This window comes from Marinobacterium halophilum, from assembly GCF_003014615.1.
Lineage (GTDB): Bacteria > Pseudomonadota > Gammaproteobacteria > Pseudomonadales > Balneatricaceae > Marinobacterium > Marinobacterium halophilum.
The window spans coordinates 1-55263 of record NZ_PYGI01000008.1; the positions used below are offsets into that span (position 1 = coordinate 1).

At 56.8% G+C, this 55263-nt stretch carries 67 protein-coding genes (1 of these 67 only partly in view); 10 read left to right on the forward strand and 57 right to left on the reverse strand.

From position 1 onward, the window contains the following. Window positions 1–106 precede the first annotated feature (106 nt). Both CLV44_RS06760 and clpB read right to left on the reverse strand, forming a co-directional pair. Window positions 107–949: a hypothetical protein gene (locus CLV44_RS06760; protein WP_146139982.1), complete on the reverse strand. Its 843-nt coding sequence runs from the start codon at window positions 947–949 to the stop codon at window positions 107–109. Between the two features lie 523 nt (window positions 950–1472). Continuing rightward, window positions 1473–4049 carry an ATP-dependent chaperone ClpB gene (clpB, locus tag CLV44_RS06765; RefSeq protein WP_106591362.1) on the reverse strand — a complete coding sequence of 859 codons (2577 nt, stop codon included), beginning with the start codon at window positions 4047–4049 and terminating at the stop codon, window positions 1473–1475. Between the two features lie 215 nt (window positions 4050–4264). Between clpB and CLV44_RS06770 the strand changes: the two genes are divergently transcribed. From CLV44_RS06770 to CLV44_RS06780, 3 genes are all read left to right on the forward strand, one after another. Continuing rightward, on the forward strand, window positions 4265–6184 hold the full coding sequence (locus CLV44_RS06770) for a PhoX family protein (protein WP_106591363.1): 1920 nt from the start codon (window positions 4265–4267) through the stop codon (window positions 6182–6184). Between the two features lie 178 nt (window positions 6185–6362). Next, complete coding sequence (locus CLV44_RS06775) at window positions 6363–6689, forward strand: glycine zipper domain-containing protein (protein WP_245912628.1); 327 nt, start codon at window positions 6363–6365, stop codon at window positions 6687–6689. A 104-nt stretch (window positions 6690–6793) separates the two neighbouring features. Further along, window positions 6794–8422 (forward strand): methyl-accepting chemotaxis protein, encoded by a 1629-nt coding sequence (locus tag CLV44_RS06780; RefSeq protein ID WP_106591365.1) that lies wholly within the window; start codon window positions 6794–6796, stop codon window positions 8420–8422. A 52-nt stretch (window positions 8423–8474) separates the two neighbouring features. On the opposite strand, the gene pgeF is transcribed toward CLV44_RS06780, so the two are convergent. Then, window positions 8475–9203 (reverse strand): peptidoglycan editing factor PgeF, encoded by a 729-nt coding sequence (gene pgeF / locus CLV44_RS06785; protein WP_106591366.1) that lies wholly within the window; start codon window positions 9201–9203, stop codon window positions 8475–8477. Further along, window positions 9200–10168, reverse strand: a complete 969-nt coding sequence (gene rluD / locus CLV44_RS06790) for a 23S rRNA pseudouridine(1911/1915/1917) synthase RluD (RefSeq protein WP_106591367.1) — start codon at window positions 10166–10168, stop codon at window positions 9200–9202. Before rluD ends, pgeF begins: the two co-directional genes overlap by 4 nt. Window positions 10169–10302: 134 nt before the next feature. Here rluD and CLV44_RS06795 point away from each other — a divergent pair, with 134 nt between their 5' ends. After that, window positions 10303–11271 (forward strand): outer membrane protein assembly factor BamD, encoded by a 969-nt coding sequence (locus tag CLV44_RS06795; RefSeq protein ID WP_106591368.1) that lies wholly within the window; start codon window positions 10303–10305, stop codon window positions 11269–11271. A 76-nt stretch (window positions 11272–11347) separates the two neighbouring features. On the opposite strand, the gene CLV44_RS06800 is transcribed toward CLV44_RS06795, so the two are convergent. From CLV44_RS06800 to murJ, 8 genes are all read right to left on the reverse strand, one after another. Further along, on the reverse strand, window positions 11348–12976 hold the full coding sequence (locus CLV44_RS06800) for an NAD+ synthase (protein WP_106591369.1): 1629 nt from the start codon (window positions 12974–12976) through the stop codon (window positions 11348–11350). 17 nt (window positions 12977–12993) lie between these two features. After that, window positions 12994–14100 carry a glycine oxidase ThiO gene (thiO, locus tag CLV44_RS06805; RefSeq protein WP_106591370.1) on the reverse strand — a complete coding sequence of 369 codons (1107 nt, stop codon included), beginning with the start codon at window positions 14098–14100 and terminating at the stop codon, window positions 12994–12996. Window positions 14101–14156: 56 nt separating this feature from the next. Continuing rightward, window positions 14157–14705 (reverse strand): GspH/FimT family pseudopilin, encoded by a 549-nt coding sequence (locus tag CLV44_RS06810; protein WP_106591371.1) that lies wholly within the window; start codon window positions 14703–14705, stop codon window positions 14157–14159. 81 nt (window positions 14706–14786) lie between these two features. Beyond that, window positions 14787–15221 (reverse strand): FKBP-type peptidyl-prolyl cis-trans isomerase, encoded by a 435-nt coding sequence (locus CLV44_RS06815; RefSeq protein ID WP_106591372.1) that lies wholly within the window; start codon window positions 15219–15221, stop codon window positions 14787–14789. A gap of 16 nt (window positions 15222–15237) precedes the next feature. Beyond that, on the reverse strand, window positions 15238–15744 hold the full coding sequence (gene lspA / locus CLV44_RS06820; RefSeq protein WP_106591373.1) for a signal peptidase II: 507 nt from the start codon (window positions 15742–15744) through the stop codon (window positions 15238–15240). Further along, window positions 15744–18560 (reverse strand): isoleucine--tRNA ligase, encoded by a 2817-nt coding sequence (ileS, locus tag CLV44_RS06825; protein ID WP_106591374.1) that lies wholly within the window; start codon window positions 18558–18560, stop codon window positions 15744–15746. The genes lspA and ileS overlap by 1 nt, the downstream gene beginning before the upstream one ends. A gap of 24 nt (window positions 18561–18584) precedes the next feature. Then, entirely contained in the window at window positions 18585–19523 is a 939-nt protein-coding gene (gene ribF / locus CLV44_RS06830) for a bifunctional riboflavin kinase/FAD synthetase (protein WP_106591375.1), read from the reverse strand. Between the two features lie 80 nt (window positions 19524–19603). Next, the gene (murJ, locus tag CLV44_RS06835) at window positions 19604–21199 is read right to left on the reverse strand and encodes a murein biosynthesis integral membrane protein MurJ (RefSeq protein WP_106591376.1); all 1596 of its coding nucleotides are present in this window, start codon (window positions 21197–21199) and stop codon (window positions 19604–19606) included. Window positions 21200–21346: 147 nt separating this feature from the next. Here murJ and rpsT point away from each other — a divergent pair, with 147 nt between their 5' ends. After that, complete coding sequence (gene rpsT, locus CLV44_RS06840; protein ID WP_106591377.1) at window positions 21347–21610, forward strand: 30S ribosomal protein S20; 264 nt, start codon at window positions 21347–21349, stop codon at window positions 21608–21610. A 74-nt stretch (window positions 21611–21684) separates the two neighbouring features. On the opposite strand, the gene proB is transcribed toward rpsT, so the two are convergent. The 4 genes from proB to rplU form a co-directional block, all read right to left on the reverse strand. Further along, a complete protein-coding gene (gene proB / locus CLV44_RS06845; RefSeq protein WP_106591378.1) occupies window positions 21685–22809 on the reverse strand; it encodes a glutamate 5-kinase in 1125 nt (374 codons plus the stop codon). A 15-nt stretch (window positions 22810–22824) separates the two neighbouring features. Then, window positions 22825–24024, reverse strand: a complete 1200-nt coding sequence (gene cgtA / locus CLV44_RS06850; RefSeq protein ID WP_106591379.1) for an Obg family GTPase CgtA — start codon at window positions 24022–24024, stop codon at window positions 22825–22827. Between the two features lie 151 nt (window positions 24025–24175). Next, window positions 24176–24433, reverse strand: coding sequence for a 50S ribosomal protein L27 (gene rpmA / locus CLV44_RS06855; RefSeq protein WP_106591380.1), 258 nt, complete (start codon window positions 24431–24433; stop codon window positions 24176–24178). A gap of 25 nt (window positions 24434–24458) precedes the next feature. Continuing rightward, window positions 24459–24770 carry a 50S ribosomal protein L21 gene (gene rplU / locus CLV44_RS06860; protein ID WP_106591381.1) on the reverse strand — a complete coding sequence of 104 codons (312 nt, stop codon included), beginning with the start codon at window positions 24768–24770 and terminating at the stop codon, window positions 24459–24461. A 268-nt stretch (window positions 24771–25038) separates the two neighbouring features. Between rplU and ispB the strand changes: the two genes are divergently transcribed. Next, on the forward strand, window positions 25039–26007 hold the full coding sequence (ispB, locus tag CLV44_RS06865; protein ID WP_106591382.1) for an octaprenyl diphosphate synthase: 969 nt from the start codon (window positions 25039–25041) through the stop codon (window positions 26005–26007). Here ispB and tmpT read toward each other — a convergent pair. Then, on the reverse strand, window positions 26004–26630 hold the full coding sequence (tmpT, locus tag CLV44_RS06870) for a thiopurine S-methyltransferase (RefSeq protein WP_106591383.1): 627 nt from the start codon (window positions 26628–26630) through the stop codon (window positions 26004–26006). The two genes, ispB and tmpT, sit on opposite strands and share 4 nt — an antisense overlap. A 124-nt stretch (window positions 26631–26754) precedes the next feature. Between tmpT and fabA the strand changes: the two genes are divergently transcribed. Both fabA and fabB read left to right on the forward strand, forming a co-directional pair. Next, on the forward strand, window positions 26755–27270 hold the full coding sequence (gene fabA / locus CLV44_RS06875; RefSeq protein ID WP_106591384.1) for a 3-hydroxyacyl-[acyl-carrier-protein] dehydratase FabA: 516 nt from the start codon (window positions 26755–26757) through the stop codon (window positions 27268–27270). Between the two features lie 73 nt (window positions 27271–27343). Continuing rightward, window positions 27344–28561: a beta-ketoacyl-ACP synthase I gene (gene fabB / locus CLV44_RS06880; protein ID WP_106591385.1), complete on the forward strand. Its 1218-nt coding sequence runs from the start codon at window positions 27344–27346 to the stop codon at window positions 28559–28561. Window positions 28562–28637: 76 nt separating this feature from the next. Here the strand turns inward: fabB and CLV44_RS06885 are convergent, their stop codons facing one another. The 7 genes from CLV44_RS06885 to CLV44_RS06910 form a co-directional block, all read right to left on the reverse strand. Beyond that, window positions 28638–29381 (reverse strand): lysophospholipid acyltransferase family protein, encoded by a 744-nt coding sequence (locus tag CLV44_RS06885; protein WP_106591386.1) that lies wholly within the window; start codon window positions 29379–29381, stop codon window positions 28638–28640. 1 nt (window position 29382) lies between these two features. Further along, complete coding sequence (gene moaD / locus CLV44_RS06890) at window positions 29383–29634, reverse strand: molybdopterin converting factor subunit 1 (RefSeq protein WP_106591387.1); 252 nt, start codon at window positions 29632–29634, stop codon at window positions 29383–29385. Beyond that, window positions 29631–30116 (reverse strand): cyclic pyranopterin monophosphate synthase MoaC, encoded by a 486-nt coding sequence (gene moaC / locus CLV44_RS06895; RefSeq protein WP_106591388.1) that lies wholly within the window; start codon window positions 30114–30116, stop codon window positions 29631–29633. The genes moaD and moaC overlap by 4 nt, the downstream gene beginning before the upstream one ends. Continuing rightward, window positions 30113–31234: a 1-acyl-sn-glycerol-3-phosphate acyltransferase gene (locus tag CLV44_RS06900; protein ID WP_106591389.1), complete on the reverse strand. Its 1122-nt coding sequence runs from the start codon at window positions 31232–31234 to the stop codon at window positions 30113–30115. Before CLV44_RS06900 ends, moaC begins: the two co-directional genes overlap by 4 nt. A gap of 74 nt (window positions 31235–31308) precedes the next feature. Continuing rightward, window positions 31309–31467 carry a hypothetical protein gene (locus tag CLV44_RS17315; protein WP_170069287.1) on the reverse strand — a complete coding sequence of 53 codons (159 nt, stop codon included), beginning with the start codon at window positions 31465–31467 and terminating at the stop codon, window positions 31309–31311. Next, window positions 31464–31598 (reverse strand): hypothetical protein, encoded by a 135-nt coding sequence (locus CLV44_RS17625; RefSeq protein ID WP_281257813.1) that lies wholly within the window; start codon window positions 31596–31598, stop codon window positions 31464–31466. Before CLV44_RS17625 ends, CLV44_RS17315 begins: the two co-directional genes overlap by 4 nt. 35 nt (window positions 31599–31633) lie before the next feature. Further along, a complete protein-coding gene (locus tag CLV44_RS06910; RefSeq protein ID WP_425436406.1) occupies window positions 31634–31789 on the reverse strand; it encodes a hypothetical protein in 156 nt (51 codons plus the stop codon). 237 nt (window positions 31790–32026) lie between these two features. On the opposite strand from CLV44_RS06910, the gene CLV44_RS06915 reads away from it, so the two are divergent. Beyond that, window positions 32027–32401 (forward strand): SirB2 family protein, encoded by a 375-nt coding sequence (locus CLV44_RS06915; RefSeq protein WP_245912629.1) that lies wholly within the window; start codon window positions 32027–32029, stop codon window positions 32399–32401. 24 nt (window positions 32402–32425) lie between these two features. Here CLV44_RS06915 and rfbD read toward each other — a convergent pair whose 3' ends face one another. Together rfbD and ssb are read right to left on the reverse strand one after the other, a co-directional pair. Beyond that, entirely contained in the window at window positions 32426–33337 is a 912-nt protein-coding gene (gene rfbD, locus CLV44_RS06920; protein WP_106591392.1) for a dTDP-4-dehydrorhamnose reductase, read from the reverse strand. 266 nt (window positions 33338–33603) lie between these two features. Next, window positions 33604–34155 (reverse strand): single-stranded DNA-binding protein, encoded by a 552-nt coding sequence (gene ssb / locus CLV44_RS06925; RefSeq protein ID WP_106591393.1) that lies wholly within the window; start codon window positions 34153–34155, stop codon window positions 33604–33606. A gap of 192 nt (window positions 34156–34347) precedes the next feature. Here ssb and uvrA point away from each other — a divergent pair, with 192 nt between their 5' ends. Beyond that, entirely contained in the window at window positions 34348–37179 is a 2832-nt protein-coding gene (gene uvrA / locus CLV44_RS06930; RefSeq protein ID WP_106591394.1) for an excinuclease ABC subunit UvrA, read from the forward strand. 56 nt (window positions 37180–37235) lie between these two features. On the opposite strand, the gene CLV44_RS06935 is transcribed toward uvrA, so the two are convergent. The 31 genes from CLV44_RS06935 to fusA all read right to left on the reverse strand — a co-directional run. Further along, on the reverse strand, window positions 37236–38846 hold the full coding sequence (locus CLV44_RS06935; RefSeq protein ID WP_106591395.1) for a GMC family oxidoreductase: 1611 nt from the start codon (window positions 38844–38846) through the stop codon (window positions 37236–37238). A 287-nt stretch (window positions 38847–39133) separates the two neighbouring features. Then, a complete protein-coding gene (gene rplQ, locus CLV44_RS06940; RefSeq protein ID WP_106591396.1) occupies window positions 39134–39529 on the reverse strand; it encodes a 50S ribosomal protein L17 in 396 nt (131 codons plus the stop codon). A 38-nt stretch (window positions 39530–39567) separates the two neighbouring features. Next, entirely contained in the window at window positions 39568–40572 is a 1005-nt protein-coding gene (locus CLV44_RS06945) for a DNA-directed RNA polymerase subunit alpha (protein WP_106591397.1), read from the reverse strand. 25 nt (window positions 40573–40597) lie between these two features. Continuing rightward, window positions 40598–41218: a 30S ribosomal protein S4 gene (gene rpsD, locus CLV44_RS06950; RefSeq protein WP_106591398.1), complete on the reverse strand. Its 621-nt coding sequence runs from the start codon at window positions 41216–41218 to the stop codon at window positions 40598–40600. A gap of 15 nt (window positions 41219–41233) precedes the next feature. Beyond that, the gene (gene rpsK, locus CLV44_RS06955; RefSeq protein ID WP_106591399.1) at window positions 41234–41623 is read right to left on the reverse strand and encodes a 30S ribosomal protein S11; all 390 of its coding nucleotides are present in this window, start codon (window positions 41621–41623) and stop codon (window positions 41234–41236) included. Between the two features lie 19 nt (window positions 41624–41642). Next, entirely contained in the window at window positions 41643–41999 is a 357-nt protein-coding gene (gene rpsM, locus CLV44_RS06960) for a 30S ribosomal protein S13 (RefSeq protein ID WP_106591400.1), read from the reverse strand. A 141-nt stretch (window positions 42000–42140) separates the two neighbouring features. Beyond that, window positions 42141–42257, reverse strand: a complete 117-nt coding sequence (rpmJ, locus tag CLV44_RS06965) for a 50S ribosomal protein L36 (protein ID WP_007021200.1) — start codon at window positions 42255–42257, stop codon at window positions 42141–42143. Window positions 42258–42274: 17 nt separating this feature from the next. Further along, the gene (gene secY, locus CLV44_RS06970) at window positions 42275–43600 is read right to left on the reverse strand and encodes a preprotein translocase subunit SecY (RefSeq protein WP_106591401.1); all 1326 of its coding nucleotides are present in this window, start codon (window positions 43598–43600) and stop codon (window positions 42275–42277) included. Next, window positions 43601–44035 (reverse strand): 50S ribosomal protein L15, encoded by a 435-nt coding sequence (gene rplO, locus CLV44_RS06975; RefSeq protein WP_106591402.1) that lies wholly within the window; start codon window positions 44033–44035, stop codon window positions 43601–43603. A gap of 13 nt (window positions 44036–44048) precedes the next feature. Then, window positions 44049–44231, reverse strand: a complete 183-nt coding sequence (rpmD, locus tag CLV44_RS06980; protein WP_106591403.1) for a 50S ribosomal protein L30 — start codon at window positions 44229–44231, stop codon at window positions 44049–44051. Window positions 44232–44234: 3 nt separating this feature from the next. Then, window positions 44235–44738 carry a 30S ribosomal protein S5 gene (gene rpsE / locus CLV44_RS06985; RefSeq protein ID WP_106591404.1) on the reverse strand — a complete coding sequence of 168 codons (504 nt, stop codon included), beginning with the start codon at window positions 44736–44738 and terminating at the stop codon, window positions 44235–44237. Window positions 44739–44749: 11 nt separating this feature from the next. Next, window positions 44750–45100, reverse strand: a complete 351-nt coding sequence (rplR, locus tag CLV44_RS06990) for a 50S ribosomal protein L18 (protein ID WP_106591405.1) — start codon at window positions 45098–45100, stop codon at window positions 44750–44752. A 9-nt stretch (window positions 45101–45109) separates the two neighbouring features. Next, complete coding sequence (gene rplF, locus CLV44_RS06995) at window positions 45110–45643, reverse strand: 50S ribosomal protein L6 (RefSeq protein ID WP_106591406.1); 534 nt, start codon at window positions 45641–45643, stop codon at window positions 45110–45112. Window positions 45644–45654: 11 nt separating this feature from the next. Beyond that, window positions 45655–46047 (reverse strand): 30S ribosomal protein S8, encoded by a 393-nt coding sequence (rpsH, locus tag CLV44_RS07000; protein WP_106591407.1) that lies wholly within the window; start codon window positions 46045–46047, stop codon window positions 45655–45657. An 82-nt stretch (window positions 46048–46129) separates the two neighbouring features. Then, entirely contained in the window at window positions 46130–46435 is a 306-nt protein-coding gene (gene rpsN / locus CLV44_RS07005; RefSeq protein WP_106591408.1) for a 30S ribosomal protein S14, read from the reverse strand. 14 nt (window positions 46436–46449) lie between these two features. Beyond that, complete coding sequence (gene rplE / locus CLV44_RS07010) at window positions 46450–46989, reverse strand: 50S ribosomal protein L5 (RefSeq protein ID WP_106591409.1); 540 nt, start codon at window positions 46987–46989, stop codon at window positions 46450–46452. Between the two features lie 15 nt (window positions 46990–47004). Then, entirely contained in the window at window positions 47005–47328 is a 324-nt protein-coding gene (gene rplX / locus CLV44_RS07015) for a 50S ribosomal protein L24 (RefSeq protein ID WP_106591410.1), read from the reverse strand. Between the two features lie 100 nt (window positions 47329–47428). After that, a complete protein-coding gene (gene rplN / locus CLV44_RS07020) occupies window positions 47429–47797 on the reverse strand; it encodes a 50S ribosomal protein L14 (protein WP_106591411.1) in 369 nt (122 codons plus the stop codon). Between the two features lie 88 nt (window positions 47798–47885). Next, window positions 47886–48149, reverse strand: coding sequence for a 30S ribosomal protein S17 (gene rpsQ / locus CLV44_RS07025; protein WP_106591412.1), 264 nt, complete (start codon window positions 48147–48149; stop codon window positions 47886–47888). After that, window positions 48146–48340, reverse strand: a complete 195-nt coding sequence (rpmC, locus tag CLV44_RS07030; RefSeq protein WP_106591413.1) for a 50S ribosomal protein L29 — start codon at window positions 48338–48340, stop codon at window positions 48146–48148. The genes rpsQ and rpmC overlap by 4 nt, the downstream gene beginning before the upstream one ends. Next, complete coding sequence (rplP, locus tag CLV44_RS07035) at window positions 48340–48753, reverse strand: 50S ribosomal protein L16 (protein WP_106591414.1); 414 nt, start codon at window positions 48751–48753, stop codon at window positions 48340–48342. The genes rpmC and rplP overlap by 1 nt, the downstream gene beginning before the upstream one ends. A gap of 11 nt (window positions 48754–48764) precedes the next feature. Further along, window positions 48765–49448, reverse strand: a complete 684-nt coding sequence (rpsC, locus tag CLV44_RS07040) for a 30S ribosomal protein S3 (protein ID WP_106591415.1) — start codon at window positions 49446–49448, stop codon at window positions 48765–48767. Window positions 49449–49473: 25 nt separating this feature from the next. Beyond that, window positions 49474–49806, reverse strand: a complete 333-nt coding sequence (rplV, locus tag CLV44_RS07045; protein WP_425436407.1) for a 50S ribosomal protein L22 — start codon at window positions 49804–49806, stop codon at window positions 49474–49476. Window positions 49807–49814: 8 nt separating this feature from the next. Then, the gene (gene rpsS, locus CLV44_RS07050) at window positions 49815–50093 is read right to left on the reverse strand and encodes a 30S ribosomal protein S19 (protein WP_106591417.1); all 279 of its coding nucleotides are present in this window, start codon (window positions 50091–50093) and stop codon (window positions 49815–49817) included. A gap of 12 nt (window positions 50094–50105) precedes the next feature. Beyond that, window positions 50106–50933, reverse strand: coding sequence for a 50S ribosomal protein L2 (rplB, locus tag CLV44_RS07055; RefSeq protein WP_106591418.1), 828 nt, complete (start codon window positions 50931–50933; stop codon window positions 50106–50108). A gap of 14 nt (window positions 50934–50947) precedes the next feature. Continuing rightward, a complete protein-coding gene (rplW, locus tag CLV44_RS07060) occupies window positions 50948–51244 on the reverse strand; it encodes a 50S ribosomal protein L23 (RefSeq protein WP_106591419.1) in 297 nt (98 codons plus the stop codon). Beyond that, window positions 51241–51846 carry a 50S ribosomal protein L4 gene (gene rplD, locus CLV44_RS07065; RefSeq protein ID WP_106591420.1) on the reverse strand — a complete coding sequence of 202 codons (606 nt, stop codon included), beginning with the start codon at window positions 51844–51846 and terminating at the stop codon, window positions 51241–51243. Before rplD ends, rplW begins: the two co-directional genes overlap by 4 nt. A gap of 11 nt (window positions 51847–51857) precedes the next feature. Beyond that, window positions 51858–52496, reverse strand: coding sequence for a 50S ribosomal protein L3 (gene rplC / locus CLV44_RS07070; protein ID WP_106591421.1), 639 nt, complete (start codon window positions 52494–52496; stop codon window positions 51858–51860). A gap of 111 nt (window positions 52497–52607) precedes the next feature. Beyond that, window positions 52608–52919, reverse strand: a complete 312-nt coding sequence (gene rpsJ / locus CLV44_RS07075) for a 30S ribosomal protein S10 (RefSeq protein WP_106591422.1) — start codon at window positions 52917–52919, stop codon at window positions 52608–52610. 197 nt (window positions 52920–53116) lie between these two features. Next, complete coding sequence (gene tuf, locus CLV44_RS07080; RefSeq protein WP_106591423.1) at window positions 53117–54310, reverse strand: elongation factor Tu; 1194 nt, start codon at window positions 54308–54310, stop codon at window positions 53117–53119. 32 nt (window positions 54311–54342) lie between these two features. Next, window positions 54343–55263, reverse strand: partial view of an elongation factor G gene (gene fusA, locus CLV44_RS07085; protein ID WP_106591424.1) — the final stretch only. Its footprint extends 1173 nt past the window's final position; the window shows 921 of its 2094 coding nt (coding positions 1174–2094); its start codon lies beyond the right edge, outside the window; its stop codon occupies window positions 54343–54345.

Here is a 55263-nt window from a genome sequence, read left to right on the forward strand (position 1 = left end):
CAAGCTGATCGTGGTGCTCAACACCATGCTCAAGAACGAGACACGCTGGGGCGAAAATATGGCTTAAATATTTAACTGGACACCACAGTCACTTGTTAGGCATTTTCTAGGGTGATAATTTATTATTGGCTTCAATTATGTACGTTAAAGGGTGCTGGTTAGTAAATTCTTCAGAGGAGAATTTTGCTTTAGAGAGCTCAAGGGATATTTTACCCACCTCTAGCAAAGCACCTCCAGCGGCCGTTACAGATGCTAGAATTGGCTCTCCAAATAAGACCGAAGAAAATGTGGCACCAGACGTTGCTAGCAATGACTTAGAGTTAATTAGCCCAGATAATACTCCGGTTTTCAAATCAAATCCGTGTTTCCGTGCTGCGCTATTGTAATCTTCTAATGACGAATAAAAGTGATCTATCAAAAAATCTTTGCTTTTACCCGCGTAGGTTTGATGGAGGTATAGCCTAAGTCTTCTTAGCTTGGCAACACTTTCAGTATCACTCCGAAACTCAAAGATCTGATTCCATTGCGCGTTCTCAGTATTGACAGCTGGAACATTTATCAGCTCAATCAGAATATCTTGAGTATTTTCCATTATGGGATTATTGGTTATCAATGAATCACCGGGAATTAAAATAGGAGTATCTCTAAATCCCGACTTTCTCATGTATTCATTCAAGCCAGCTCTAAATCCAGCCGAATTGGACAAATAAAAATCTAGGAAGCTGGCTTCAGATTCAAAAAAACCCGAATACTTACCATTTGTCTCTTTTTTATCTTCCCACAACTTCATTGTAGGATACTCGCCAAAAATATCGTATGTAAATGACAAACCTAGGTCCGTCAGAAATGAAACGACAGTAGAGTCCAATTCTGGGCTTCTGATGTTTGCTGGACAAGGCACTGTAGATAAAGGAAGCACATCATCGAAGTATAGAGATGCTGTCTTCATCTGATTCTCATCCCCAATACAAATTACTGTATCAGCACTTCTGTACGATTCCATTCTCACCTCATACTAATCATCGAATATCTGTGGACTGCCTAACAGTCTGTTTATGAGGTCTCCGACCTCATAATAATTATTAGAGGGTATACCTTTTAATTCCTGACACCATCAATTAACCAATTGATAGTTAAGGATTTAATTTTCAGGGCATTAATAAAAAGGTAAATCCGCTCGACAGAGCCGTGCTCAGCGGGTACGGCCATCGAAGCTGGCCATGAAGGCATAAGAGGTGAAACTTGGCGGGGTATAACCATCCCTAATACTCCTTCATTACGTGCTGAACTCCACCGTGCTTTCACCTGAGATTGCACGGTACTCCCTGTCATCCATTACCAACACTATAACCAGCCCCGCCTCGGCTGACTACACAACCTAAGTAAAATCCCCAACGCCTGAATTCACAAAAAAAAAGCCCACCGATTGCTCGGCAGGCTTTTCTCTCAGAGTGGATCAGGCAACCAGGGCGTTACTTGAACGTAAACTCCCCGGCTTCCACATCGACCACAATCTCTTTGCCCGGCTCGTACTCGCCAGCCAACAGTCGCTGCGCCAGCGCGTTTTCGATCCATTGCTGAATCGCACGCTTGAGCGGACGGGCACCGTAGATCGGCTCGAAGCCCACATCCACCAGCTTGTCCATGGCGGTGCTGGTCAGCTTGATGGTCAGGTCGCGTTCGGCCAGACGCTTGCGCAGGCGGTCCAGCTGGATCTCGGCGATACCGGCCACCTGTTCCTTGCGCAGGCTGTGGAATACCACCACCTCGTCGATACGGTTGATCACTTCCGGACGGAAATGCGTCCCCACCACTTCCATCACCGCGCGTTTCATCAACTCGTAGTCGTCATCGTCGCTGTAGTTCTGGATCAGGTCCGAACCCAGGTTGGATGTCATCACCACGATGGTGTTGCGGAAGTCGACGGTACGGCCTTGGCCATCGGTCAGGCGGCCATCTTCCAGCACCTGCAACAGGATGTTGAATACATCCGGGTGCGCTTTTTCCACTTCATCCAGCAGCAGCACCGAGTACGGCTTGCGGCGCACGGCTTCGGTCAGGTAGCCGCCCTCTTCGTAACCGACATAGCCCGGAGGCGCACCGATCAGGCGAGCCACGGAGTGTTTCTCCATGAACTCGGACATGTCGATCCGCACCATGGCGTCTTCGGTGTCGAACAGGAAGCTGGCCAACGCCTTGCACAGTTCGGTTTTACCCACCCCGGTCGGGCCGAGGAACAGGAAGGAACCGTTGGGGCGGTTGGGGTCTGACAACCCGGCACGCGAGCGGCGCACGGCGTTGGACACGGCCACCACGGCTTCGCTCTGGCCGACGACGCGGTGGTGCAGCGCATCTTCCATGCGCAGCAGTTTCTCGCGCTCGCCTTCCAGCATCTTGCTTACCGGAATGCCGGTCCAGCGGGCGACCACTTCGGCCACCTCTTCTTCGGTCACCTTGTTACGCAGCAGCTTGTGCTCTTCAACGGTCTGCTCGCTGCTATCGGCAGCCTGCAGCTGTTTTTCCAGCTCAGGGATGCGGCCGTACTGCAGCTCAGACATCTTGGCCAAGTCACCGGCACGGCGTGCCTGCTCCATCTCGACACGCGCCTGATCAAGCTGTTCCTTGATCTGCTGCGAGCCCTGCAGGCTGGCTTTCTCGGCTTTCCACACTTCGTCGAAGTCGGCGTATTCCTTCTCCAGCTTGGTGATGTTCTGTTCCAGTTCGGCCAGACGCTTGCGTGCGGCGTCGTCTTTCTCTTTCTTCAGCGCCTCGCGTTCCATCTTCAGCTGGATCAGACGGCGGTCGAGTCGGTCCATCTCTTCCGGCTTGGAGTCCATCTCCATACGGATGCGGGAACCGGCTTCGTCGATCAGGTCGATCGCCTTGTCCGGCAGCTGCCGGTCGGTGATGTAGCGCTGGCTCAACTTGGCCGCTGCGATAATCGCCGAGTCGGTGATATCGACACCGTGATGGATCTCGTAGCGCTCTTTCAGGCCACGCAGGATGGCGATGGTGTCTTCTTCGGTCGGCTCATCAACAATGACCTTCTGGAAGCGGCGTTCCAGTGCGGCGTCTTTTTCCACGTACTGGCGGTATTCATCCAGCGTGGTGGCACCGACACAGTGCAGTTCACCTCGCGCCAGCGCCGGTTTCAGCATGTTGCCCGCATCCATGGCCCCTTCGCCCTTACCGGCACCGACCATGGTGTGCAGTTCGTCAATGAACAGAATGACCTGGCCTTCCTGCTTGGACAGTTCGTTCAGCACCGCTTTCAGGCGCTCTTCAAACTCGCCTCGGAACTTGGCACCGGCAATCAGTGAACCCATGTCCAGCGACAGCACTTTCTTGCGCTTGAGGCCTTCGGGCACTTCGCCGTTGACGATGCGCTGCGCCAGCCCTTCAACGATGGCTGTTTTACCCACGCCAGGCTCGCCGATCAGCACCGGGTTGTTCTTGGTACGGCGCTGCAGCACTTGAATGGTGCGGCGAATCTCGTCGTCACGGCCGATCACCGGGTCCAGCTTGCCGGACTCGGCACGTTCGGTCAGGTCGATGCAGTATTTATCCAGCGCCTGACGGGTTTCTTCGGCGTTGGGGTCGTTCACGCTGTCTCCTCCACGCATGTTGTTGATGGCGTTCTCCAATGCCGGACGGGTCACGCCCGACGCTTTCAGGATCTTGCCGGCGTCGCTCTTGTCTTCCAGCATGGCCAGCAGGATCAGTTCGCTGGCGATGTACTGGTCGCCGCGCTGCTGCGCCAGCTTGTCGGTCAGGTTGAACAGCCGCGCCATGTTCTGCGACAGGCGAATCTCACCGTCGGGGCTGCTCACCACCGGCAGTTTGTCCAGGGCTTCGCCCACCTTGGCGGTCAGGGCCATGCGGTCGGCACCGGCCTGGCGCAGCAGCGGCGCTACCGAGCCGTTCTGCTGTTGCAGGAAAGCGGCCAGCAGGTGAACCGGCTCCATCATGTTGTGGTCTTTGCCGATCGCCAGCGACTGGGCATCGGACAGGGCTTCCTGTAAACGGGAAGTAAACTTATCGGGTCGCATAGACACTCCTGTTGATCTCCGTCAGCACCGGTTATCCGGCGTGCGTGTTGTCTATATTGGTTGTGTATATAGATAGGGGTGAACGTGGCCGGCTTCAAGAGCCACTGGTCATTAAATCAGCAATTGTTCATATAAAAGTGCGCGTCTTAATTCTGTAATAGCACAGGGGTACAACAATGCTTTGTTTTTCGGTAACCCGACACAGGATCAGTGACATGAATCAGCCCGATCATTTCGACCCCGAAGATCATCCGGAACTGGAACAGACCGACTTTGACCGCCTGACCGCCAAGGGCATCAACCGCCGCAACTTCCTGCGCGGCGGTGCCTCGGTGATGGGCCTGTTCCTTGCTGCCACGCCGCTGGCCCAGGCCGTGGCCGCCGCCACCCAGCCAACGCCCAGCAAGTTGATCGGGTTCAAGGCCGTGGCCGCCAGCACAGCGGATACCTTTGTGGTGCCGGAAGGTTATGTGGCTCAGCCGCTGATCTCATGGGGTGACCCGATCCTGAAGGGCGCACCGGCATTCGATGAGTCCGGCACCCAGAACGCCGCCGCACAGGCAGGCCAGTTCGGTGACAACACCGATGGCATGAGCCTGTTCCCGCTGGACCAGGACCGCGCCCTGCTGGCGGTGAATAACGAATATACCAACCAGGAATACCTGTTCGCCCATCAGGGCAAGCAGGCCCTGACCGCCGATGAGGTGAAGAAATCGCAGGCCGCACACGGCGTCTCCATTTTCGAGATCCGCCGCAACGCCAAGGGCGAGTGGCAGCTGGATAGCAACTCCACCTATAACCGCCGTATCACCGCCTATACGCCGATGGACCTGACCGGCCCTGCCGCTGGCCATGCGCTGATGCAGACCGCTGCCGATCCCAAGGGCACCCGCGCGCTGGGTACGTTCAACAACTGCGCCAACGGGCAAACGCCCTGGGGCACTTACCTGACCTGTGAGGAGAACTTCCACAAGTACTTCGCCTCACCGGAAGATGAGTTTGATGTTGAGTTGCCTGCACGTGAGACACGCTACGGCCTCAAGTCCGGCAACCGGGATTACCAGTGGTATCGTCACGACGAGCGTTTTGATCTGAGCAAGCACCCAAACGAACCGCACCGCTTCGGCTGGGTAGTGGAGATCGATCCGATGGACCCGACCGCCACGCCGAAGAAACGCACGGCACTGGGCCGTTTCAAGCATGAGAACGCGGCGCTGACGATTGATCCGTCCGGCCATGTAGTGGTCTATCTCGGTGATGACGAACGCGGCGAGCATCTGTACAAGTTTGTCTCCAAGGATACCTACAACCCGAATGATCAGGCGGCCAACCGCGATCTGCTGGAAGACGGCACGCTGTATGTGGCGCGCTTCTCCGCCAACGATGGCGAGATCAAGGGCCAGGGTGAATGGATCGAGCTGAGCCACGGCACCAACGGCCTCACCGCCGCCAACGGGTTTGCCGATCAGGCCGAAGTGCTGATTTTTGCCCGCGAAGCCGCCACTCAGGTGGGTGCCACCACCATGGACCGCCCGGAATGGGTCGCGGTACATCCAGACAACAAGGCCGTGTTCTGCACCCTGACCAACAACAAGAACCGCGGCAAGGATGGCCAGCCGGTGGGCGGCCCCAACCCGCGTGCCAAGAACAACTATGGCCAGATCGTGCGCTGGTGGCCGCACAAGGCCAGCCATGTGGATAACCGCTTTGACTGGGATCTGTTCGCCATCGCCGGTAACCCGACGGTGCAGGATGGTCTCTATGCCGGCAGCGCCAACATCAACGCCGACAACATGTTCAACAGCCCTGATGGCATCGGCTTTGACGATGCCGGTCGTCTGTGGATCCAGACCGACGGCAAGTATTCCAACAGCGGCGAGTTCGCGGGCATGGGCAACAACCAGATGCTCTGCGCCGACCCGGCTACCGGCGAGATCCGTCGCTTCGCCACCGGCCCGATCGCCTGCGAAATTACCGGCCTGACCTTCTCACCGGACCAGCGCACCGTCTTCATCGGCGTGCAGCACCCGGGTGAAAAAGGCACACCGTCCCACTTCCCGGCAGGCGGCAACAGCAAACCGCGCTCCACCATCATGATGGTACAGCGCACGGATGGCGGTGTGATCGGCAGCTGATACCGCCCCGCCTGCATCCACCCGAAGGGGCTGCCCGGCTGACGGCGCAGCCCCTTTTTGCATCTTGTCGATGGTGTTCCCAACCGCGCTTTCATGCCCTATTCAGTCGTGCCGGTGTTTCATAGGCGGCATCAGCAACGGTCGAACCACGGCCGTGGCAATCGATTAGGAGAAGGGTGTGAAGAACGTAATGCGAGCGGTAATGCTCACGGTACTGCTGCCAACCACCGCCATGGCAGGAGACTTGAGGGTCGATTCGGCAATGGGAGGCGCACTCGGCGGCGCGATTGGCGGTGCATTGGGGGCGGAACTGGGCGGCCGTGATGGTGCCATTATCGGTTCCGGCGTCGGTGCAGCCATCGGCACGTCGGTCAATACCCGGGAACACCGCGATGACCGTCACCAGGATGATCGGCGCTACCGCCGCCACGATGACCATCACCGGGACCGCCGCCACAACGCAACGTTCTGCCCGCCCGGACAGGCCAAGAAGGGTCGCTGCTGAGCCACCGCGTAGAGATGCGCCAGCCAGCCCAGATCAGTAGCAATACGGGCGATACGGGGTAATATGTAAAACTGCTTGCCATTAACAGCATACAAGGAGCTTACATGCTGTCTGCCCTCGCCCGTTCCATGCGCATCAAGTTGGTACTGTCTACGCTGGTCTCCAGTAGTCTGCTGGTGATTGTGCTCATTATGGCCCTGATTCACCTTGATCGCAGCGAAACCCGCTTTCTTGGTTATATTGACCACGATGCGCGCGCCATGTCATTGCTGCAAAGTGCCTTGGCAGACGGTTTGCTATCGGGTATTGCGATCCGTAACAAGGTATTCAATCCTGCATTAACACAGACCCGTAAGGTCACCGAAGGCGCTATTGGTCGGGTGGATGCTGCCTTGGCCGATCTGAAACAGCTGTACCAGGATCAACCGGCAATGGCAGCTGAGCTACAGACCCTAGCCACCGCTTGGCAACAGAATCGTGCAGAAAAGCTGCAAGTACTTGAACTGGCCGAGCAGGGCCGCCTGGAAGTGGCAAGTACTCATCTGATGGAAGTTGAACACAAAGGCTGGTTTGCCATTCGTAACGGTTTGCAGGCCCTGATGGCCCAACAGGATGAGATCCGAGAAACAACGCGAACCGATGTACTGGCAGGCAGTCAGGCAGCCTTGTGGCAAACATTGATGCTGACAGTATTGGCACTGATTTGCAGCCTGCTGCTCACCGGCTGGCTCAGTGGCAAACTGTCACAAGGGGTACGGCAAGCCTTGGCGGCCATGCAACAAATTGCCGGTGCTGATGCCGACCTTAGTCACCGACTCAATGTCAGCTCCCGCGATGAAGTCGGGCAGTTTGCGGCCAGTTTCAATCTATTCATGGACCAGTTGCAACAGCTGGTTACGGAGATCCGCACAACCGCCACGCAGCTTAACCAGGGGGTTGAACAACTGGGGCAGGCCAGCGCCTCTTCCATGAACAGCATTCATAAGCAACGTAAGCAGACTGAACTGGCTGCAACAGCAATGAACCAGATGAGTTGTAGTGTGCAAGAGGTTGCACAGCATGCAGGGGCAACCGCTGATGCTGGTCATGAGGCGGGCAAGGCATCAACACGGGGGCAGCATGAAGTCCGTGCCACCCTGAGCGGGATCGAGCAACTGGCCGCCGGTGTAGACGAATCCACCACCGGCATTCGCCAACTGGTCAGCGACAGCGAACGCGTGAGCAAGGTACTTGATGTCATTATCGACATTGCCGGGCAAACCAACCTGCTGGCCCTGAATGCTGCCATTGAAGCTGCCCGTGCCGGTGAACAGGGGCGTGGCTTTGCCGTCGTCGCCGATGAAGTCCGCGCATTGGCCGGTCGCACCCACAGCAGCACAGCCGAGATCCGTGGCATTCTGGACCACTGGCGCAGCAGCATTCAGATTGCCAGTGAACGCATGGAAGCGGTCTCCAAACATTCCACACACACACGCACGCAAGCAAGCCTGACCGGTGAAGCATTGGAGATGATTCAGGGAGCAGTAGATCACATCGAGTCCATGACAATTCAGATCGCAAGTGCCGCTGAAGAGCAGTCGCTGGTTGCCGAAGATATCAATCAGCAGTTGGCCGCCATCGACCAGCTGGCAGAACACAGTGATAAGGCTGCACATGAAACCGCCACTATCGGCCAGGCGCTTCAAGTACAGACACGAGGCTTGCAGACACTGATCAAACGCTTCCGCATATAGCTGATAAACAGGCGCTGCTGAGCCACCGGTTTTCAGCCTGAGCGCGTAGCGATCACTCGATCCAGATCAGGCTCGCCATGCGACCGGTCTTGCCATCGCGGCGGTAGGAGAAAAAGCGTTCATGCTCGTCATGGGTGCAGTAATCACCGCCGCGTACCGTGGTCACACCGGCCGCCAGCAATCGCCGCCGCGCCAGCGCATAGAGATCCGCCAGCCAGTGCCCTGCATGCCCGGGCGAAGGCTTGAACGCCAGTTCGGCACCGGCATCCGCAGCCAGAAAGGCCGCGCGGACTTCCGGCCCGACTTCAAAGGCGGTCGGGCCGATCGCCGGACCCAGCCAGGCGCGTACCTGCGCCGGATCATCGAACACATCCAGCGTTGCTTCCAAAACACCGTTGAGCAACCCGCGCCAACCGGCATGCGCCGCCGCAACGCAGGTGCCCTGCGCATCGGCAAACAGCACCGGCAGACAATCAGCCGTCATCACCGTACACACTACACCGGGGGTTCGCGTCCAGCAGCCATCCGCTTCGCGCACAACACCATCGGCCCGCGCTTCCACCACCTGCACCCCATGCACCTGGCTGAGCCATTGCGGCTGGCCAAGTTGCAGTGCCTGTTGCAGGCGACGGCGGTTCTCGGCCACCGCCGTGGGGTCATCGCCCACATGATCACCAAGATTCAGGCTGTCCCAGGGAGCGAGGCTGACACCGCCATCGCGGGTGGTGGTCAATGCCGCCACTCCGGGTGCCAGCGGTTGCGCGGGTCGAATCAGTTTCATAGCTCGTAGTCGTACTCGGCAGAATCACGCTTGAGCACCGCCAGCAGCTGCTGCATGTCCTCAGGCAGATCGATCTCCCAGGAGACCAGTTCACCCGTTCCCGGATGCCAGAGTTCAAGGCGCTTGGCATGCAGGGCCTGACGGCGGAAATTACGCAGTGTCCTTTCCATTCCCGCCCCGCAGCCCTTGGGCAGACGGAAACGGCCGCCATACATCTGGTCACCGATCAACGGGTAGTTGATGTGCGACATGTGGACACGGATCTGGTGAGTCCGGCCGGTTTCCAGCTTCAGGCGAATATGGGTGTGGGCACGGAATTTTTCCAGTACGCGGTAATGGGTCACCGCTTCCTTGCCGAGGCCGACCACCGCCATCTTCTGTCGGTTCTTGGAATGACGCCCCATGGGTTCGTCAACACAGCCACCGCCGGTCATCACGCCGTGGACCACGGCTTCATATTCACGGCCCATGGTGCGTTCCTGCAGCTGCACGACCAGTTCGGTCTGGGCGGCAATCGTCTTTGCCACCACCATCAAACCGGTGGTGTCCTTGTCCAGACGGTGAACGATACCGGCACGCGGCACCTGCGCAATATCCGGGCAATGGTGCAGCAAGGCGTTCATCAGGGTGCCGCTGTCATGCCCGGCAGCCGGATGTACAACCAGGCCGGCTGGCTTGTTGATCACCAGGATATCGTCATCTTCATAGATGATATCCAGCGGAATCGCTTCACCTTCATGGTTTTCGATCCGTGCCAGTTCGGTACGCACTTCAATCAGTTCACCGCCATTGAGCTTGTCACGGGTGCGTTTGACTTCACCATTGACCTTGAGGGTGCCCTCTTTGATCCAGCCCTGGATGCGGGAACGGGAGTAGTCGGAAAAAAGTTGGGCCGCGGCCTGGTCGAGGCGCATACCGAACATCTCGGCCGGTACCTGTACATCGAGTTCTAGCAGTTCTGACATCTGTATGATTCTTCGTCGGCGGATGTTTTGGCATGGGCTCCGGTTATGTTTAAATAGACCGGATAACTATTGGCCAGTATAACTGAATCCGGCCAGTCACGCCGAGTCCGGCTCCAGTATCAGGAATGATGAACATGCGACCCTTGAAAGTCTTAGCCACGGTAGTGCTTTTCAGCCTGCTTTCCGCCTGCTCATGGTTGGGAGGTGAAAAGGAAGTGGCCCCGGATGTCCCCGAACAACAGCTCTATGATGAAGCCTTGAGCGCACTGGAAGCCGACAACTACGGTCTGGCCATCGAAAAGCTGCAGCTGCTGGAGGCGCGCTATCCGTTTGGCCGCTATTCCGAGCAGGCCCAGCTGGAGCTGATCTATGCCTACTTCCGCAACTATGAGCCGGTATCGGCGCGTGCGGCTGCAGATCGCTTCATTCGTTTGCACCCCAACCATGACAACATCGATTACGCCTACTACCTGAAAGGGCTGACGGCGTTCGAGGAAGACCGTTCCTTCTTCGAAAAGTACCTGCCGCTGGATGTCAGCCAGCGTGATCCGGGCGCGGCTCTGGACTCGTTCGAAAGTTTTTCCGCCCTGCTCAACCGTTATCCGCAGAGCGAATACGCGCCGGATGCGCAGAAACGCATGCAGTACCTGAAGAACCGTCTGGCGACCCACGAGATCCATGTGGCGGCCTACTACATGAAGCGTGAAGCCTGGGTGGCCGCTGCCAACCGTGGCCGCTATGTGGTGGAAAACCTGCAGGAAACCCCGGCCGTCCCGGATGCACTGGCGATCATGGCCGAAGCCTATACCGAGCTGGGCATGCACGACCTGGCCAAGAACTCGATGGACGTACTGAGCCTAAACTACCCCGAGTATCAGGTACGCCCGTTCAAGAAGGCCCGTGCCACGCTGACCCAAACCGCGACCTTCGGTCTGCTGGGCGGTGCCGAACCGGCTGAACCGGCACGTCCGATTCCGGCGGCGGATCGCATGCGTGCAGACGCGCAGAAACGCGCTGATGACAATGCACAGCAGCAGGAACGCTCACTGTTCGATCGCATGACCTTCGGTGTGTTCGAAGACGAGAACAACGCTGCCAAATAAGTGCGACGGCACGTTCAACATACGAAAAGGGCCAGCATCTGCTGGCCCTTTTGCGTTGTGGATAAGGTACTGACGCTCAGATACCGGCTTTCCAGCCGGATGTGATCGGATAACGGCGGTCACGACCGAAACCGCGTTCGGTTACCCGCGGACCGATCGGAGCCTGGCGGCGCTTGTACTCGTTGATATCCACCAGGCGCAGCACCCGGTTCACATCGGCAGGTTCAAAACCTTCGTCAATGATCGCCTGTGCCGAGTAGTCCCGTTCCACGTACAGTTCCAGAATGCGGTCGAGTACGTCGTAGTCGGGCAGGTTGTCCTGATCGGTCTGGTCCGGTGCCAGCTCGGCGGATGGCGGACGGTCGATTACGCGCTGCGGGATCACCGGGGAAACGGTATTGCGATAGCGCGACAGCTGGTAGACCAGCGTTTTCGGAATATCCTTGAGCACATCGAAGCCACCGGCCATATCGCCGTACAGAGTGGAGTAGCCCACTGCCATTTCGCTCTTGTTGCCGGTGGTCAGCACCAGATAGCCCTTCTTGTTGGAGATCGCCATCAACAACACGCCACGGCAGCGCGCCTGCAGGTTCTCTTCCGTGGTATCCGGGGCGTAACCGGCAAACTGTCCCTGCAGCTGCTGCATGAAGCTGTCGTACAGCGGCTCGATGGAGATCACGTCATAGGTGATGCCCAACGCCCGCGCTTCGGCTTCGGCGTCTTCAATACTCATTGAGGAGGTATAACGAAATGGCATCATCACCGCTTCAACCCGTTCCGGTCCCAGCGCGTCGACGGCAACGGCCACGGTCAGGGCCGAGTCGATACCCCCGGACAAACCCAGCACCACACCCTTGAAGCCATTCTTGTTGATGTAGTCACGCACCCCGGTGACCAGTGCCTGATATACGCTGGCATCACGGCTCGGTACCACCAGGCTGGGCTGCTCGGGGGTTAGAGTTCCAGTACTGGCAGCGAAGGTCGCCGTGTACAAAGCTTCCTCGCAATGCGCACCCTGGAACAGCGTTTCACCCTGCGCCGAAATGAACATTGAGTTGCCATCGAACACCAGCTCGTCCTGGGCTCCGGTCTGATTGAGATAGACAACCGGCGCACCCAACTGCTGCGCGCGCTGGGCCACCACATCGATCCGCTGTGCCGGTTTGTTGATGTGGTAAGGCGATGCGTTCAGGCTCAGCAACAGGTCGACACCCGCTTCAGCCAGCTGTGCGGTCGGCGTACTGTGCCAGATATCTTCACAGATGCTCAGGCCGATGCGCACGCCTTCGTGTTCAAACACGCACGGCTGATCACCGGCCACGAAGTAGCGCTGTTCATCGAACACCTGGTAGTTGGGCAGGCACTGCTTGGCGTACTCGGCGATCAGTTCACCGTCACGGATCACGCCGGCCATGTTGTAGAGCGCACCGTCACGGTAGCGCGGATAGCCCAGCACCAGGGTAATGCCACTGACTTCGGCCATGATCCGGTCCAGTGCCTGCGCAATGCGCAGTTCCAGACTGGGGCGCAGCAGCAGGTCTTCCGGCGGGTAACCGCTCAGGGCCAGTTCGGGGAACAGCACGAGATCAGCATGATGCTCATCCCGTGCCTTGAGTGCGGTTTCTATAACGCGGCTGGTATTGCCGGGGATATCCCCGACCAGCAAGTTCAGCTGGGCCATCAGGACCCGTGTCGGTGTGCTCATCGATCTCCCGCTACTTCTCAGCGTGCTGTTAAACGTCCAGCAGGAGAGTATGCAGCAGGATTGATCACAGGTGAACGCTTAAGCAGCAGATCGGCCAGCAAACGGGTCGATGCCGGTGCCAGTACGAGGCCGTTGCGGTAGTGGCCGGTATTCAGATGCAGACCTTCCCAGCCCGGGACCGCGCCGATGAAGGGCACACCATCCGGTGACCCCGGACGCAAACCGGCCCAGTGGTGTTCGACTTCGTAGTCCGCCAGTTCCGGCACAATGCGGGTGGCGGTATCGAACAGTGAGCGGCTGGCCTCTTCTGTGGTGGTCTTGTCGAAACCGACATGTTCCAGCGTGCTGCCCACCAGCACTCGGCCATCGTTGCGCGGGATCACGTAACGACCCTCCAGCATCACCACTCGATCCACCACACCCGGCGCCGCCTTGAATACCATCATCTGGCCGCGTACCGGCGCGACCGGCAGCTCCAGTCCCAGTTGCGCCAGCAACTCGCCACTCCAGGCACCACCGGCCAGAATCACCTCATCCGCCTTGTGCTCGCCCCTGGCGGTCTTCACGCCCGTCACCCGTTCACCAAAGGTGCTGAAGCCGATCACTTCGCTGTCTTCACACAGGGTCACGTTGGGGTCTTGCTGGACGCTCAGGCGCAACGACTGGCCCAGGCGCGGATTGCGGATGCTGGCCACTTCCGGCATCCAGATGGCCGACTCGAAGCCGGGCGCAACATGGGGCTCGGTACGGTAGATGAAATCGGCATCGACCTTGACCATCGGCCGATGAAAGCGCTGGGCCCAACCCAGTGCTGCCTGCTCTTCCTGCGCTTCAACCGCCAGCATCAGCATGCCCTTCTGGCGCAGCTCAGGGTCCAGACCGGTTTCCGCCAGCAACTCCTGCGCCAGGTGTACGTAGCTGGTCTGCGACCAGAGCGCGAGCGCAGTGACTTCATCCTGGTAGCGCCAGGGATACAGCGGCGAGACAATGCCGCCCCCCGCCCAGGAGGCTTCGCGGGCACTCTGGCCACGTTCGATCAGTTTTACCTTGGCCCCGGCCTGAGCCAGCAGACGTGCCGTCATCAAACCGATGACGCCCGCTCCCACAATCAAAAAGTCGGACATGTATCGACGCTCCCTCATTACGTCTTAAGTGACGGCTCCACCCCATGTAGAGCCGATCAGTCATGCTCGGAGGCTGTTTGTACCCTGCGCACCCGTCCCATCATGGAGACGATAACCCGGTGCTCCCGCGTACTGTTGGGTGTCTGGATGGTGAAAGTTCCGTTCGAACCACCCAGCACCGTGCCATCCGGCTGGTAAACAAGTGAATCACCACGATTCCAGAGTATGGTCGCAGCTGATGAAAAGTTCGCAACGTAAAACACTGTTTCATCATTGCTCACGGTACGGTTCTGATCCAGATCAACAAACAGTAAACCACCGGACCAGGCATGGGTGCCTTGACGACGGGTATCGGCACATTGCTGACCGTCGGCGCTGTGACACAGGGTCACCCGCTGGTTACGCATGAGAGCAGAAGAACGCGCCGATGCCAGCAAGCCGGTCAGGTCGGTTTCCACGGCACCCAGCCGGCTACGAGCCAGCAGGTCAGTGAATGCAGGGGGCGCTAGTGATGTCAGGATAGCCAGAATGGTAATGCAGAGCAGCAGCTCGACCAGGGTCAGACCCCGTTGCCGGTGGTCTGGTCCTGTGCAGTGATCGTCCATGATCAGCCTCGTTGTATTGGTCCATATCAGGCTTGTCCTTAAGCCTTCAGACCCCGAGACTGATCACAAATCGTTCAGCTGTCAAGCCGCTTCGACGGCCTTCACTTCCACTTCGAAGATCAGCGTCTTGCCCGCCAGCGGGTGATTGAAATCGACGGTGACCTTGTCGTCGCTGAAGTCGACAATCATGCCCGGCAGTTCGCCACCCGGTTCCTGGAAGGATACGACCAGTCCCGGCTCCAGCGTCATGTCCTTGAACTGGCTGCGCGGCAATACCTGAATATTGCCCGGGTTGTGCATGCCGAAACCGCGTTCGGGCGCGATCGTCAGTTCAGCGTGTTCACCGGCCTTGAGGCCCAGCAGAGCCTGCTCAAAGCCGTCAGGAAGGTTGCCGTCACCGAAGGTAAAGCTCGCCGGCGCGGTGTCGAAGTTACTGTCGATCAGCTGCCCGTCTTCAAGCTTGATCGCAAAATGCAGGGTAATGGCCTTGCCCGGGCCAATAGCGGCGTCTGTCATTTTCTATGTTCCTTGTTCAATCTGGCGCTTTGCCGCTGAAGAAGAACATGTCGACCAGCAGCAAACAGGTCCCTACAGTGATGGCACAATCGGCGATGTTGAACGCCGGAAAGTAATAATTGGCCCAGTGCAGGGAGATAAAATCAATTACGTGACCATGTACACTACGGTCGAACAGGTTGCCCAGAGCACCGCCCAGCACCAGGGCCAGACCGATGCCAAGACATTTCTGCGCCACCGGCGTGCGTCGCATCCAGTGCAGCAGGAAGGCGCTCATGCCGACCGCAATGGCGACAAACAGCCAACGCTGCCAGCCACCGGCCGAGGCCAGAAAACTGAAGGCAGCACCGGGGTTGTATAGCAGGGTCAGGTCAAACACCGGCAACAGCGGCACCGGGTTGGCGTAGGTCAGCAGGCTGTCAGCCAGGTACTTGCTGACCAGATCGATCACCAGTACCAGCAGAGTCAGCCAGAGCCAGCGCAGGGCGCTGGCTCCCATGGCGGGGACGGTTACAGTCGTCATCAGGCAATATCGCGCTGCTCGCCCGCACCGTCTACGTTGGTAACGCAGCGGCCACACAGCTCAGGATGTTCGGCATGACTGCCGACATCTTCACGGTGGTGCCAGCAACGACCGCACTTGGCATGAGCGGATGCCGCAACGGCCACTTTCAAACCTTCAACCTCGGTCGCACGGGCATCACCGGCATCTGCCAGCGGCTGCAACGTTGCTTCAGAGGTGATCAGCACAAAGCGCAGCTCATCGCCGAGGCGCTCCAGATCCGTTTTCAGCGCATCATCAACGAACAGCGTTGCTTCTGCGGCCAGTGACGCCTTGACCAGCTTCTCGCCACGGGCATCTTCCAGACACTTGTTGACAGCATCCTTGACCGCCATGATGCGCTGCCAGAAGTCACGGTCGAGAGCGCTGTCGTCGGCCAGTTCAAACAGGCCGTCATACCAGGTGGTCAGCAGTACCGAATCCTTGTGCTCGCCCGGCAGGGCGGCGTAGATCTCTTCAGCAGTGAAGCTGAGGATCGGGGCGACCCAACGGACCAGTGCCTGCGCAATGTGGAACAATGCGGTCTGGCAGGAGCGACGCGCCAGCGATTCCGGCTGCGTGGTGTACTGACGGTCCTTGATGATATCGAGGTAGAAACCACCCAGTTCCTGCACGCAGAAGTGGTGGACCTGCTGATAGACATCCAGGAAACGGTAGCTGTCGTAGGCGGCAATCACTTTCTGCTGCAGCAATGCGGCGGCATCCACGGCCCAACGATCCAGCGCCAGCATTTCATCCGGCTTGACCATATCGGTGGCCGGGTTGAAGCCGTTCAGGTTGGCCAGCAGGAAGCGGGAGGTGTTACGGATACGGCGGTAGCTGTCGGCGGTGCGCTGCAGGATCTGCTTGGACACGGCCATTTCGCCGGAATAGTCGGTAGACGCAACCCACAGGCGCAGGATATCCGCACCCAGGGTATCGGTCACTTCCTGCGGCCCGATCACGTTGCCGAGCGACTTGGACATTTTATAGCCCTTCTCGTCGACGGTGAAACCGTGGGTCAGTACCTGCTTGTAGGGTGCGCAGCCGTTGATCGCGATGGAGGTCTTCAGCGATGACTGGAACCAGCCACGGTGCTGATCGGAACCTTCCAGGTACAGATCCGCCGGGAAGCGCAGGCCGTCGCGCTGACGCAGCACGGCATGGTGGGTCACACCGGAGTCGAACCAGACATCCAGGGTATCGGTAACCTTGTCGTAATCGGCCGCTTCAACCCCGAGCAGTTCGCTGGCGTCCAGCTCGAACCAGGCATCAATGCCGCCCTGCTCGATCTGCGCCGCAACCTTCTCGATCAGTTCATGGGTGCTCGGGTGCAGTTCACCGGTCTGCTTGTGGGTAAACACGGTGATCGGCACGCCCCAGGTACGCTGACGCGAGACACACCAGTCCGGGCTCTGGTCGACCATGGATTCGATCCGGTTCTGACCCCACTCGGGGAACCACTGCACGCCCTTGATCGCATCCAGTGCCTGGCTTTTCAGCTGTTTGGCTTCCATGGAGATGAACCACTGCGGCGTGGCGCGGTAGATCAGCGGGGTCTTGGTGCGCCAGCAGTGCGGGTAGCTGTGCTGGAAGCGCTTGAGGTGAACCAGTTTGCCTTCACGCTCCAGTGCGTCACAGACCGGACCGTCAGCCTTGTACACGTGCACACCGGAAAATTCGCCGGCTGCATCGGTGTAGGTGCCGTTGGCCTGTACCAGATTCAGGGTGCCCAGGCCGTACGCCTGACCGACCACAAAGTCTTCCATGCCGTGGTCGGGCGCGGTGTGTACGGCACCGGTACCGGCATCGGTGGTCACGTGGTCACCGAGGATCAGCGGTACCTGTTTGGCATAGACCGGGTGTTCCAGCTGCAACAGTTCCAGTGCGCTGCCATTACAGGTCGCCAGCACGCTGAACTTGTCTACGCCCCAGCGTGCCATCACGGCATCAACCATTTCGGCTGCCAGCACCAGGCGCTCAACACCCTGTTCGGTGTGTGCTTCAACCAGTGCGTAATCGAGATTGCCGTTGATGGAAACGGCCTGGTTGGCCGGAATGGTCCAGGGGGTGGTGGTCCAGATCACGACCGATACCGCACCCTCGCCTTCAGTCGTGCCGAACAGCGCCAGCACCTTGTCCTGATCGACAAAAGTGAAACGCACGTCGATGGCGGTGGAGGTCTTGTCCTGGTACTCCACTTCGGCTTCTGCCAATGCGGACTGACCGACTACGCTCCAGTACACCGGCTTGTAGCCTTTGACCAGATGACCGTTGTCGATGATCTTGCCCAGCGCACGCACGATGTTGGCTTCGGTGTCGAAGTTCATCGTCAGGTAGGGGTTGTCCCAGTCGCCCAATACACCCAAGCGGATGAAATCGGCTTTCTGGCCCGCAACCTGTTCGGCGGCATATTCACGGCACTTCTGACGGAATTCACGGTAGGGAACCTTGTCACCGGCCTTGCCGATCAGGGTTTCGACCTTGTGTTCGATCGGCAGACCGTGGCAGTCCCAGCCCGGCACGTAGGGGGCGTCGAAGCCGCTCAGGGTCTTGGACTTGATGATCATGTCCTTGATCACCTTGTTGACTGCATGACCGATATGGATGTTGCCGTTGGCGTAGGGAGGGCCATCATGCAGGATGAACTGCTCACGGCCCTTGCCCGCTTCGCGCAACTGACGATACAGGTCGATTTCATCCCAGCGCGCCAGTTGTCCCGGCTCGCGCTGGGGCAGGTTGCCACGCATCGGAAATGCCGTTTCCGGCAGGTTCAGTGTCGCTTTGTAGTCGGTCATAACAGGTCGCTTCCAGAGGTAAGGTCAGTCCCGGCCCGCCTGGCTGAACCAGGCGCGGACATGTTCAATATCGGCTTCAATCTGAGTTTTGAGCGCTTCCAGCCCGTCGAAGGCACGCTCGGTGCGGATAAACTGGAGAAATTCGACCCGCATCAAGCGGCCATAGATCTCCTCACCGCTGTAATCCAGCAAATGAACCTCCAGCACCGGTTGACGACCATGCACCGTCGGGCGCATGCCGACATTGCACACGCCCTGCAGGCGTTGGCCGTCGAAATGGGCATGCACGGCAAACACGCCGCGCAACGGGCAAGCATAGCGGTGCATGCGCACGTTGGCAGTCGGTACGCCGAGCTGGCGGCCCAGTTTCTGTCCGTGCATGACGCGTCCGGTCACGGCATAGCGCCAGCCCAGCAGCCGTTCGGCAAGAGCAAAGTCATTCTGCTGCAGTGCTGTACGGATACGGGTACTGCTGACCCGCTCTCCAGCCAGCATGAAGGTAGTGGTGTTCTCAACGCTGAAGCCATGACGCTCGCCAGCTTCACAGAGCATGGCGAAGTCACCACGACGGTCACAGCCGAAGCGGAAATCGTCACCCACCACAAAATGCTTCACCGCCAGTCCCTGCAGCAGCAGCTCGTCGATAAAGGCTTCCGCCGACATGCTGCGCAGGCGGGCGTTGAAGGTCAGGCACAGCACGCGGTCGACGCCCTGAGCCGCCAACAGGCGGACCTTTTCGTCAAACCGGGTCAGCCGTGGCGGAATGCTGTCACCGCCGAAGAACTCACGCGGTTGCGGTTCGAAGATGATCACCACACTGGGCAGTCCCAGTGCAGCCGCCTTGGCCTTGACCTGCGCCAGCACTCGGGAGTGCCCCTGATGCACACCATCGAAATTACCGATCGTGGCAACGCAGCCACGGTGTCGGTCACGCAAATTGTGTAAGCCTCGTATCAGTTCCATGCAGTTGCCGAGCCTGCGCCAGAATATGGGGTGCGCAGTATAACGCACTCTGGCGATGGCGAGTACCGCTCAGAAAGTGTTCAGCTGCGCAGGTGACGCACGCGCAAGCCCGTAACCGCCAGCGTCAGCAGATAAACGCCTCCGCCCGCACCCACCAGCAATGCCATCCACTGCACCCGCTGCCAGACGTCGGCCCGCAGCCAGTCGCCCAATTGCTGCTGGATCAACAGCAGCGTGACGACCAGTGCCAGCGCCGCACTGACCAGCCGCAACAACATCGCGCCCCAGCCCGGCTGCCAGCGGAACACGCCTTCCTTGAGCAGACCGTGCAACAACCAACCCGCGTTGAGGAACGCCGACAACGAGGTTGCCAGCGCCAGTCCGGCATGATCCAGCGGCCACACCAGAATCAGGTTGAACACCATGTTGGCAATCATCGCCTTGACCGCAATTTTCACCGGCGTTTTCGTATCCTGACGGGCGAAATAGCCCGGTGCCAGCACCTTGATCAGCATGAAGGCCAGCAGGCCGAAGGCATAGGCACGCAGACTCATCGCCGCCATCAACACATCACGGTCGGTCATCTGGCCGTAGTGGAACAGGGTCGCAATCAATGGTTCTGCCAGCAGTACCAGCGCCAACGCCGCCGGAACGCCGATCAACAGAATCATGCGGATGGCCCAATCCAGCGTGCGCGCAAACCGCTCCGGGCTCTTGTCGGCATGCGTGCGCGACAGGCTGGGCAGGATCACGGTGGCGATGGCAATACCAAACACGCCCAGTGGCAATTCCGACAGGCGGTCGGAGTAGTACAACCATGACACGCTGCCGGTTTGCAGGAACGACGCCAATACCGTATCCAGCAACAGGTTGATCTGCGCCACCGACACTCCGAACAGCGCCGGCAACATCAGCTTGAGGATGCGGCGCACGCCTTCATCCTTGAAGTCGGTACGCGGAATCGGCAGCAGGCGCAGCCGCGCCAGAAACGGCAACTGGAACAGCAGCTGGACGCCACCGGCCATCAACACCCCCCAGGCCAGCGCCATCACCGGCGTTTCCAGCAACGGACTGAGCCAGATCGCCGAGCCGATCAGGCAGACATTCAGCAGCACCGGGGTAAAGGCCGGGATGGCAAAACGCCCATAGCTGTTGAGAATCGAGCCGCAAAAGGCCGTCAGCGAAATCAGCAGCAAATAGGGAAAGGTGATCCTCAGCATGTCTGCAGCCAGGGCGAATTTTTCGCCGCCAGCCATGTAAAAGCCGGGAGCAAATACCGCCGCCAGCAACGGCGCGCCAATCACGGCGACAACCGTGACCAGCACCAGTACCGACCCCAGTGCGCCGGCGACCCGATGAATCAGCTGTTGTACCGCAGCCAGATCGCGTTGGCTGCGGTATTCCGACAATACCGGCACGAAGGCCTGGGCAAATGCACCCTCGGCAAACAGACGCCGCAGAAAGTTGGGGATCTTGAATGCCACGAAAAAAGCATCGGCGCTGCCGCTGGCACCAAAATACCCCGCCACCACGACATCACGCACCAATCCAAGCACCCGTGACAACAACGTCATGATGCCAACCACACTGCTGGAACGCAGCAAACCGCTGCCCGAACTTTTAGCCGCTTCCGCCACCACGTTTTCCTGCCCCGCCGTAAAATGTGCGCCGATCATAGCCCTGATTACAAAACAGACAAAGTCTCGCGTCCAAACACCGTCATTTGGTTGACATATCCTCGACGAACATGAATAATGTCGCGTCTAATTTTCGGCATTGCATCGTCGTAATCTGATCAACTTAAACATTGAAGGAGCCGGATCGTGGCTAATTCCGCAGGATCAAAAAAACGCGCTCGCCAGGCGGAGAAGCGTCGTCAACACAACGCTAGCCTGCGCTCCATGGCGCGCACGTACATGAAAAAAGTCTTCGCCGCTATCGACAGTGGTGACCAGGCTGCAGCTCAGGAAGCGTTCAAGGTCGCACAGCCGATCATGGACAGCTCGGTAACCAAGGGCATCTTCCACAAGAACAAGATTGCTCGCACCAAGAGCCGCCTGACGACTCGCATCAAGGCTATGGCGTAAGCCCCAGCCCTTGTGCATAAAAAAAACCGGCATCTGCCGGTTTTTTTTGTTTCTTGTTTCTACTGGCGACTCAATTACGCCAACACAAGATTATCCCGGTGCACCAGCTCCACCTCTCCCATGAAGCCCAGCAGGGATTCAATCTCACTGCTCGGACGACCAATGATCCGACGCGCATCTTCCGCACCATAATTGGCCAGACCACGCGCTATCACACGCCCATACTCATCCAGCATGATCACCATCTCGCCACGGGAAAAGTCACCACTGACTGAACGCACACCCGCCGGCAACAAACTCTTGCCCCGCTCGACCAGAGCCGCCACGGCACCCACATCCAGCACCAGCGTGCCACGGGCCTGCAGATGTCCAGCGATCCACTGCTTGCGTGCCGCCATCGGCTCACGCTCCGGCAACAGCAACGTACCAACAGACTCGGCCGCATGCAGCTTCAACAGCACGTCAGGCTCACGCCCACTGGCGATCACGGTCACCGCACCGGAACGCGCCGCCAACTTGGCCGCCCGCACCTTGGTCGCCATGCCACCACGACCCAGCTTGCCACCGCCACCAGCCATCGCATCCAGACGCTCATCACCGGCCATCGCTTCAGGGATCAGCTCTGCATCAGGATTGCTGCGCGGATCAGCGGTGTACAGACCCGACTGATCGGTCAACAGGATCAGCGCATCAGCCTCGACCGCATTGGCCACCAAAGCACCCAGGGTGTCATTGTCGCCGAAACGGATCTCGCTGGTCACAACAGTGTCGTTCTCGTTCACCACAGCCACCACACCCAGCTCAATCAGGGTGCGCAAGGTGGCACGGGCGTTGAGGTAACGCTTGCGGTTGGACATGTCGTCATGGGTCAGCAGAATCTGCGCCGTATGCAAACCATGACGCCGGAAGTTGGTCTCATAGGCCTGTACCAGCCCCATTTGACCCACTGCGGCAGCCGCCTGCAGACGGTACACCTCAGGCGGTCGCTCGGACCAACCCAGACGGGTCATCCCTTCCGCAACCGAACCTGAAGACACCAACACCACTTCGACACCGCGCCGCGTCAGCTCAACCAGCTGATCAACCCAGCCGGCGATAGCGATCTGATCCAACCCCTGACCATCATTGGTCAGCAGCGCACTGCCGATTTTGACCACCCAGCGTCCCGACTGGGCCAAGCTTTTACGTCCCGCTGTCACCTTGCTCGTACTCCGTCAGCGCACATACTCCACTTCGATGTCGTAATCATCGTCATCGAAATCATCATCATCCAGATCATCTTCCGCTTCACGACGCGCACGCGCTTCAGCTCGCAGACGGCGCAGGTTTTCACGCGCCTCTTCGTCCACCAGCGCACGGATTGCACGCTCCTTCTCAAGCAGCTCGGGATTTTCTATGATGGCAGCACTGCGCGCATCCAGATAATCCTGCAGATCATGCACCAGCGGCGACAGCCCTGTCTTGTTCAGTGCCGATACCTTGTAGACCGGGCCTTCCCAATTCAGCGCCACGATCACCGCTTCGCACGCCGCTTCGCGCTCTTCTTCCGGCAGCAGGTCGAGCTTGTTCAGCACCAGCCAACGCGGCTGATCAGCCAACGTCTGACTGAATTTTGTCAGCTCGCTAACAGCCGTTACCGCCGCTTCAGCCGGCGTAGTATCACCCCAGGGCGCCATATCGACTAGATGCAGCAACACACGGTTACGCGCCAGATGCTTGAGAAAGCGGATACCCAGACCGGCACCTTCAGCCGCACCTTCGATGATGCCCGGAATATCGGCCACCACGAAGCTGCGATGCGCCTCGGTACGCACCACCCCCAGATTCGGCACCAGCGTGGTGAACGGGTAGTCCGCCACTTTCGGCCGCGCGGCCGAGATCGAGCGGATCAGTGTCGACTTGCCCGCATTCGGCAGCCCCAGCAGACCCACATCGGCCAACACCTTCAGCTCCAGACGCAGGTTACGCAGCTCGCCGTCACTACCCTTGGTGGTCTGGCGCGGCGCACGGTTAACCGAGCTCTTGAAACGAGTATTGCCGAGACCATGCCAACCGCCCTGGGCGATTTTTTCGCGCTGACCGATCTTGGTCAGGTCCGCCAACACCTCATTGGTATCGATATCGACCACCGTGGTACCGACCGGCACCTTCAAGACCAGGTCTTCACCCTTGGGGCCGGTACAGTTACGACTGCTACCGCCCTTGCCGCTCTGCGCATCGTAGCGCCGAGTGAAGCGGTAATCGATCAGCGTGTTCAGAGACTCGTCCGCTTCCACATAGATGGAACCGCCGTCGCCACCGTCACCACCGTCCGGGCCACCCTTCGGAATATACTTTTCACGTCGGAAGCTCAGACAGCCATTACCGCCCCTGCCAGCTTCCACCGTAATGGTCGCTTCATCGACAAATTTCATCTTTACCTCCAACTGATTTCATTCCGGGAGCGCCCCTGAGGATACACCCTAAAACAGGCGCCGACAGCCGTATAGCTGCAGGGAACACCGAATTCACAACGAAAAAAGCTCCGCCTGGGCGGAGCTTTTTAACGCAAGTGTCGCTCACTGCTTATGCAGGAACAATGCTCACGTATTTACGGTTGTTCGGGCCTTTGACCTCGAACTTCACAACGCCATTGGCAGTTGCGAACAGGGTGTGGTCCTTGCCCAGACCAACATTGGTGCCGGCGTGGAACTTGGTGCCACGCTGACGAACCAGGATGTTACCAGCCAGAACTGCCTGACCACCGAAGCGCTTTACACCCAGACGCTTGGATTGCGAGTCGCGGCCGTTACGCGTTGAGCCGCCAGCTTTCTTATGAGCCATTCTTCAATACTCCTAATTCGGTTATTCAGGCACTGATGCCAGTGATCTTGACTTCAGTGAACCACTGACGGTGACCCTGACGCTTCATGTGGTGCTTACGACGACGGAACTTGATGATGGTCACTTTATCGCCACGGCCGTGAGAAACGACTTCTGCAGCCACTTTAGCACCTTCAACAACCGGCGCACCGACTTTGATGTCATCGCCATTGCCAACCAGCAAAACGCGGTCGAACTCAACGTTGGAACCGGCTTCAACAGCCAGTTTTTCCAGCTTCAGTGTCTGTCCTTCCTGCACACGGTACTGCTTACCGCCGCTTACGATTACTGCAAACATGCTTTTCTCCAAGGTTTCACCTGCCCGGCTACTGGATACGAAACCTACTTCTAATGGCCGAAATCAACCGATTTCTGGCACCCTATGGTAGGGAGCGTTTTGGGACAGGTTTAAGGCGCGGAATTTTACTGCAAGCGACCCCCTCGCCGCAAGTATTTTCACCCCCTGAAGCACCGATATTGCACTGCCACTGTTGCCCCGACTTGACACTCCGCTGGCCGCCGCCTAGCATGCGGCGGGTGTTCAGTCCATATACAGATCCCTGTCGATGCAGCCACACCAGCTAAACCCGGCGATTGAGCCGCAATTTGATGCCGTTACCGATTACATCCTCAACCACTTGGGCTCCAATGTCCCGTTGGTGGAAAAAATCGGGCATTACATCGTATCCGGGGGCGGCAAGCGCCTGCGCCCACTGTTGGTTCTGCTCAGTGCCAATGCCTGTGGTTACAAGGGTGAACAGCATATTCCGCTGGCCGCAATCATTGAATTTATCCACACCGCCACGCTGCTGCATGACGATGTTGTGGACAACTCCGATCTGCGTCGTGGCAACGCCACCGCCAATGCCAAATGGGGTAATGCCCCCAGCGTACTGGTTGGCGACTTCCTGTACTCACGCGCCTTTCAAATAATGGTCGAGATCGGCTGCATGGAAATCATGCAGGTCATCTCCCACGCCACCACCGTGATCGCCGAAGGTGAAGTGCTACAGCTGCTCAATCAGCGTAACCCGGACATCACCGAAGATTCCTACATGCAGGTAATCCTCGGCAAGACCGCAATGCTGTTTGAAGCCGCAACCGAGGTCGGAGCCATTCTGGCCACGGCTCCGGCTGCCGAGCAGGAGGCCATGCGCCTGTACGGCCGGTATCTGGGCATCGCGTTCCAGATCGTTGACGACCTTATGGATTACCTGTCCGACAGCGCCACCATGGGCAAAAATGTCGGTGATGACCTGGCCGAAGGCAAAGCTACCTTGCCGCTGATCTACGCCATGCGTGTCGGCACCGACGACGAGCGCAAACTGATTCGTCGCGCCATTCGTGAAGGCGGCCTGGACGACCTGCAACCGGTGATGGATATTGTTCACCGCACCGGAGCCATCGACTATACGCGCCAGCAGGCTCAGGCCGAACTGGACAAGGCCGTACAGGTACTGGACGCGCTGCCTGCCAGCTCGTTCCGCGATACGCTGATCACCCTGACCGAACAGGCACTCGAACGGACCAGCTAAACCGCTGCCTGCCGCGTGAGGTGGTACGCCACTTCACGGCGGCCGTTTTCCGCCTCGGCCTGATCCAGGCGCACCACCGTAAATGCCGGTTCAAACAGCTTCCGTACCTCAGCTTCCGGCACGGGAAACGGTGGCCCCTCACTGCCGGTAAACTCAAGCGTCACCAACAACATTTCGACCCCCGCCGTCAGCTGCTGACTCAGGTGTTGTGCGTACATCCGGCGTTGCGCCGGCGGCAATGCAATCAGCGCAGCGCGATCATACACGGCGGCCACGTCACCCCAATGTTCACGCCCCAGATCAAAAATATCTGCACACCAGAGGGTAATGCCGTCCCGCTCACGGGTATGCCCCTGCGGCACCGCCACAGGGGTGACCTGAGTACCATGTTCAACAAAGAAATCTCGACAGGCCAGATCACTCAGCTCAACCCCGACAACCGGGTGTCCCTGCTCACGTAACCACAGCATATCACTCGATTTTCCGCACAAAGGCACCAGTACCGCTGCATCCCTGGAAATCCCCAAACGGGACCAGTATTGCTGCAGCCAGGGGTTGATACCGGACTGGTGGAAGCCGATGCGTCCCTCCCGCCAGCGGGCGTGCCAGAATGCATGCTCCATCACTGTCTCCCCTCACTTAGGCTAATAGATGAGCAAATTACATGACTCAGCTCGTGCCTGAAAGGCATCAAAACGGTATAATCGCCGAAATATTGATGAAATGTCTCTGGATATACGGTTTCTTATGACACGACCTTCCTCATTTGAACGCGAAGCGCTGCTTGAGTGCGGCCACGGCGAAATGTTCGGCCCGGGCAATGCACAATTGCCGGTCGGTAATATGCTGATGCTGGATCGCATCATCACCATCAACGCCGATGGCGGCCAGTACGGCAAGGGCGAGATCATTGCCGAGCTGGATATCCGTCCTGACCTGTGGTTTTTCGACTGCCATTTCCCCGGCGATCCAGTCATGCCCGGCTGCCTGGGTCTGGATGCCATGTGGCAGCTGGTTGGTTTCTTCCTTGGCTGGCGCGGCAATGAAGGCCGCGGACGCGCACTGGGTTCGGGTGAAGTAAAATTCACCGGTCAGGTGCTGCCCACCGCCAGCAAGGTAACCTACCATATCGAGCTGAAGCGCGTGATCGAGCGCAAGCTGGTCATGGGCATCGCTGACGGCACCCTGGCAGTGGATGGCCGCGTCATCTACACCGCCAAGGATCTGCGCGTCGGCCTGTTCAAGCAGACTGATAACTTCTGAGCTGAACTTCCAGCTCGGCAGGCTGCCTATAATAAGATTGAACCTTGTTGAATGATTTGAAGAGAGGCTACACATGCGACGCGTCGTAGTGACCGGTATGGGAATCGTATCCTGCCTGGGCAACGATCTGGACACTGTTCTGGACTCCCTGAAGCAGGGCCGCTCCGGTATCAAGTTTCAGCCGGAATACAAAGAGCTCGGCTTCCGCAGCCAAGTGGCGGGCAGCATTGATATCGATCTGGATTCCCTGATCGACCGCAAGCTGCGTCGTTTCATGGGCAATGCTGCCGCTTATGCCTATCTGGCGATGAAGCAGGCAATCGAAGATTCCGAGCTGAGCGAAGAGCAGGTTTCCAATGTCCGTACCGGCCTGATCGCCGGTTCCGGTGGTGCCTCCTCGGCCGATATCGTTGAAACGGCTGATATCCTGCGCACCAAGGGCGTCCGTCGTGTCGGTCCTTACCGCGTAACCCGCACCATGGGCTCAACGGTTTCAGCCTGTCTGGCCACCCCGTTCAAGATCAAGGGCGTGAACTACTCCATCACCTCTGCCTGCGCCACCAGCGCGCACTGCATCGGTAACGCAATGGAGCAGATTCAGCTGGGCAAACAGGACGTTGTCTTTGCCGGTGGCGGTGAAGAGCTGCACTGGTCCCTGAGCGTCATGTTTGACGCCATGGGCGCCCTGTCCAGCAAGTACAACGAGACGCCGGAAAAAGCCTCCCGTGCCTATGACGCCAACCGTGACGGTTTTGTCATCGCTGGCGGTGCCGGCATGCTGGTACTGGAAGAGCTGGAACACGCCAAGGCGCGCGGCGCGAAGATCTACGCCGAGCTGACCGGTTACGGTGCCACTTCCGACGGTTACGACATGGTCGCTCCGTCCGGCGAAGGCGCGGTCCGCTGCATGCAGCAGGCCATGGCCACCGTCGATGGCCCGATCGACTATATCAACTCGCACGGCACCTCCACCCCGGCCGGTGATATCCAGGAACTGAAGGCGATGAAGCAGACCTTTGGCGATTCAATGCCGCCGGTCAGCTCCACCAAGTCATTGACCGGTCACTCTCTGGGCGCTACCGGCGTACAGGAAGCGATCTACTCGATCCTGATGCAGCAGAACAACTTCATCTGCGCGTCGGCCAATATCGAGGAACTGGACCCGGAAGCAGCCGGTCTGCCGGTTGTGACCGAACGCAAGGACGACGTCGAGCTCAACCGCGTCATGTCCAACAGCTTCGGTTTCGGCGGCACCAACTCAACACTGGTGTTCGAGAAGTACACCGGCTGAGTGTCAGGCTAGCCCCGTCCATAAAAAAACCCGCTTACAAAGCGGGTTTTTTGTGCCTGTTATAACAGAGTAAGGATCAATCCAGGCTGCCTTGCGCCCGCATGGTCTGCTCCAGCCAGCCAGCCGTGGCCTCATGTACCTCTTCTACGGTTTTACCTCGGGTATCAACCGCCGGTCCAACCGCCACTTCAACCGTACCCGGATATTTGATGAACGACTTGCCGGGCCAGAACAGGCCGGCATTGTGTGCAACCGGGATGATCGGCACCTCACTGCTCACCGCCAACATGGCACCGCCCTTGTTCAATTTGCCCAGTTTACCCACCGGCAGCCGCGTCCCCTGCGGGAAAATCAACAGCGGGATACCGGCCTGCAAGCGGGCCTTGCCCTGCTCCAGCAACTGCTTGAGTGCACCACGGCGCTTGCTGCGGTCCAGCGCGATCGGCTTGAGCAGCGCCAGCGCCCAACCAAACAGCGGAATGCGCAGCAACTCACGCTTGAGCACGACAGACTGCGGCCCGATCAACAATTGGAAATACAGGGTTTCCCACTCGCTCTGATGGTTGGCAATGACGACATAGCTGCCTTGTGTCGGCAGGTGTTCACGCCCGGTCACGCTCACCTTCACCCCACAGCAGATACGCAACCAGGCAATATCAAACGCGTTGAGCAGGGTAAAAAACCGAAAGCGCGCCCGGAACGGTAACAAGGGGCCAACGATAAGACAGATGATCGAAAATACGATGGTCACCGGATAGAAACCGGCATAGAACACCAGTGAACGCAAAAACAGTATGGGCGTAGCCTTGGGTGTTCTCATCTTAACCTCCTGTTACCGGTGGAAAGAATGCCACCTCATCATCATCCGAGACCTTGCTCTGCAGACCGGCTACCTCCTGATTGCAGGCACAAATCAGATCCGGGGCCGTCAACACGCTCTTCCAGGGCTCCCCGCGCTGCTGCCCCAGCCAGTTGACCAGTTCGGCGACCGTAGTGACATCAGCGGGCAGTGCCAGCTGCTCTTCCTCACAGCCCAGCTGCTCACGGATACGGGCAAAATACACCAGCTTCATGCGTTTTCCTCCCGGTGCCAATCGCCGCTTTTGCCACCGGTCTTTTCGATCAGCTCTATGCCACTGATACGCATCCCCTTGTCGACCGCCTTGCACATGTCGTACAGGGTCAGGGCAGCAACACTGACTGCGGTCAGGGCTTCCATTTCGACACCGGTCTGACCACTCAACCGGCAACGTGCCTCAATGCGCACACGGTTATGCTCCGGCTCGGGCTGGAGTTCGACCTTGACCGAACTGAGCATCAGCGGATGGCACAGCGGAATCAGATCGGGAGTCTTCTTCGCCGCCTGAATGCCGGCGATGCGGGCGACCGCCAACACATCACCCTTGGGGTGCCCGCCGTCCAGGATCAACTGTAATGTAGCCGGCAACATCTCGACCCAACCACCAGCTCGGGCTTCACGCACGGTCACCGCCTTGTCACTGACATCAACCATGCGGGCGTGGCCGCTGGCATCGAGGTGGGTCAATTGGCTCATGCTTGCTCCTGTTCAGCCTTGCGCTGATTAATGACCGGGTTGGCATACATCTGCTGCAGGAACGGACGCGCCTCGGCATCTACCGATGCCAAACGCGTATCGAACATCTGCTGCTGCTCGGCACTGACGGGCTCACCGGCGGCCGCCAGATTGGTCGGATGCAGACGATAATTCAGGTGAATTTGACGGTCGATCTCGGCCGCCAGCAGCTCGGGCGTCTCAAACTCGCCCTGCAGCGGCGTCCCGAAGGCAACATGGACTGCGCCCTTGTTGCCGGTAATGCCGCGCACGATACTGCTGATATCTTCAAACTCGGACTTTTCATAGCCGCCGTGCAGCGCCAGCGCCGCCAACTCCTGCGCCTTGAGCGCATCGCAGGGGTCAAGTTCGTAGGAGATGGAGACCGGAACAATGTTGAGCCGCTCAACCATCTCCGACAGTGAACGCTGCTTGCGGTGCGACATGTAACACATTTTCAACAACGCCGGATCGGTGCGGTCGTTGCCGTCCTTGGCCCGTCCTTCCCGCTGGGCGATCCAGACTGAGTGACCGCCGCACACGCTGTGATCGATGTAGGCCGACAGCTGCGTCAGCGCGGTCATCATCTCCCGCCCCTTGGCTGAACGGTTAACAATGAAGCTTTTGTTCAGCCGCATCAAGTCGGAGACATAGGGTTTGCGCAGCAGGTTATCACCGATGGCGATACGTACGGTCGGCATGCCGGCCTGATAACGCATCCAGTTGACGAAGGCCGGGTCCATGGCGATATCACGGTGGTTGGAGATGAACAGGTAGGCTTCGTTCGGGTCCAGCTGGTCCAGTCCGGAGCAGCTGAGCCGAGTGGTCGTACGCGCGATCATTTTCTGCATGTAGTTCGCTACCAACAACTGGAAGCCCTGTACATCCTCGATATCACCCACCCGAGCTGCCACGGCGATACGCACCAGCGGACGCAACAGCCAGCCCAGCGGACCCGCCGCATTGGGGAACTGGTAACGGGTCAGGGCCGAGATGCAATCATCATCTCGAATCAGGCGCTGCAGCACCGCTTCAACTTCATTGTCCCGATAGGGACGGATCGACTGGAAAGGGTCTTGGGCCAGGCTCTGTGCATTCATTCGCGGGTATCAGCCTCATCGCTGCTGAAAAAACACCCATTTTACCCTGTTGCCGCCCCCTTTTGCATACTGCCTCATGCTGACAGCAGATTGAACGGCAGGAATTCCAGCCGTTGCCCCGGCTCAACACGACTGCCTGCCGGAATCAGCGCCAGCCACTCGGTTTCTGTCGGCACCGGCATCAGCGCCAGCAGTTGCTCCAACGCTGTTGCCACCGGTAATAGCGGCATCATGCGTGCGCCTCTCGGGCGGCCTGCAGCAGGCGTTCAACCAACAGGTCGCCCGAACGGTCAGTGGCGGGGATACGGGTATCGTAGATGGTCAGGACCGCTATGCCCAGCGGTTGCAGTGTCTGTTCGTTCACCGGTTGTCCTCGGGGTCGTCGAATGGGTGTGGCCGTTAGCCGCCGGTCATATTCATGAAGCGCAGGATCTGCGGCGCTTCGTTCAAATCAAAATGATGGCGTTCGGGCTTGAGCTGCATGGCGTCAATGATCGCATCGCGTACCTGCCCTGCATCGCTGCCGGGCGCGCGCAACACCGCACGCAGATCCACCGCATGTTCATTGCCCAGACAGAGCAACAGCGATCGGTCACGGATAGTCGCAGATAATGGACATGACGACCAAAACGGTCAATCAATGGGGTATCGGTTAGGCTCATGATTCAAAAGACCGCATTCGCCGGTTATAGTTCGTGCATACGGATCGACTGCACGACGCAGTGTCTGGGTTCAGTATACGCACACGCCCTCAACCCCGGTTAAAGGATTAGACACACATTGAATACCTACATGATCTTGAAACATAGCCACCTGATGATGGTTGCGCTCAGCATCACGCTGTTTCTGCTGCGCGCCTTCCTGCTGTACACCTGGCCACGCACGCTCAACAACCGCTGGCTGAAAGTTGTGCCTCATGTGATTGATACGCTGCTGTTGCTCAGTGCGATCGGTCTGATGCTGGTCATCGCACAATACCCGCTGACCCACCATTGGCTGACCGCCAAGGTACTGGGTCTGGTCGCCTATATCGGTTTCGGGACAATGGCACTGAAACGCGCCAGAACACTGCAGGGACGAAGCCTGGCCCTGATCGCGGCACTGCTGAGTGTCGGCTATGTCCTCGGCGTGGCCGTGACTCGCTCACCGACCCTCGGCGTGTTCTGATTACAGGATGAAACTATGGCGAACCTAGTGTTCGCCATAGAATTCACGGATGGTGCGCTGCAACTCGCTACGCCAGGGACGTTGACGAATCCCGAAGGTGTCCAGCAACTTGCGGCACTTGAGTACCGACGATGCCGGTCGCTGCGCCAGTATCGAAAGGTTGGCCGAGGCAACTGCATTGAGCTGTTCGACCTTCAACGCTTCATACTGCCGGGCCGCCGCAATCAGCGCCTCACTGAAGCCATAGCGCGTAGTGATTTCAGCACCGCAGTAATGATATGTGCCCCACACGTCAATGCCGCAGGTCAGCTGCCGCAGAATCGCCAGCACGACACGGGCCACATCATCGGCGGATGTCGGGCAGCCACGGCGATCATCCGCCGCATCAATCAGGGCTTCATGCCGCGCCTGCTCCAGGGTCCGCAGCAGGTAGTTTTCCCCCCGCGTACTGAAAATCCAACTGACCCGCAGAATAAGATGCTGCGGCTGAATGGCCCGAATCACCTCTTCACCCTGCCACTTGCTGCTGCCGAAAACACCCAGCGGCGACGCCTCATCTTCCTCACTGTACCCACTGGCATAATGCCCATCGAACACATAATCCGATGACAGGTGCAGCAACGGAATACTGAGCCCGGCGCACGCCTTTGCCAGCTGCTCTGCGCCATCACGATTGATGGCATAAGCCTGTTCCTGCTGTCGCTCGGCGGCATCGACACGGTTATAGGCGGCACAGTTGACGACATAGTCCGGCAGATGTTTCTGCAGTTGCTGCTGCACGACTGCCGCATCGGTAATGTCGGCCTGACGTCGGCTCAGAGCGACCGGCTCGATGCCGGGAGCCTGATCCAACAGTTCCGACAGCGCATGTCCGACCTGACCGGCTGCTCCGAAAATAAGAACCTTGGCTGAAGTTGTATAGGCGCTTGCTGCCATACCTGGATTGTTGACCTGTCCGACTGAGTAAAGGAAATATTCATGTTGCGGTAACTTCGAGCATACCCCAAACCGGACAGGCACACACCCGTCAACGCTGAAAAAAATGCCGCTGGTAAACGACGATAATTCAGTATGCAAATGACGCCTGAACGCGGCGAGGAGTCAGAAGAGTAGCCGGAGCAAGGCGCGGCAAAGCGATATAAAAAAGGCCACGTAATACGTGGCCTTGGATACTGTTCAACGTTAACCGCCCGGGAAATGGCTCAGAACGGGATATCGTCGTCGAAGTCGTCAAAGCCCGCGGCCGGCTGCTGCGGTGCCTGCTGTGGTGCCTGCTGCTGGGATTGCTGCGGCTGCTGCGGCTTGCGCTGGGGAGCAGACTGCTGCTGCGGCTGTCCATACCCCATCGGATCATTGTTCTGCTGTGCATAACCACCGCCCTGCTGCTGCGGCTGGTAACCACTGTTGTCATTGCCACCACGGCCATCCAGCATCTGCATTTCGCTGGCAACGATTTCAGTCGTGTAACGATCCTGACCATCCTGACCCTGCCACTTGCGTGTGCGCAGAGAACCTTCCAGGTAGACTTTGGAGCCTTTACGCAGGTATTCACCGGCGATTTCAGCCAAACGGTTGAAAAACACCACCCGGTGCCATTCGGTACGCTCCTGCATCTGACCCGTCTGCTTGTCCTTCCAGCTCTCGCTGGTTGCCAGGGTGACATTGGTCACGGCGTTGCCGTTGGGCATATAACGCACTTCCGGGTCACCGCCCAGGTTGCCGATGAGAATTACCTTGTTGATACCACGCGCCATCTAGTTTTCTCCCGTTATTCGGTTATCTCATACAGCAGCATCCTGCCGCCTGATTTCGTGATTGAGAATAGCACACCGCCGCTTCACTGAGTATAAGACCGAGGCTCTCGGAGGCCGGTTCCACAACGGCGGTTTAGCCGCCGGAAGCAAACCTCTATAATGTTTCTTTTTGCCAGTTACAGCGGAGCAGTAATGGACAAAATTCTGGTCAGAGGCGCTCGCACCCACAACCTGAAAAATGTTGACCTCGACATCCCGCGTGACCGACTGATCGTGATCACCGGCCTTTCGGGTTCAGGCAAGTCTTCCCTGGCGTTTGATACGCTCTACGCCGAAGGCCAGCGACGCTATGTCGAATCACTGTCGACCTACGCACGCCAGTTCCTGTCGATGATGGAAAAACCGGACGTGGACCACATCGAAGGGCTGTCACCGGCCATTTCGATCGAACAGAAATCAACCTCGCACAATCCCCGCTCCACCGTCGGCACCATCACCGAGATCTATGACTATCTGCGCCTGCTGTTTGCCCGTGCCGGTGAACCTCGCTGCCCCGAACATGACCTGCCACTGGCCGCCCAGACCGTCAGCCAGATGGTGGATCAGGTACTGGCGCTGCCGGAAGGCTCCAAAATGATGCTGCTGGCCCCCATGGTTCAGGGCCGTAAAGGCGAACATCTGCACCTGCTGAGCCAGCTGCGCAGCCAGGGTTTTGTACGCGCACGCATCGATGGTCTGGTCGTCGACCTCGACGATGCTCCCGCATTGGACAAGAACCGCAAGCATGACATTGAAGTGGTGGTTGACCGGATCAAGGTCCGCGACGACCTGCAGACCCGCCTGGCCGAATCTTTCGAGACTGCGCTGGAGCTGGCCGACGGCATTGCCAAGGCCGTACCCATGGAAGATGGTCTGGAAGAGATGGTGTTTTCCGCCCGTTTCGCCTGTCCAACCTGTGGCCACAGCATTCAGGAACTGGAGCCGCGCCTGTTCTCGTTCAACAATCCGCACGGTGCCTGCCCCTCCTGTGACGGTCTTGGCGTGCGCCAGTACTTTGACCCCCGCAAGCTGATCCAGGATCCGACCCTGACGCTGGCTCAGGGCGCCATCCGCGGCTGGGACAAACGCAGCCTTTACTATTTCCAGCAGCTGCAGGCAGTAGCCGAGCATTACGGTTTCACGCTGGATACACCGTTCGAGGCACTGTCCGAGACACAGCGCAACCTGGTGCTCAACGGCAGTGGCGCTGATGATGTTGCCTTCTACTACCGTAACGACCGCGGTGAGCGGGTGAAGAAGCTGCACCCCTTCGAAGGCGTGCTCAACAATCTGGAACGGCGCTACCGCGAGACCGAGTCCGAAAGTGTACGCGAGGATCTGGCCAAGTATCTCAACATGCAGCCCTGCCCTTCCTGCCATGGCAGCCGGCTGCGCCGGGAAGCCCGCCACGTCTATATTGACGAACACACCCTGCCTGAAATTGTGTGCCTGCCGATCGGTCAGGCCCAAACCTATTTCGGCCAGCTGAGCCTCAGCGGCAAACAGGGGGAAATTGCCGACAAGATTCTCAAGGAGATCCGCGACCGCCTGACTTTTCTCGTGAATGTGGGCCTGGATTACCTGTCACTCGATCGCAGCGCCGAAACCCTGTCCGGCGGCGAAGCCCAGCGCATCCGCCTTGCCAGCCAGATCGGGGCCGGTCTGGTCGGGGTCATGTATGTACTGGACGAGCCATCCATCGGGCTACACCAGCGCGACAACGAACGACTGTTGCAGACCCTGCAACACCTGCGTGATCTCGGCAACACCGTGATCGTCGTTGAACATGATGAAGACGCCATCCGCATGGCCGACTACCTGATCGATATCGGCCCCGGTGCCGGGGTACATGGCGGCGAAGTGATCGCGGCCGGTACTCCCGAAACCATCATGTCCACCCCGGAATCGATTACCGGCCAGTATCTCAGCGGTAAGCGCTGCATCGCGATTCCCGCCGAACGCAAACCCGTCGACCCGGCCGCCATGCTCCGGCTTGTCGGTGCCCGCGGCAACAACCTGCAGAATGTCGACCTGGAAATTCCGGTAGGCCTGCTGACCTGCGTGACCGGCGTTTCCGGCTCGGGCAAGTCAACCTTGATCAACAACACCCTGTACCCAGTGGCCGCAACCGAGCTGAACCATGCCACCACACTGGATGCCGCGCCCCATGACCGCATTGAAGGGCTGGATCTGTTCGACAAGGTGATCGATATCGATCAGAGCCCCATCGGCCGTACGCCACGTTCCAACCCGGCCACCTATACCGGCATTTTCACCCCGATCCGCGAGCTTTTTGCCGGCACCCAGGAAGCCCGCTCCCGCGGGTACAAACCGGGACGGTTCAGTTTCAACGTAAAAGGTGGACGTTGTGAAGCCTGTCAGGGTGACGGCGTCATCAAGGTAGAGATGCACTTTCTGCCGGACATCTATGTCCCCTGTGATATCTGTAAAGGCAAACGCTACAATCGCGAAACGCTGGACGTTACCTACAAGGGCAGAAGCATTGATGAAGTGCTGGCCATGACCGTGGAAGATGCGCGCGTATTCTTTGACGTCATTCCGGCACTGGCCCGACGCCTGCAAACACTGATTGATGTGGGACTGAGTTATATCCGCCTGGGCCAGGCGGCCACGACATTATCCGGTGGTGAAGCCCAGCGCGTTAAGCTGGCCCGCGAGCTGAGCAAGCGCGATACCGGCAAGACCCTGTATATCCTCGACGAGCCGACCACAGGCCTGCACTTCTATGATATCCAGCAACTGCTCACGGTGCTCGACCGACTGCGTGACCATGGTAATACTATCGTCGTCATCGAACATAACCTGGATGTGATCAAGACCGCCGATTGGCTGGTAGACCTTGGACCCGAAGGCGGCAGCGGTGGTGGCCAGATCATCGCCACCGGCACACCGGAACAGGTTGCCGAAGTCGAAGGCTCACATACCGGGCGCTTCCTCAAAGCCATGTTGAATACGGTCCGCTAACGCACCCCGCGGCCACGATGTCAGGTCCAGGAGAGGCTGACGTCGCGGCTGTGGCTTCAACCTTTCTGCAACACCAGATCCGCCAGTTTCTCACCAATCATCACGCAGGCCGCATGAGTGTTACCGGAAACGATGCGCGGCATGATCGAGGCATCCGCAACTCTCAACCCGTCCACCCCAATAACGCGCAGTCGAGGATCCACTACCGCCTCGGCATCAATCCCCATGCGACAGGTACCCACCGGGTGATGCACCGACTCAAGTGTATCCTGAATCCCCTGTTGCAGATGTTCATCCGTGTGCAGACCGGCCAGGGGTGGCATTTCACCCCCGATCAATCCATCCAGTGCTGGCCGGGTAAATATATCCCGCAACCTGCGCACCGCCTTCACCTGGTTATCCCGATCACGGGAGTCTGACAGATAATTGAAGTGGATAGCCGGTGCCTGCGCATGCTGGCTACTGGTGATGTGAGTACTGCCACGGCTGTGCGGCTGCAACAGACACACGCTGGCACACACACCCGGCGCGGGTGAGAGCTTGCCACGACTATTGGCGCTGGAAGCGGCTGCAGCAAAATGCACTTGTACATCAGGACGTACCGAAGCATCGTCCAGACGCAAGAAAACACCAACCTGCGCCGCCGGATTGGCGAATATGCCACGTCGTAAAAACAGATACTGCAATACCGTTAAGGGCAAGCGTCTGGGTTGAAGATGGTCGTAATAGGTTGCCCCGCTCCCGCCCACATAGAACAGATAACTGTTGCAATGGTCCTGCAGATGCTCGCCGACCGACGGACGATCGGCTACAACAGGAATTCCAAGCTTCTGTAACCGTCCAGCATCACCGATACCTGACAGCTCCAACAACTTGGGTGAATTGTAGGCTCCACTGCAGAGAATGATCTCCCGCCTGGCCTGAATACACTCAACCTTCTGATGCTTGCCGCTGGCAAAGCCCTCCACCGCGACCGCACGTTTGCCATCGAAACATAGCCGGGAAACCTCAAAGCGTGTCAACACTGTCAGATTATGCGGTTTCACACCCCGACGGAGAAAGGCGCGTGCGCTGCTATGGCGGACGCCTTGAGCAATGGTTGCATCAAAATAGCCGACCCCTTCCTGGTGGGCGCCATTAAAATCATCGTTGGCGGGAATACCGGCATCCACCGCCGCATCGATAAAGGCATCGCCGACTGCAAAACGTTGTAACCGACGACTGACTTCCAGCGGCCCGCCAGTTCCGTGATACTTGTCAGCGCCCTTCCAATAGTTTTCCGAACGCTTAAACAGCGGCAACAGCTCATCAAATGACCATCCAGAATTACCCGCTGCAGCCCATGCATCATAATCCTCGCGCTGGCCACGGATATACACCATACCGTTGATCGAGCTGCAGCCACCTAACAAACGACCACGCGGTACCGGGATGCGACGCCCGCCCAGCGCGGGTTCCGGCTGCGAGCGGTAATTCCAGTTGGCTTTGCCTTCACCCACCATTGCGGCAAAGCCGATCGGTATTTTCACCAGCGGCGAATGATCACCACCCCCTGCCTCGATCAACAGCACCTGAGCATCGCTCTCAACCGCCAGACGATAGGCTGCAGCACAGCCAGCCGATCCTGCACCAACCACTATGTAGTCATAACTGTTTCGGTTATGCATCTCTCACCTCAAACAGAATCCTTCAAACAAGGGGCTTCCCTGAGACAGCACATGCGCTGTTTCTACAAATATCGGCCAGGTACAGGAGCATTCGCAACCTTCGTATAGCCTAGAAAAGGTGAAGAAAACGAGATCGGATGGGGAAGATCAGAAAGGGTAAAAAAGATGAGCAGCTGCGGAACGTGGTTCCGCCAATGATAAATGGCCAAACCATCATAGGCACTGACTGACGGGCACAAAAAAACCCGGACCTTTCGGACCGGGTTTTTTAGTAGAGCTTGTAGTGATTAATCTTCTGCAGATTCGTCAGCTACAGTCTGACCAACCGGACGATCAACCAGCTCAACGTAAGCCATCGGCGCCTTGTCACCCGCGCGGAAACCACATTTCAAAATGCGGATATAACCACCCGGACGAGCTGCGTAACGCGGGCCCAGTTCGTTGAACAATTTACCAACAGCTTCATTGCTGCGGGTACGGGAGAACGCCAGACGACGGTTAGCAACCGAATCGATCTTGGACAGAGTAATCAGCGGCTCAGCAAAGCGGCGCAGTTCTTTCGCTTTAGGCAGAGTAGTCTTGATCAGTTCATGCTCGAACAGAGACACTGCCATATTCTTGAACATCGCTTTGCGGTGAGCACTTGTACGATTTAAGTGTCGACCAGATTTACGATGACGCATTTTCTAAATCCTTTGCAACTTAGGGTTAGAAGTCAGACTCAAGAGGCAACCTTGTCATCGCCTTTCAAGCTGGCCGGCGGCCAGTTTTCCAGACGCATGCCAAGCGACAGACCTTTGGATGCCAGCACATCTTTGATCTCGGTCAGTGACTTCTTGCCCAAGTTAGGAGTCTTCAGCAGTTCTACTTCGGTGCGCTGGATAAGATCACCGATGTAGTAGATCTGCTCTGCTTTCAGACAGTTCGCGGAACGTACAGTCAGCTCCAGGTCATCGACCGGACGCAGAAGAACAGGATCAATTTCCGGTTCATTCGGCTCTGCACGGGTCTGTTCGCCAGCATCTTCAAGATCGACAAACACGACCAGCTGCTGCTGCAGAATGGTTGCTGCCCGACGGATGCACTCTTCGGGATCGATCGTGCCATTAGACTCGATATCGATCACCAGTTTATCCAGGTCGGTGCGCTGTTCTACGCGTGCGCTTTCAACGGCGTACGATACACGCAGAACAGGGCTGTAGCTGGCATCCAGCTGCAGGCGTCCAATGGCACGAGTTTCATCTTCGTCGCTAACCCGCGCATCTGCAGGCACATAACCACGACCACGCGTCACACGCAGCTGCATGTTAAGCGAAGAGCCGGGATTGAGGTGCGCAATCACATGCTCGGGATTGGCAATTTCAGCGTCCTGATTCAACTGGATATCACCAGCAGTCACAGGGCCCGCTTCTGACTTGGAGAGAGTCAGGAGCGCTTCTTCACCGTTATGCAGAGCAATGGCAACACCTTTGAGGTTCAACAGGATCTCAATGACATCCTCCTGAACACCTTCGATGCTGCTGTACTCATGCAGTACACCTTCAATCTCTACTTCGGAAATTGCACAACCCGGCATAGAGGAGAGCAGGATACGGCGCAGCGCATTGCCCAGAGTATGGCCGAACCCACGCTCAAGCGGCTCAAGAGTCACTTTCGCACGGGTTTTGCTAATCTCCTGCACGTCAATATGACGTGGGTATAGAAACTCGTTTACTGAACGCTGCATAGTTCCACCAGTCAAGAGTTCAAAATTACTTCGAGTAGAGCTCGACGATCAGATGCTCGTTGATGTCGGCTGACAGATCACTGCGTTCCGGCAGGGCTTTGAACGTCCCTTCCATCTTCGCAGCATCCACTTCAACCCACTCAACAGGAGCACGCTGACCAGCCAGTTCCAGTGCGTGTTTGATACGCAGCTGATTCTTGGCTTTTTCGCGAACTGCTACCACATCGCCAGCTTTCACCTGGTAGGAAGGAATGTTCACAACCTGACCATTGATGGTGATCTGACGGTGAGAGACAACCTGACGTGCTTCGGCACGGGTAGAACCGTAACCCATGCGGTATACAACGTTGTCCAGACGGCCTTCCAGAAGCTGAAGCAGGTTCTCACCTGTCGCACCTTTAGAGCGTGCGGCTTCTTTGTAATAACCACGGAACTGACGTTCCAGCACGCCGTAGATGCGACGTACTTTCTGTTTTTCACGCAGCTGCAGACCGTATTCAGACAGGCGACCACGACGGGCACCATGAACACCAGGTACTGTTTCTGCTTTGCACTTGCTATCAAGCGCGCGGACACCACTCTTCAGAAAGAGATCGGTGCCTTCACGACGAGACAGCTTGCACTTAGGTCCAAGATAACGAGCCATATTACCGTCTCCAGATTAAACGCGACGCTTCTTCGGCGGACGACAACCGTTGTGCGGAATCGGCGTCACGTCCGTAATGTTTGTGATTTTGTATCCGCAACCGTTCAGAGCACGGACAGCAGATTCACGACCCGGGCCTGGGCCCTTCACAAACACGTCGAGGTTTTTCAGACCGTATTCCAGAGCTGCCTGACCGGCACGCTCAGCTGCAACCTGGGCTGCAAACGGAGTGCTCTTACGGGAACCACGGAAGCCTGAACCACCGGCGGTTGCCCAGCTCAGAGCGTTACCCTGGCGATCGGTAATGGTGATGATTGTGTTGTTAAAAGAAGCGTGGATGTGCGCGAGGCCATCCGCTACTTGCTTTTTAACCTTTTTACGAGTGCGATTACCTGGCTTAGCCATATTCGGAAATTCCTATCGCTTACTTACGGATCGGCTTACGCGGTCCCTTACGGGTACGTGCGTTCGTTTTGCTGCGCTGACCACGCACCGGCAAATTACGACGGTGACGCAGGCCACGGTAGCAACCGAGGTCCATAAGACGCTTGATGTTCATGTTGACTTCACGACGCAAGTCGCCTTCAACAGTCAACTTGGCAATTTCACCACGAACATTATCGAGCTGCTCTTCAGACAGGTCTGCAATCTTGATGCTAGGCGCAATGCCAGTAGCTTCACAGATCTGCTGTGCAGTCGTGCGGCCAATCCCGAAAATGTAAGTCAGAGAAATTACCGCATGCTTATTGTCAGGAATATTGACGCCAGCTATACGGGCCATTCAATGTACTCCATATTAAGTGTTCTGGGAGAAATGCTCACCAGAACCAGTCATTCTTTTAGTTCGTGGAAGGCGCGCAATAGTACACCTTGATCAAAAATAAATCAAGGCCGCACACCTCCACTCCCGGCCAGCTGTGGATTAACCCTGGCGCTGCTTGTGTCGGGGTTCCACTTTGCAGATCACGCGCACGGAACCGTTGCGGCGTACGATCTTGCAGTTACGGCAAATCTTTTTAACAGATGCACGTACTTTCATGATCCACCTCGTTAGGCTTAGCGCAGTAAACCTGCGCCGCCTTTAAGATTCGATTTTTTCATCAGGGACTCATACTGGTGCGACATCAGGTGTGATTGTACCTGAGCCATAAAGTCCATCACCACAACAACTACGATCAGCAGCGATGTACCGCCGAAGTAGAAGGGTACGTTCCACGCCACCACCAGAAACTGGGGCATCAATGAAACGGCTGTGATGTAAAGCGCGCCAAACAAAGTCAGACGGCTCAGCACGGAATCAATATACCGCGCAGACTGATCACCAGGACGAATCCCCGGAATAAAGGCACCTGATTTTTTCAGGTTATCTGCCACATCACGCGGATTGAAAACAATCGCGGTGTAGAAGTAGCAGAAAAAGACAATCGCGATCGCGAACAGCAGAATATACAACGGCTGTCCCGGCCCGAGAGCCAAAGCCACATCCTGCAGCCACTCCATACCTTCGGATTGACCAAACCACTGACCAATAGAAGCAGGGAACAGCAGAATGCTGGACGCAAATATCGGCGGAATAACACCCGCCATATTGACCTTCAGCGGCAAGTGACTGGACTGCGCAGCATAGACACGACGCCCCTGCTGACGTTTTGCATAGTTGATGGTGATACGGCGTTGACCGCGTTCCATAAATACTACAAAACCAACAGTTGCAACGGCCATGACAGCAATTGCCAGCAACGCCAAGATGTTCAAATCACCCTGACGTGCCGCCTCAAAGGACTGGCCGATCGCACTGGGCAGACCCGCCACAATACCGGCGAAGATCAGAATCGAGATACCGTTACCGATGCCATGCTCGGTGATCTGCTCACCCAGCCACATCAGGAAGACAGCACCGGCTACCAGAGTCACGACAGCAACAAAGTAGAAGCTGAAGTCCGCCACGAAGGCAACACCCTGATTCGCCAGACCAACCGCCATACCGAATGCCTGCAAGGTCGCCAAAACGACCGTACCATAGCGGGTATATTGGCTGATTTTACGCCGTCCGGCTTCCCCCTCTTTCTTCAATTGTTCCAGCTGCGGGCTCACCACGGTCATCAACTGCATAATGATAGAGGCAGAGATGTAGGGCATGATACCCAGCGCCAGGATCGACATACGTTCCAGAGCGCCACCCGAAAACATATTGAACAGACTGAGAATTGTTCCCTGGTTCTGATCAAACAGCGCAGCAAGACGATCAGGGTTGATACCAGGAACAGGGATATGCGCCCCGATCCGGTATACGATGATCGCAATCAGAACGAATCTGAGTCGAGCCCAAAGCTCTTTCAGACCACTCTGCATGCCCGCCGGTATTTGTCCTTGTTTAGCCATTTACGCCTCGACTTTGCCGCCAGCAGCCTCGATCGCAGCCTGTGCACCCTTGGTCACTTTCAGACCTTTAACGGTGACTGCCTTATTGATCTCGCCAGACAGAATCACACGTGCAGACTTAATCTCTTCACGAATGATATCAGCCTGTTTCAGCGCAGCCAGGTCGACAACATCGACACCGGCAGCAGCCAGTTCGTTCAAACGAACTTCAGCCACGTAACGCGCCTGACGGGATGTGAAGCCAAACTTCGGCAGACGACGCTGGATAGGCATCTGACCGCCTTCAAACCCCGGTTTTACACTTCCGCCAGAGCGTGACTTCTGGCCCTTGTGACCACGGCCACAAGTTTTACCCAGACCGGAGCCGATACCACGACCGACACGCTTAGGGGCGTGCTTGGAACCGGCGCCCGGGCGCAGAGAATTCAAACGCATTGGGTGACTCCTCTTATTCGCCTTCTACACGGACCATGTAGTTGACTTTGTTGATCATGCCACGTACAGCCGGAGTGTCTTCCACTTCAACTGTATGACCGATACGGCGCAGACCCAGACCTTTTACACACAGAATGTGCTTGGGCAGGCGACCGATAGTACTGCGTACCAGAGTGACCTTGATAGTATTCGCCATGGTTTAACCCTCCAGAATGTCTTCGACTGACTTGCCACGCTTGGCAGCAATATCTTCCGGAGCCTTCATGACTTTAAGGCCATTAATGGTCGCGCGTACCACGTTCACCGGGTTGGTAGAGCCGTAGCACTTAGCCAGTACGTTATGTACACCAGCCAGTTCCAGCACCGCACGCATCGCACCACCGGCGATAACGCCAGTACCTTCAGATGCCGGCTGCATGTATACGCGGGAAGCACCGTGACGGGCTTTTACCGGATACTGCAGAGTGTGGCCGTTCAGCTGTACGCTGATCATGTTGCGACGAGCCTGCTCCATTGCTTTCTGGATAGCAACAGGTACTTCGCGCGCTTTACCGCGACCGAAGCCAACGCGACCATTACCGTCACCAACAACAGTCAGCGCTGTGAAACCGAAGATACGACCGCCTTTTACCACTTTGGCGACACGGTTTACCTGAACCAGCTTCTCTTGCAGTTCACCGTCTTTCTGTTCGTGATTTGCCATAATAGAAACCTTTAGAATTCCAGGCCGCCTTCGCGAGCAGCATCAGCAAGTGCTGCAACACGACCGTGGTATTTGAAACCGGAGCGGTCAAACGCTACCTTGGATACGCCTGCTTCTTTAGCACGGCTGGCGATCAGAGCACCCACTTTCTTGGCTGCTTCGACATTACCGGTAGCACCTTCACGCAGATCCTTTTCCACTGTAGAGGCAGAAGCCAGAACCTGGCTGCCATCAGCAGAGATAACCTGCGCGTAAATGTGACGCGGAGAGCGGCTCACACAAAGGCGAACAACACCCTGCTCGCGCATTTGCATACGCGAACGACGCGCACGACGAATACGAGCTTGTTTCTTAACGTTCATGACCCTGCCTTACTTCTTCTTAGCCTCTTTACGGCGTACATATTCGTCAACATAACGAACACCTTTACCTTTATAAGGCTCAGGCGGACGGAATGCGCGAACTTCTGCAGCCACCTGACCAACACGTTGTTTATCAGCACCGCTGATAACGACAGTCGTGTTGTTGGGGGTCTCGGCAGTAACACCTTCGGGCAGTTCGTAATCGATCGGATGAGAGAAGCCAAGCGTCAGGTTCAGAACATTACCTTTTGCCTGCGCACGGTAACCAACACCCAAAAGATTCAGGGTCTTGGTAAAACCTTCACTTACACCAACCACCATGTTGTTGACCAGTGCACGCGTAGTACCTGCCAGCGCCATAGACTGCTTGGCACCATCACGCGGAGCAAATACCAGCTGACCTTCAGCCTGTTCAACAGAAACTGACGGGTGCAGGTTCAGGTCCAACTGACCTTTCTGACCTTTGATCGCCAGGGCCTGGCCAGCCAGCTTAACTTCAACACCTGCCGGTACGACTACGGGTTTCTTCGCAATTCGTGACATTGGAATACCTCTTAGAAGACCGTGCAGATAACTTCACCACCGATGCCTGCTTTGCGAGCAGCACGATCAGTCATGACGCCTTTGCTGGTAGAGATGATAGCGATGCCAAGACCGTCAGCTACCTTCGGCAGCTCGGATACGTTCTTGTAGACACGCACACTGGGGCGACTTACACGCTTGATCTCTTCGATAACCGGCTTGCCTTCGAAATACTTCAGTTCGATAGACAGAACAGGTTTCACATCACCTTCAACAGAGAAGTCGGCGATGTAGCCTTCGTCCTTCAGTAGGGTTGCAACTGCAACCTTCTGCTTGGAAGACGGCATGGCAACATGGGCTTTTTCAGCCATGTGTCCGTTGCGGATACGGGTAAACATATCCGCTAGGGTGTCTTGCATACTCATGCTGTTAACGTCCTCTTAAGTGCAGCGCAGTGCGGTAGCAGGCGAATGCCTGCCCTGACCACTGAGCTTACCGTTTGCAAGCTTACCAGCTTGCTTTCTTCATACCCGGAACATCACCGCGCATAACTGCTTCACGCAGCTGGTTACGGCACAGACCGAACTTGCGGTAAACCGCATGCGGACGACCGGTTACCTGGCAGCGACGCTGTTTGCGCACCGGGCTAGCGTCACGCGGCAATTTCTGCAGCGCAACCTGTGCATCCCACACCTCATCTTCTGAGCTGCCTGGGCTTGCAATAACTGCCTTGAGCTCAGCACGCTTGGTAGCGTACTTGGTCGCGAGCTTTTCGCGCTTGAGCTCACGATTGATCATGGAAACTTTAGCCATTATTCAACCCAACCTTATTTCTTGAACGGGAACTGCAGAGCGGTCAGCAGCGCACGACCTTCGTCGTTATTCTTCGCGGTAGTGGTGATCGTAATATCAAGACCACGCAGCTTGTCGACTTTATCGTAGTCGATTTCCGGGAAGATAATCTGCTCTTTAACGCCCATGCTGTAGTTGCCACGGCCATCGAAAGATTTCGGGTTCAGGCCACGGAAGTCGCGGATACGCGGGATGGAAACGTCAACCAGACGATCCAGGAATTCCCACATCTGCTGACCACGCAGGGTAACTTTACAACCGATCGGCCAGCCTTCACGCACTTTAAAGCCCGCGATGGACTTACGTGCATTGGTAACAACCGGCTTCTGACCAGCAATAGCAGTCATGTCGGCAACTGCATGATCCAGCTGCTTCTTATCACCCAGAGCTTCACCAACACCCATGTTCAGGGTGATTTTGGTAACACGGGGAACAGCCATGACGTTCGGGCAGTTCAGCTCTTCTTTGAGCGACTGTTTAATCTCGTTTGCGTAAAGCGCTTTCAATCTGGACATTTGCACCAACCTCTCTTACTTATCACCAACGACGGCTTCGCCGGTGGACTTGTAGAAGCGGACTTTGGTGCCGTCTTCAAGCAGCTTGAAGCCTACACGATCGCCCTTACCGGTCTGCGGGTTGAAGATAGCAACGTTAGAAGTCGCGATACCCGCTTCCTTCTCAACGATACCACCCTGCTGGCCCTGCATCGGATTCGGTTTCTGGTGCTTTTTGATCATGTTAATGCCAGAGACGATCAAACGATCATCCTGCAGCACGCGCATCACCTTGCCACGCTTGCCTTTGTCTTTACCTGCGATAACGATGATTTCATCGTCGCGACGAATCTTGCGCATTGTTATACCTTGCCGTTTCCTACTACCCTCTCATGCTCAAAAACGCCAAACCCTATTGGGAGTGGCGTTTTCAACAAGACAATACTCAATGAGTAAAGTCTTAGAGCACTTCAGGCGCCAGGGAAATGATCTTCATGAACTTCTCATTACGAAGTTCACGCGTTACTGGCCCGAAGATACGAGTACCGATCGGTGCATCGTTGTTGTTCAGCAGAACCGCAGAGTTAGTATCAAAGCGGATCAGTGAACCATCAGGACGACGAACACCTTTACGGGTACGTACTACGACAGCCTTAAGTACCTGGCCTTTCTTCACCTTGCCACGCGGAATTGCTTCCTTGACAGTCACCTTGATGACATCGCCAACGGAGGCGTAGCGGCGGTGAGAACCACCCAGGACCTTAATACACTGTACACGCTTGGCGCCGCTGTTATCAGCAACATCAAGCATCGATTCAGTCTGAATCATGGTCTACTCCACAAACTGTATAAACCGTCACCGCGACTTCTATAGTCAGCCGCAGCGAACAGGCATAATGGAGCAAAGGTGCGCTAGTTTACACCTTTGCCGCACGCTCTTCAATGCGAACAAGAGACCAAGTTTTGGTCTTTGACAGCGGACGAGATTCGGCGATAGTCACCAGATCACCCATCTGACACTCATTCTTCTCATCGTGAGCATGCAGTTTGGTGGAGCGCTTTACAAACTTACCGTAGATCGGGTGTTTTTCCTTACGCTCAACCAGAACAGTGATGGTTTTATCCATCTTGTCACTGACGACCTTACCGGTCACAGTCCGAGTACGTTTTTCCGCGCTCATTTGGTCACCTGCTTTTCGTTCAGAAGAGTCTTAACGCGAGCAATATCGCGACGAACCTGACCCAGCAGGTGAGTCTGTGCCAACTGGCCAGTCGCTTTTTGCATGCGCAGGTTAAACTGGTCCTTCAGAAGACCCAGCAGAGCCTGCTGAAGCTCTTCAACGGACTTGCCACGCAGTTCAGTAGCTTTCATTACATCACCGTCCGTTTAACAAAAGTTGTAGAAACAGGCAGCTTCGCAGCAGCCAGAGCGAAGGCTTCAGCAGCCAGCTCTTCAGGTACACCGCTCATTTCGAACAGGACTTTACCTGGCTGAATCTGGGCAACCCAGTACTCTACACTACCCTTACCCTTACCCATACGCACTTCAAGCGGCTTGGTGGTGATCGGCTTGTCCGGGAAAATACGGATCCAGATCTTACCACCACGCTTCACGTGACGAGTCATGGTACGACGGGCCGCTTCAATCTGGCGCGCAGTGATACGGCCACGACCGGTCGCTTTAAGTGCAAATTCACCAAAGCTGACCTTGCTGCCGCGCTGTGCCAGGCCGCGATTGCGACCTTTCATTACCTTGCGGTATTTCAGTCGTTTCGGTTGCAGCATTGACGTCTACCTCACTTAGAACCTTTCTTCTTGGGCGCGTTCTTCTCGGCACGTACCTGTTCGATACCACCGAGGATCTCACCCTTGAAGATCCAGACTTTAACGCCAATCACACCGTAAGTGGTGTGGGCTTCGTAGGGAGCGTAGTCGATATCTGCACGCAGAGTGTGCAGAGGAACACGTCCTTCGCGGTACCATTCAGTACGCGCGATCTCAGCACCGCCGAGACGACCGCCAACCTGAATTTTGATGCCTTTGGCGCCCTGACGCATAGCGTTCTGTACTGCACGCTTCATGGCACGACGGAACATCACACGACGCTCCAGCTGGCTGGCAACGCTCTGCGCAACCAGCTTGGCATCCAGATCCGGCTTACGTACTTCTTCGATGTTGATGTGCACGGGCACACCCATCATCTGAGAAACAGCATTACGCAGCTTCTCAACGTCTTCGCCTTTCTTGCCGATCACGATACCCGGACGAGCCGTGTAGATGGTGATCTTTGCATTCTGCGCCGGACGCTCGATCTCGATACGACTTACAGATGCATTCTTCAGCTGCTTATCCAGGTACTTACGTACCTGGAGATCGTTCAGCAGCTTCGCAGAGTACTCAGACTTGTCCGCATACCACACAGACGTGTGATCTTTAACGATACCAAGCCGAATACCGGTCGGATTTACTTTCTGACCCATATTGAACTCTCCTAGCAGTCAGCTCTTAGTCTGCCACCTTGACGGTGATATGTGACGCACGCTTCAGGATGCGATCAGCGCGACCCTTGGCACGCGGCCGGATACGCTTCATGGTCATCCCTTCATCAACGAAAATCGCTGATACGCGCAACTCATCAACATCGGCACCTTCGTTGTGCTCCGCATTCGCGATCGCAGACTCCAGAACCTTCTTGACCAGGTGTGCAGCTTTCTTCGTGCTGAACGCCAGGATATTCAGAGCTTCGCCCACAGATTTACCACGGATCTGATCAGCGACCAGTCGGGCCTTCTGGGCGGAGATGCGGGCGCCTGTATGCTTGGCGATAACTTCCATCATCTACCCCCTTACTTCTTCTTGGCCTTCTTGTCGGCTGCATGACCGCGATAAGTACGTGTAGCAGCAAACTCGCCCAATTTATGGCCAACCATGTCTTCGGTAATGAATACCGGAACATGCTGTCGACCGTTATGTACTGCAATTGTAAGACCGATAAACTGTGGGAACACAGTCGAACGACGCGACCAGGTCTTGATCGGACGACGTTCGTTAGCCTCGATTGCAGCCTCTACCTTCTTCAACAGGTGAAGGTCAATGAACGGACCTTTCTTCAGTGAACGTGGCACAGCTGTATCCTCTTATTTAGCCTGACGACGGCGTACGATCAGTTTATCTGTACGCTTGTTCTTGCGAGTCTTGTGACCCTTGGTCGGCACGCCCCACGGAGAAACCGGGTGACGACCACCAGAGGTACGACCCTCACCACCACCGTGCGGGTGATCAACCGGGTTCATCGCCACACCGCGAACGGTCGGACGAACACCACGCCAGCGCGTTGCACCAGCTTTACCCAGCTGACGCAGGCTGTGCTCAGAGTTGCTCACTTCACCCAGTGTAGCGCGGCAATCGACCAGCACTTTACGGGTCTCGCCAGAACGCAGACGCAGAGTCGCGTAGGCACCTTCACGTGCCACCAGCTGTGCAGAGGTTCCTGCTGAACGTGCGATCTGAGCGCCTTTACCCGGCTTCAGTTCAACACAGTGAACAGTACTACCCAGCGGAATGTTACGCAGCGGCAGAGTGTTACCGATCTTGATGTCAGCATCATCACCAGAGACGATGCGAGCACCGGACTGCAGGCCTTTCGGCGCGATGATGTAGCGACGCTCACCGTCAGCATACTTCACCAGAGCGATGTTTGCAGAACGGTTCGGATCGTATTCCAGACGCTCGATCTGAGCCGGGATACCATCCTTGTTGCGACGGAAATCGATTACACGGTAATGCTGCTTGTGACCACCACCGATATGACGGGTAGTGATACGACCGTTGTTGTTACGGCCACCGCTCTTGTCTTTCTTCTCGAGCAGCGCAGCAAACGGCTTACCCTTGTGCAGACCTTCGCTGACCACTTTGACGAGATGACGACGTCCAGCAGAGGTCGGCTTCGCTTTAATAACTGCCATGGTTCAACCCCTCGTTATTCGCCCGCCAGGAAATCGATTTCAGAGCCTTCGGCCAGACGAACGTACGCTTTGCGAACATCATTGCGCTTACCCAAGCCACGCTGAGTGCGCTTGGTCTTGCCTTTGATGGTCAGGACGTTGACGCCTGCGACCTTAACGTTGAACAACTCTTCAACGGCTCGCTTGATTTCCGGCTTGGTTGCATCTTGAGCCACACGGAAGACAACCTGTTCGCTGCCTTCAGCTACGATTGTGGCTTTTTCAGAGATGTGCGGTCCGAGCAGCACTTTATAAATGCGTTCCGGGTTCATGCAAGCACCTCCTCAATTTTCTTCAGAGCAGGTACTGTTACCAGGACCTTCTCGAAACCAACCAGGCTAACCGGGTCGATACCTGCAGCATCGCGCACATCGATGTGCGGAACGTTGCGTGCAGCCAGATACAGATTCTGCTCGACGTTTTCAGTGATCAGCAGCGCGTTATCCAGCTTGAGGTCTTCCAGCTTGGCAACAAACTGCTTGGTCTTCGGCGTTTCCAGCTGGAAGTCTTCAACAACAACCAGACGCTCTTGACGTACCAACTCAGACAGGATGCAACGCATAGCAGCGCGGTACATCTTCTTGTTCAGCTTCTGAGTGTAGTTACGCGGCTGAGCTGCGAAGGTAACACCACCCGCACGCCAAAGCGGTGAACGGCTAGTACCCGCACGGGCACGACCGGTACCTTTCTGACGGAAAGGCTTAGCACCACCACCAGACACGGCGGCACGATTTTTCTGCGCTTTGGTACCCTGACGGCCGGCTGCCATATAGGCAGTCACAACCTGGTGTACCAGCGCTTCATTGAACTCTTTACCAAACGCCAGATCGGATACTTCAACCGATCCGTTGGCTCCAGTCAGATTCAGATTCATGGCAATCCTCCTCAGGCGCGTGCTTTAACAGCAGGTTTAACGATGACATCGCCGCCGGGGGCGCCAGGGATAGCTCCCTTGACGATCAGCAGGTTACGCTCTGCATCCACACGTACGACTTCGAGAGTCTGTACAGTGCAACGCTCGGCACCCATGTGACCGGCCATCTTTTTACCCTTGAAGACACGACCCGGGGTCTGGCACTGGCCAATGGAACCCGGAGCACGGTGAGAAAGCGAGTTACCGTGAGTCGCATCCTGAGTAGCAAAGTTCCAACGCTTAACGCCGCCCTGGAAACCTTTACCTTTGGATTGACCGGTAACATCGATCTTCTGACCTGCTTCGAAGCGCTCAACAGTCAGCGCGTCGCCGACGTTGATTTCCTCGTCACCATTCAGACGGAACTCCCACAAACCGCGACCGGCTTCAACGCCTGCTTTGGCAAAGTGACCTGCTTCCGGCTTGCTCAGGCGGTTAGCCTTTTTGCTACCAGTAGTCACCTGTACCGCAGCATAACCGTCTTTTTCGACGGTCTTGACGCTGGCGACGCGGTTCGGCTCCATTTCGATGACGGTGACTGGCACGGACACGCCATCTTCAGTGAAGATACGGGTCATACCCGCTTTACGTCCGATAAGTCCTACAGACATATTTATACCTCTTGCCAGTTGTGTACGGGGCTGTCACCCACTATGGCTGCCCTTTTCAGGTACATTCCACAAATAGCGCTTCATTAATTGAATAATTCTGCGCAGTGCGTATTAGCCGAGGCTGATCTGCACTTCAACACCCGCCGCGAGATCCAGCTTCATCAGCGCATCGACAGTTTTTTCTGTCGGCTCGACGATGTCCAGGACACGCTTATGTGTGCGAATTTCATACTGGTCACGCGCGTCTTTGTTGACGTGCGGTGATACCAGAATAGTAAAACGCTCTTTGCGGGTAGGAAGTGGGATCGGACCACGCACCTGAGCACCCGTCCGCTTGGCAGTCTCAACGATCTCCTGAGCGGATGAGTCGATCAGGCGATGATCAAAAGCCTTCAGACGAATTCTGATTTTTTGGTTCTGCATTCTGATCACGCATTTCCTGTTAGTTTTTTTACGGCAATAGCCGACCTCCCCTCGGATGAAGGGGACGCAAATTTTACTCAGTGAGCCGGTTAGCGTCAACCAAAAGTTTAATTTTTAACCAATCCAAGTCGCCACCACCACCCAAAAACACAAAAAGCCCTCCGAAGAGGGCTTTTTCATTCAATCATCGCGCAGAATTAGGCGATGATTTTAGCTACAACGCCTGCACCAACGGTACGGCCGCCTTCACGGATAGCGAAGCGCAGACCTTCTTCCATTGCGATCGGGTTGATCAGAGTAACGGACATCTGAACGTTATCACCCGGCATTACCATCTCAACACCTTCCGGCAGTTCACACGCACCAGTGATGTCAGTGGTACGGAAGTAGAACTGCGGACGGTAGCCCTTGAAGAACGGAGTGTGACGACCGCCTTCTTCCTTGCTCAGTACGTAGACTTCGCCTTCGAACTGGGTGTGCGGAGTGATTGAACCCGGCTTGGCCAGAACCTGACCACGCTCAACGTCGTCACGCTTGGTGCCACGCAGCAGCGCACCAACGTTCTCGCCTGCACGACCCTGGTCCAGCAGCTTGCGGAACATCTCAACACCAGTACAGGTAGTCTTGGTGGTGTCCTTGACGCCAACGATTTCGATCTCGTCGCCGACATTCAGGATGCCACGCTCGATACGACCGGTAACAACAGTACCACGACCAGAGATAGAGAATACGTCCTCGATCGGCATCAGGAACGGCATGTCAATCGCACGCTCCGGTTCCGGGATGTACTCGTCCAGAGTCTCAACCAGCTTCTTCACAGCAGAAGTACCAAAACCGTTCTCGTCTTCGCCGTTCAGTGCCATCAGCGCAGAACCGATTACGATCGGAGTGTCGTCACCCGGGAAGTCGTACTGATCAAGAAGTTCGCGAACTTCCATCTCTACCAGTTCCAGCAGCTCTTCGTCATCAACCATGTCAGCCTTGTTCAGGAACACGACGATGTACGGTACGCCTACCTGACGAGACAGCAGGATGTGCTCACGCGTCTGCGGCATGGGGCCGTCAGCAGCAGAACATACCAGGATCGCGCCGTCCATCTGCGCAGCACCGGTGATCATGTTCTTGACGTAGTCGGCGTGTCCCGGGCAGTCAACGTGCGCGTAGTGGCGAGTCGGAGACTCGTACTCTACGTGAGAGGTAGAGATGGTGATACCACGCTCACGCTCTTCCGGTGCATTGTCGATACCGTCGAAGGCAACGGCTGCGCCGCCCCATACTTCTGCACAAACGCGGGTCAGTGCAGCAGTCAGTGTGGTTTTGCCGTGGTCAACGTGGCCGATAGTACCTACGTTAACGTGCGGCTTGTTACGTTCAAATGCTTGTTTAGCCACGATTAAATCCTCTTAATTCAGCAATTAGCTTATCAGTTCTGCTTAATAACGGCTTCGGCAATATTCTGCGGAGCTTCGGAATAACCCTTGAACTCCATAGAATAGGTCGCACGACCCTGAGACGCAGAGCGCAGGTCAGTAGCGTAACCGAACATTTCACCCAGGGGCACTTCGGCATTGATTACTTTGCCGGTTGTGCTGTCTTCCATACCCTGTACCAGACCACGACGACGGTTAAGGTCACCCATCACATCGCCCATGTAATCTTCAGGGGTCACAACTTCGACCTGCATCATCGGCTCAAGCAGACACGGACTCGCGTCCTGTGCATACTTTTTCAGCGCCTGGGATGCAGCGATTTTAAACGCCATCTCGTTGGAGTCAACTTCATGGAAGGAGCCGTCATACAGACGTGCCTTCAGGCCGATAAGCGGATAGCCGGCGATAACACCGTTCTTCATCTGCTCTTCGATACCCTTCTGCACCGCCGGAATGTATTCCTTCGGAATTGTACCGCCAACGATCTCGTTGACGAACTCCAGCCCTTCTTCTTCACTCGGGGTGAATTCGATCACTACGTGACCGTACTGACCACGACCACCAGACTGACGGGCAAACTTGTGGTTAGCCACGACGCTCTTGCGGATCTTCTCACGGTAGGCAACCTGAGGCTTACCAATGTTCGCTTCAACCTTGAACTCGCGACGCATACGGTCAACGATGATGTCCAGGTGCAGCTCACCCATGCCGGAGATGATGGTCTGGCCGGTTTCTTCGTCGGTTTCAACACGGAAAGACGGGTCTTCCTGAGCCAGCTTGCCCAGTGCAACACCCATTTTTTCCTGATCGGCCTTGGACTTCGGCTCAACCGCAACAGAAATTACCGGATCCGGGAACTCCATGCGCTCCAGAACGATCTTGTTGTCCAGATCACACAGGGTATCACCGGTGGT

Bases quoted from the DNA above. Each gene is read 5' to 3' on its own strand.
- CLV44_RS06760 (WP_146139982.1), bottom strand. From the start codon at position 949: ATGAAGACAGCATCTCTATACTTCGATGATGTGCTTCCTTTATCTACA.
- clpB (WP_106591362.1), bottom strand. From the start codon at position 4,049: ATGCGACCCGATAAGTTTACTTCCCGTTTACAGGAAGCCCTGTCCGAT.
- CLV44_RS06770 (WP_106591363.1), top strand. From the start codon at position 4,265: ATGAATCAGCCCGATCATTTCGACCCCGAAGATCATCCGGAACTGGAA.
- CLV44_RS06780 (WP_106591365.1), top strand. From the start codon at position 6,794: ATGCTGTCTGCCCTCGCCCGTTCCATGCGCATCAAGTTGGTACTGTCT.
- pgeF (WP_106591366.1), bottom strand. From the start codon at position 9,203: ATGAAACTGATTCGACCCGCGCAACCGCTGGCACCCGGAGTGGCGGCA.
- rluD (WP_106591367.1), bottom strand. From the start codon at position 10,168: ATGTCAGAACTGCTAGAACTCGATGTACAGGTACCGGCCGAGATGTTC.
- CLV44_RS06795 (WP_106591368.1), top strand. From the start codon at position 10,303: ATGCGACCCTTGAAAGTCTTAGCCACGGTAGTGCTTTTCAGCCTGCTT.
- CLV44_RS06800 (WP_106591369.1), bottom strand. From the start codon at position 12,976: ATGAGCACACCGACACGGGTCCTGATGGCCCAGCTGAACTTGCTGGTC.
- thiO (WP_106591370.1), bottom strand. From the start codon at position 14,100: ATGTCCGACTTTTTGATTGTGGGAGCGGGCGTCATCGGTTTGATGACG.
- CLV44_RS06810 (WP_106591371.1), bottom strand. From the start codon at position 14,705: ATGGACGATCACTGCACAGGACCAGACCACCGGCAACGGGGTCTGACC.
- CLV44_RS06815 (WP_106591372.1), bottom strand. From the start codon at position 15,221: ATGACAGACGCCGCTATTGGCCCGGGCAAGGCCATTACCCTGCATTTT.
- lspA (WP_106591373.1), bottom strand. From the start codon at position 15,744: ATGACGACTGTAACCGTCCCCGCCATGGGAGCCAGCGCCCTGCGCTGG.
- ileS (WP_106591374.1), bottom strand. From the start codon at position 18,560: ATGACCGACTACAAAGCGACACTGAACCTGCCGGAAACGGCATTTCCG.
- ribF (WP_106591375.1), bottom strand. From the start codon at position 19,523: ATGGAACTGATACGAGGCTTACACAATTTGCGTGACCGACACCGTGGC.
- murJ (WP_106591376.1), bottom strand. From the start codon at position 21,199: ATGATCGGCGCACATTTTACGGCGGGGCAGGAAAACGTGGTGGCGGAA.
- cgtA (WP_106591379.1), bottom strand. From the start codon at position 24,024: ATGAAATTTGTCGATGAAGCGACCATTACGGTGGAAGCTGGCAGGGGC.
- rpmA (WP_106591380.1), bottom strand. From the start codon at position 24,433: ATGGCTCATAAGAAAGCTGGCGGCTCAACGCGTAACGGCCGCGACTCG.
- rplU (WP_106591381.1), bottom strand. From the start codon at position 24,770: ATGTTTGCAGTAATCGTAAGCGGCGGTAAGCAGTACCGTGTGCAGGAA.
- ispB (WP_106591382.1), top strand. From the start codon at position 25,039: ATGCAGCCACACCAGCTAAACCCGGCGATTGAGCCGCAATTTGATGCC.
- tmpT (WP_106591383.1), bottom strand. From the start codon at position 26,630: ATGGAGCATGCATTCTGGCACGCCCGCTGGCGGGAGGGACGCATCGGC.
- fabA (WP_106591384.1), top strand. From the start codon at position 26,755: ATGACACGACCTTCCTCATTTGAACGCGAAGCGCTGCTTGAGTGCGGC.
- fabB (WP_106591385.1), top strand. From the start codon at position 27,344: ATGCGACGCGTCGTAGTGACCGGTATGGGAATCGTATCCTGCCTGGGC.
- CLV44_RS06885 (WP_106591386.1), bottom strand. From the start codon at position 29,381: ATGAGAACACCCAAGGCTACGCCCATACTGTTTTTGCGTTCACTGGTG.
- moaD (WP_106591387.1), bottom strand. From the start codon at position 29,634: ATGAAGCTGGTGTATTTTGCCCGTATCCGTGAGCAGCTGGGCTGTGAG.
- moaC (WP_106591388.1), bottom strand. From the start codon at position 30,116: ATGAGCCAATTGACCCACCTCGATGCCAGCGGCCACGCCCGCATGGTT.
- CLV44_RS06900 (WP_106591389.1), bottom strand. From the start codon at position 31,234: ATGAATGCACAGAGCCTGGCCCAAGACCCTTTCCAGTCGATCCGTCCC.
- CLV44_RS17315 (WP_170069287.1), bottom strand. From the start codon at position 31,467: ATGATGCCGCTATTACCGGTGGCAACAGCGTTGGAGCAACTGCTGGCG.
- CLV44_RS06915 (WP_245912629.1), top strand. From the start codon at position 32,027: ATGATCTTGAAACATAGCCACCTGATGATGGTTGCGCTCAGCATCACG.
- rfbD (WP_106591392.1), bottom strand. From the start codon at position 33,337: ATGGCAGCAAGCGCCTATACAACTTCAGCCAAGGTTCTTATTTTCGGA.
- ssb (WP_106591393.1), bottom strand. From the start codon at position 34,155: ATGGCGCGTGGTATCAACAAGGTAATTCTCATCGGCAACCTGGGCGGT.
- uvrA (WP_106591394.1), top strand. From the start codon at position 34,348: ATGGACAAAATTCTGGTCAGAGGCGCTCGCACCCACAACCTGAAAAAT.
- CLV44_RS06935 (WP_106591395.1), bottom strand. From the start codon at position 38,846: ATGCATAACCGAAACAGTTATGACTACATAGTGGTTGGTGCAGGATCG.
- rplQ (WP_106591396.1), bottom strand. From the start codon at position 39,529: ATGCGTCATCGTAAATCTGGTCGACACTTAAATCGTACAAGTGCTCAC.
- CLV44_RS06945 (WP_106591397.1), bottom strand. From the start codon at position 40,572: ATGCAGCGTTCAGTAAACGAGTTTCTATACCCACGTCATATTGACGTG.
- rpsD (WP_106591398.1), bottom strand. From the start codon at position 41,218: ATGGCTCGTTATCTTGGACCTAAGTGCAAGCTGTCTCGTCGTGAAGGC.
- rpsK (WP_106591399.1), bottom strand. From the start codon at position 41,623: ATGGCTAAGCCAGGTAATCGCACTCGTAAAAAGGTTAAAAAGCAAGTA.
- rpsM (WP_106591400.1), bottom strand. From the start codon at position 41,999: ATGGCCCGTATAGCTGGCGTCAATATTCCTGACAATAAGCATGCGGTA.
- rpmJ (WP_007021200.1), bottom strand. From the start codon at position 42,257: ATGAAAGTACGTGCATCTGTTAAAAAGATTTGCCGTAACTGCAAGATC.
- secY (WP_106591401.1), bottom strand. From the start codon at position 43,600: ATGGCTAAACAAGGACAAATACCGGCGGGCATGCAGAGTGGTCTGAAA.
- rplO (WP_106591402.1), bottom strand. From the start codon at position 44,035: ATGCGTTTGAATTCTCTGCGCCCGGGCGCCGGTTCCAAGCACGCCCCT.
- rpmD (WP_106591403.1), bottom strand. From the start codon at position 44,231: ATGGCGAATACTATCAAGGTCACTCTGGTACGCAGTACTATCGGTCGC.
- rpsE (WP_106591404.1), bottom strand. From the start codon at position 44,738: ATGGCAAATCACGAACAGAAAGACGGTGAACTGCAAGAGAAGCTGGTT.
- rplR (WP_106591405.1), bottom strand. From the start codon at position 45,100: ATGAACGTTAAGAAACAAGCTCGTATTCGTCGTGCGCGTCGTTCGCGT.
- rplF (WP_106591406.1), bottom strand. From the start codon at position 45,643: ATGTCACGAATTGCGAAGAAACCCGTAGTCGTACCGGCAGGTGTTGAA.
- rpsH (WP_106591407.1), bottom strand. From the start codon at position 46,047: ATGAGTATGCAAGACACCCTAGCGGATATGTTTACCCGTATCCGCAAC.
- rpsN (WP_106591408.1), bottom strand. From the start codon at position 46,435: ATGGCTAAAGTTTCCATGATCAATCGTGAGCTCAAGCGCGAAAAGCTC.
- rplE (WP_106591409.1), bottom strand. From the start codon at position 46,989: ATGTCCAGATTGAAAGCGCTTTACGCAAACGAGATTAAACAGTCGCTC.
- rplX (WP_106591410.1), bottom strand. From the start codon at position 47,328: ATGCGCAAGATTCGTCGCGACGATGAAATCATCGTTATCGCAGGTAAA.
- rplN (WP_106591411.1), bottom strand. From the start codon at position 47,797: ATGATTCAGACTGAATCGATGCTTGATGTTGCTGATAACAGCGGCGCC.
- rpsQ (WP_106591412.1), bottom strand. From the start codon at position 48,149: ATGAGCGCGGAAAAACGTACTCGGACTGTGACCGGTAAGGTCGTCAGT.
- rpmC (WP_106591413.1), bottom strand. From the start codon at position 48,340: ATGAAAGCTACTGAACTGCGTGGCAAGTCCGTTGAAGAGCTTCAGCAG.
- rplP (WP_106591414.1), bottom strand. From the start codon at position 48,753: ATGCTGCAACCGAAACGACTGAAATACCGCAAGGTAATGAAAGGTCGC.
- rpsC (WP_106591415.1), bottom strand. From the start codon at position 49,448: ATGGGTCAGAAAGTAAATCCGACCGGTATTCGGCTTGGTATCGTTAAA.
- rplV (WP_425436407.1), bottom strand. From the start codon at position 49,806: ATGATGGAAGTTATCGCCAAGCATACAGGCGCCCGCATCTCCGCCCAG.
- rplB (WP_106591418.1), bottom strand. From the start codon at position 50,933: ATGGCAGTTATTAAAGCGAAGCCGACCTCTGCTGGACGTCGTCATCTC.
- rplW (WP_106591419.1), bottom strand. From the start codon at position 51,244: ATGAACCCGGAACGCATTTATAAAGTGCTGCTCGGACCGCACATCTCT.
- rplD (WP_106591420.1), bottom strand. From the start codon at position 51,846: ATGAATCTGAATCTGACTGGAGCCAACGGATCGGTTGAAGTATCCGAT.
- rplC (WP_106591421.1), bottom strand. From the start codon at position 52,496: ATGTCTGTAGGACTTATCGGACGTAAAGCGGGTATGACCCGTATCTTC.
- rpsJ (WP_106591422.1), bottom strand. From the start codon at position 52,919: ATGCAGAACCAAAAAATCAGAATTCGTCTGAAGGCTTTTGATCATCGC.